Below are 56,654 nucleotides of genomic sequence, written 5' to 3'. Positions count from 1 at the left end.
GCGGTGATGGGCATCGTCGCCATGACCGGCTCGTTCAACATGCGCGACATCGTCAACGCGCAGGAGAACGTCTGGTTCATCATTCCGCAGTTCTTCGGCTTCTGTACCTTCGTCATCGCCGGCATCGCGGTGACGCACCGTCACCCGTTCGATCAGCCCGAAGCCGAACAGGAGCTCGCCGACGGCTATCACATCGAATATTCCGGCATGAAGTGGGGCATGTTCTTCGTCGGCGAGTACATCGGCATCGTGCTGATCTCGGCGCTGCTGGTGACGCTGTTCTTCGGCGGCTGGCACGGACCATTGCTGCCGCCGATCGTCTGGTTCCTGCTCAAGACGGTGTTCTTCGTCATCCTGTTCGTGCTGTTGCGGGCGGCATTGCCGAGACCGCGCTACGACAAGGTGATGAGCTTCGGCTGGAAGGTTTGCCTGCCGCTGACACTCGTCAATCTATTGATCACCGGGGCGATGATTCTGCTCATCGACCCGGGTGTATAAGGGAGAGCGACCATGCTGAGTCAGATCCGGAAGATCGTATCCGGCACCGGCACGCAGCTGCGCACGCTGTGGATGGTGTTTTCGCATGCCTGGCGCAAGCGCGAGACGCTGCAGTATCCGGAAGAGCAGGTCTATCTGCCGCCGCGCTATCGCGGACGCATCGTGCTGACCCGCGACCCGGACGGCGAGGAGCGCTGTGTCGCCTGCAACCTGTGTGCGGTGGCGTGTCCGGTGGCCTGCATCTCGCTGCAGAAGGGCGAGAAAGAGGACGGGCGCTGGTACCCCGAGTTCTTTCGCATCAACTTCTCGCGCTGCATCTTCTGCGGCATGTGCGAGGAGGCCTGCCCGACCTCGGCGATTCAGTTGACCCCGGATTTCGAGATGAGCGAGTTTCGGCGTCAGGAGCTGGTCTACGAAAAGCAGGACCTGCTGATCGATGGTCCGGGCAAGGATCACAGCACCAATTTCTATCGCGTGGCGGGCCTGTCGATCGCGGGCAAGGACAAGGGCGAGGCGCAGAACGAGGCCGAGCCGATCGACGTCAAGTCGTTGATGCCATGAGTCATGGCATCGCTGCGCCGGAACTGTGGCGCCAACGTGCAGGTTGCGGTTCGAAGCCGTTTGCTGGGAGAGAAGCATGCAAATCGCGTTTTACTTGAGTGGGCTGGTCGCGATTCTCGCCACCCTTCGCGTCGTGACCGGCACCCATCCGGTACACGCATTGCTCTATCTGATCGTGTCGCTGATCGCCGTGGCGATGGTGTTCTTCGCCCTCGGTGCGCCGTTTGCCGGGGCGCTCGAGATCATCGTCTACGCCGGGGCGATCATGGTGCTGTTCGTGTTCGTGGTGATGATGCTCAATCTCGGCGAGTCGGCGGTGGAGCAGGAGCGTGCCTGGCTCCAGCCCAAGGCGTGGGTGGGGCCTGCGGTACTGACGGCGGTGTTGCTGATCGTGATGATCGTCACGCTGGTCAGCGGCGACTACGAAGGCAGCATCAGCGGCGAAACGCTGACGGCCAAGATGGTGGGGATCTCGTTGTTCGGCCCTTATCTGGTCATCGTCGAGCTGGCGGCCATGCTGCTGCTGGCGGCGCTGGTGGCGGCGTCGCATCTGGGTCGCAGCGAAGCGCACGATGAAGCCGACCTGGCCCGCGAGCGCCAGCGCGAGCTCAACGAGCAGGCTCGGGCAGATGTGGCGCCGGTTCGTGAAACCCCGGTCAATACACGCGAACAGAACCGCACGCAGGAGGGAAAGGCATGACGGGCATTCCGGTAGAACACGGCCTGTGGCTGGCGGCAATCCTGTTCGTGCTGGGGCTGGCCGGGCTGATGACGCGACGCAACATGCTGTTCGTGCTGATGAGCCTGGAGATCATGATGAACGCCGCCGGTCTGGCCTTCATCGTCGGCGGTACCCATTGGCACCAGCCCGACGGCCAGGTGATGTTCTTGATGATCATCACGCTGGCAGCGGCGGAGGCGAGCGTGGGGCTGGCGCTGTTGATGCAGCTCTATCGGCGCTTCAAGACTCTCGACATCGATGCGGCTAGCAGGTTGCGCGGATGAATCTACTTACCCTCACCTTCGTCTTCCCGCTGCTGGGATCGTTGATCCTGGCGCTCTCGTTCGGCCGGCTCTCCGAGCGGGCCAGCGCCACCATCGGTGTCGCCTCGATCGGCCTGGCGGCGCTATGCACGCTGTGGGTCGGGATCGATTTCTACGACCAGGGCCAGTCGGCGCAGACGCTGACGCTCTGGCACTGGATCACGGTGGGGGATTTCCAGCCCACCATGGGGCTGATGCTCGATGGCCTGTCGCTGACGCTGCTCGGCGTCATCACCGGCGTCGGTTTTTTCATCCACCTGTTCGCGGCCTGGTACATGCGCGGCGAAGAGGGCGTGACCCGCTTCTTCTGCCACATGAACCTGTTCGTGTTCAGCATGATCCTGCTGGTGCTGGGCGATAACCTGCTGCTGCTCTACTTCGGCTGGGAAGGGGTGGGGCTCTGCAGCTATCTGCTGATCGGCTACTACTACCGTACGTCAGCCAACGGCTGGGCGGCCTTCAAGGCGTTCGTCATCACGCGTACCGGCGACGTGTTCCTGGCGATCGGCATGTTCCTGCTCTATGTCGAGCTCGGCTCGCTCAATATCCAGACGCTGCTGGCGCGCGCGCCGGAGATCTGGAGCGAGGGCAGCCTGATGCCGCAGCTCGCGGCGCTGATGCTGCTCGGCGGGGCGATCGGCAAATCGGCACAGCTGCCGCTTCACACCTGGCTGGCGGACGCCATGGCCGGCCCCACACCGGTGTCGGCGTTGATCCATGCGGCAACCATGGTCACCGCAGGCGTCTATCTGATCGCACGCATGAACGGGATCTTCCTGCTGGCACCGGATGTGCTGCTGCTGGTTGGGGTAATCGGCGCGCTGACGCTGCTGGTGGCGGGGTTCGCGGCGCTGGCGCAGACCGACATCAAGCGCGTGCTGGCGTATTCGACCATGAGCCAGATCGGTTACATGTTCCTGGCGTTGGGCGTCGGCGCGTTCGATGCGGCGATCTTCCACCTGATGATCCATGCCTTCTTCAAGGCGCTGCTGTTCCTCTCTGCCGGCTCGGTGATCGTCTGTACCCATCACGAGCAGGACATGCGCCGTCTCGGTGGCCTGTGGCGCAAGCTGCCGCTGACCTACGCCGGGTTCATCGTCGGGGGCGCGGCACTGGCGGCCCTGCCGCTGGTCACGGCGGGTTTCTACAGCAAGGACGCGATCCTGGTGTCGGCGCTCGCTTCCGGCCACGGCGTGCTGATGCTCGCCGGCCTGCTTGGCGCGCTGCTGACCTCGATCTACACCGTGCGCCTGATTCTCGGCACCTTCCATGGTGCGCCGAAGAGCGATCATGCCCGCGACGCCCACGCCGGCAAGGGTCTGGTGCATGGCGTACCACTGGTCGTGCTGATCGTGATGTCGACCGCGATCGGGGCACAACTGACGCCGCCGCTGGACGAGGTGTTGCCTCCCGGGCCGGCGGGAGAGGGGCTGGGAACTCATGTTCTCGAAGTCGTCGCGATGATCGTGGCCGTCGGCGGCGTGCTGTTCGCCGGCTGGCTGTTCAAGCGTCGTCGCGACCTGATTCGCCGCGGGATGGCGGATCCACGCGGCGCTCGGCTGTGGACGTTCTGGCACAACGCCTGGGGTTTCGATGCGCTCTACGACTGGCTGTTCGTGCGCCCTTATCAAGGGTTGGTCAGGGTCAATCGAGACGACTGGATCAACTCGCTGTGCAATATCCTGCCGTGGCTGGCGCGAGCCTCGCACCACGGGCTGCGCATGACCCAGACGGGGCTGATGCGCCATTACGCCGTGTCGATGGTGCTGGGGGCGACGCTGCTGCTTGCCTTCCTGCTGGTGGGCTGACACATGAGCGCAGGAACGATGCACAGTGCTGGCGGCTCGGCGACATCGTGTCGGGAGCACACGGAATTCACTCTATCGCGGATGGCTGATTCATGACTCTGGTCTGGCTGATACTGATCCCCTTCATTGGCGGCCTGCTGTGCTGGCAGGCCGAACGCTTCGGCGACCAGGCGCCACGCTGGATCGCGCTTGGCACCATGCTGCTCGAGCTGGCGATGGTGCTGGGGCTGTGGGTCGGTAGCGACTTCAGCCTGCCGGCGGAAGGTGCCGCCAACGCCTGGACACTGGAGTGGCAGGCCGACTGGATTCCACGTTTCGGCATTCAGGTACATCTGGCGATTGACGGATTGTCGCTGTTGATGATCGCGCTGACCGGGCTGCTCGGCGCCATGGCCGTGATCTGCTCGTGGAAGGAGATCGTGCAGCGGGTCGGATTCTTCCACCTCAACCTGCTGTGGATTCTCGGTGGCGTGGTCGGGGTCTTTCTCGCCATCGACCTGTTCCTGTTCTTCCTGTTCTGGGAAATGATGCTGGTGCCGATGTATTTCCTGATCGCGCTGTGGGGCCACAGCGGCTCCCGGGGCAGTTCGCGGATCGGCGCGGCCACCAAGTTCTTCATCTATACCCAGGCCAGCGGCCTGCTGATGCTGATTGCCATTCTTGGGCTGGTGTTCGCTCACCATGGCGCCACCGGTGAATACACCTTCGCCTATGCGGATCTGCTCGATACGCCGCTGTCCGAAACCACCGCCTGGTGGCTGATGCTCGGCTTCTTCGTCGCCTTCGCGGTCAAGCTGCCGGTGGTGCCGCTGCACGGCTGGCTACCGGATGCTCACGCCCAGGCACCGACTGCGGGCAGCGTGGATCTCGCCGGCATTCTGCTCAAGACGGCGGCCTACGGCATGCTGCGCTTTGCGCTGCCGCTGTTCCCGGAAGCCTCCCAGGCTTTCGCGCCGGTGGCGATGACGCTGGGACTGATCGGCATCTTCTACGGCGCGATTCTCGCCTGCGGCCAGCAGGACCTGAAACGCCTGATCGCCTACACCAGTATTTCCCACATGGGCTTCGTGCTGATCGGCATCTACGCCGGTACCGAACTGGCGCTGCAGGGCGTGGTGGCGCTGATGGTGGCGCATGCGTTTTCCGCCGCCGGACTGTTCATTCTTTCCGGCCAGCTCTACGAGCGTCTGCATACCCGCGACATGCGCCAGATGGGTGGCCTGTGGGGGCGTATCCGCGGTCTGCCGGGGTTCGCACTGGTGTTCGTGGCGGCATCGCTGGGTCTGCCCGGTACCGCCAATTTCGTTGGTGAATTCATGGTGATGTTCGGTTCATTCGGCGTCGCGCCCTGGATCGTGGTCATTGCCAGTGTTGGCCTGATCCTGGCTGCCGTCTATTCGCTGTTCATCATGCAGCGGGTCTACTACGGGCCGCCGAGGGAGGAGACGCCGCTGGCGGGGCTGGATCGACGCGAGACGGTACTGCTGTTCGGCATCGTCGCCCTGGTGGTGTTCTTCGGCATCTATCCCCAGCCGTTGCTGGATACCTCTGCCGGCGCCATGCAGATCGTGCAACAGAGCGTTCAGCAAGCCGGGGCGATGATGGGAGGTGCCCAATGAGCCACGCTACCATGATGGCATTGCTGGCCATTTCTCCGCTGATTCTGGTCTGCCTGACCGTGATCGTGGTGATGCTGTCGATCGCCTGGCAGCGTAATCACACGCTGAGCGCGATCCTGACCGCCGTCGGGCTCAACGTGGCGCTGCTGGCGTTGCTGTTCGGCTGGAGCTTGGGCACGGTCGACGTCACGTCGGTACTGGTGGTCGACGATCTGTCACGCTTCGGCGGCGTGCTGGTGCTGATGTCGACGCTGGCCTGCGTCACGCTGGCCCACCACTATCTGGAAGGTTACGAAGGTCCGCGGGACGAGTTCTACCTGCTGTTGCTGAGTGCCGCGGCTGGCGGAATGGTGCTGGTGTCGGCACGCCACATGACGACGCTATTCTTCGGCATCGAGCTTTTGTCGATGCCGCTGTTCGGGATGCTTGCCTATACCTTCCGCGATCGTGGCGCGCTGGAAAGCGGTATCAAGTACATGGTGCTGTCGGCGGCAGCCACCGCCTTTCTGCTCTTCGGCATGGCGCTGCTCTACGCGGTGACCGGTACGCTGGATTTCGCCGAACTGGGCGAGGCGCTGTCGGCCTATGGTAGCGACCCCTGGCTGCTCGCCGGTGCCGGCATGCTGCTGGTAGGACTGGCGTTCAAGCTCTCCATCGTGCCGTTTCATCTGTGGACGCCGGACGTCTATCAGGGCGGCCCCGGGCCGGCCACGACGTTCCTGGCTACGGCCAGCAAGGTGGCGGTGTTCCTGGTGCTGCTGCGGCTGTTCCAGTCGACGCTGGCCTTCCATCAGGACTGGTGGCACGACCTGCTCGGCTTCATCGCCGTGGTCACCATGCTGGTGGGTAACCTGCTGGCGCTGACCCAGAACGACCTCAAGCGCCTGCTTGGCTATTCATCGATCGCCCATTTCGGCTATCTGCTGGTGGCATTGGTGGTCAACGACGGGCTGGCCGTGGAGACGGTAGGGGTCTATCTGGTGACCTACGTCCTGACCACGCTCGGGGCCTTCGGTGTGGTCACGCTGGTGTCGAGCCCCTACGTCGCTACCGGCGGTACGGCCGATGCTAGCCCGCTTCACCATTATCGTGGTCTGTTCTGGCGTCGGCCCTATCTCACGGCGGTGATGACGGTATCGATGCTGTCGCTGGCGGGGATTCCGTTCACGGCGGGCTTCATCGGCAAGTTCTACATCATCGCCGTGGGTGTCGAAGCGCATCGCTGGTGGCTGGTCGGCAGCGTGGTGCTGGGAAGCGCCATCGGGCTCTATTACTACCTGCGGGTGATGGTCACGCTGTTCCTGCACGAGCCCGGCATGCAGCGTCGCGATGCGACCCACGACTGGGCCGAACGCGCCGGTGGCATGGTGGTGCTGGGCGTGGCCACGCTGGTGATCCTGCTGGGGCTCTACCCGACGCCGATGATCAACTGGGTAAACTGGGTGGCGGGATGATGACCGGCGGATGATCGCTGGCCATCTCGATCCGGCATGAAAAGCGTCTCCTCGGAGGCGCTTTTTCGTATCTCAGTCGTATCTCAGGTGTCCGTGCTGCGATCGGCGCCGAGGCCGATGCTTCGCCGGCAGGCGACCGGCAGGTGGATGTCCACGGCAATGGGAAGGTGGTCCGAGAACATCGCCTCCAGCACCCGAGGCTGTTCGGCCTTCAGCGATGACGACAGCAGGATATGGTCCAGCGCCCGGCGGGGTTGCCAGGCCGGATAACTGAGCTGCGGCTTGAGCGGGTTGAGGTCCAGTGCGCGACAGAAGCGCGGATGCGCCAGCAGCTGCTCCGGCGTGCAGTTCAGATCGCCCATGACCACCACGTGATGCAGCGGCTCGATGATCTCGCCGAGGTAGTCGAGCTGCCGCAGGCGGCCGCGCTGGCTGAGCGCCAGGTGAGCGACGAAGACATGCAGGGCATCCGGTCCTTCACCGTAGCGGGCATGGATCGCCCCACGCCCGCGCATGCCGGGCAGACGGTGCTCGTCGACCCGGTTGGGTGTCAGACGCGACAGCAACCCGTTGCTGTGCTGGGCGACATGCCCCAGGTTGCGGTTGAGCTGCTGGAAGTGGAAATCGAACGCCGAGCGTTTGGCGAGGTATTCCACCTGATTGACGTGGCTGGAGCGGAAGCTGCCGCCGTCGACCTCCTGTAGCCCGACGATATCGTAGGCCGATAACGTACTGGCCACGACATCGAGGCGCGAACTGCGCTTGGGATGGGGCAGCAGATGTTGCCAGCTTCGCGTGAAATAGTGGTGATAGGCCGAGGTATGAATGCCGACCTGCAGATTGCAGGTCAGCAATTTCAATGTCGGCGCGACCTCGCTGGCGGGTGTCGAGGCGGCTAGGGACATGGCGTCACTCGCTCTCGGTGCGTTCCTCGCGAACCTTCTCGATCAGCGCGCTGGCGATCTTGGGCATGTTTTCCAGCGAGCCGGCGGAGTCTGGCGTGACGACATAGCGGCCGTCGACGATCAGGTCGGGAACGCCCATCAGCTTGTAACCGCGCATCTTGGCGGAAGCCTGCTGGATCTCGCTTTTCACGCCGAAGGAGTCGAGCGCCTTGAGCGCTTCATCCTTGCTGACACCGTAGTTGGTGAAGAACTCGGCAATGTCGTCCTTGTCGGTCAGGCGCTGGCCGTCCTTGTGGATGGCGTCGAAAAAGTCCTGGCGCAGTTTCTCTTCGATGCCGAGCTGTTCGGCCGCGTAGAAGGCCGTGGCGTGCTGTTCCCATACCTTGCCCAGCGGCGCTGCCATGCGATCGAAAGTGACGTCGTCGGGAAGCTGGGCGACCCACTCGTTGAGCGGCTCTTCCAGCGCGTAACAGTGGGGACAGCCATACCAGAACACTTCGGTGACCGCGATCTGGTCCGCCGGCACGTCCGTTTTCATCGGCTCGTCGACGACTTGATAGTCCTGACCTTCGACGATATCCGCCGCCATCACTGCGCCCGAGAATGTCAGTCCGGCCAATAGCGCCATAAAAGACTTGATCATGCGTTACTGCTCCTGAATATCGAAAATCATTGTCGATGACATCATGTTCCATGAAACCGTTGTCGGCGGTGGCGCCACGGGTATTGGAGCCCCGAAGGACCGCGAGGTTCCCTTGCTAGCCTGCTACCGACCGGTTTCTCTTAGCCTGACAGAAATGGGCGCAAAAGCGTAGGGCACCAAACGCTCGTCCGGGGAGCGTCGAACCGAAATCTCGTCTGCGGAAGCGTTGAACAGCAGCCTCGACGTCGGGAGCGCCGAACGTCACGCCTCATCCTGGGCGGAATACGCGTGGTACACTGCGCGACGTTACCGTCTCAAGATAATCGAGCCTGCCATGACTGCCACTCCCGAGCGCCGCAACTACCAGACGGCGACCTTTCTGATCAGTGCCCCGACGCTGGCCAAATGCCCGCCGGATCGAGGCGTCGAGGTCGCGTTCGCGGGGCGCTCCAACGCCGGCAAGTCCAGTGCCATCAACGCGCTGACTCAGCAGCGGGCGCTGGCGCGCACCTCGAAGACACCGGGACGCACGCAGTTGATCAACTTCTTCACGCTGCAGAACGACGACCAGATCAGGCTTGTCGACCTGCCGGGTTACGGCTACGCCAAGGTGCCGGAGGCGATGAAGAAGGAGTGGCAGGCGCATCTCGCCGATTACCTGCAACGCCGCCGGTCGCTGGGCGGGTTGATTCTGTTGATGGACGTTCGTCATCCGCTCAGCGATTTCGATATCCAGCTGCTCGAGATGGCGGACGATCGCGAACTGCCGGTGCATATCCTGCTGACCAAGGCGGACAAGCTGAAACAGGGGCCCGCCAAGGCCTCGCTGCAGCAGGTCAGGAAACGGCTGGCCGAGTGGGAGGACCTGGTCAGCGTGCAGCTCTTCTCCTCGCTGAAGCGCCAAGGGCTGGATCAGGCGTATGGCGTGATGGATCGATGGTTGGCAGATTGATCCACTTGGGCTATCGACTCATTCGAGTTGTCCCAGCTTACGTTGAATTCGCCACCCCAATGACGCCTATTCAGGGCAGCACTGCACGACGCATCGCTGAACCGGGTCTTGCGACAGGGATGTCGCAAGAGGCGCGTTGGACAGGATGTCCTTTCGCGCCGACCCGAGTGAAGCGATACGGCGTGCAGGCATAGCTGCCCTGTGGCGTCAAAAAGGGGAGCGTGAGGGGCTTGCCCCTCACAATAACGAGCGGAACGGAGGTTGATGCCCGTTCAGTAGTGACCTGCTCGGGCTTGAAACGATCTCCAAGCGATTACGCTCCAAACCTCCGCTTTCTCCAGATGATATGTCGTGTCGCTACGACGACGGCTGGTCCAACTGCGCCACGATACCCGGCAACTCCCTTACGTGCGTCACGCGATGCACCCGGGGTGGCAGCTCCCGCTCGCCTTCGTTCTTGGCGTCGATCCAGACCGCGTGCATGCCGAGGCGCTGCGCGGCGAGCACATCCTCTTCCCAGTTGTCGCCGACGTGCAGCGTGCGATAGGGCTGCGTGCCGAGCTGGGCCACGGCCGACAGGAACGGGCGGGGGTCCGGCTTCGAGGCGTGCATTTCACCGGCGAGAATGATCACGTCGAAATGGTGATCCAGCGACAGCCGGCGTACATCGACGTTGCCGTTGGTGATGATGCCGAGCCGGTAGCGCCGTGCCCAGGCGTCGAACATCGGTACCACCTCGGGATAGAGCGCGACCTCGTGGCGCAACGTCATGAAGTGCTCGAAGCCGGCTGCCGCCCACTGCGCCGCCTCGTCGGGAGACAGGCCATGCTCGATCAGCAGTTCGCGCATGGCGCGCTCGCGAATCCAGCTGTGATCGCCTCGGCTCAACGGGAAGCGCTGCATCAGCGAGGCGCGGATGGACTGATAGGCTTCCAGCGGGAAGGCTTCGACCAGCGGTGTCGCCGCCGGCCCTCGGTGGGCGTCGATCCGTTCGGCGAGCCATTGATAGTGCGCCGGCTCGGCGTGGGCCATGACCGGGCCGTTGTGCCACAGCGTGTCGTCGAGATCGAAGGTGATGGCGTCCAACGGCATGTCGAATGACCTCTCCCTTGGTTGGTCGGTACGGCCGGGCGCAGGCGATTCCCGGCCCGGCCTAGTGTTCGTCGGTGGGCGAAGCGGGCCGGCGCCGCGCCCGAGGGTGGGCCTTATCGTAGACCTCGGCGAGCTGCTGCCAGTCCAGGCGCGTGTAGATCTGCGTCGTCGAGAGATTGGCATGGCCCAGCAGTTCCTGCACCGCGCGCAGATCCTGGCTGGACTCCAGCAGGTGACTGGCGAAGGAGTGACGCAGCCGGTGCGGATGCAGATGCTCCGGCAGGCCACGCTTGCGGGCGGTATCGGCCAGCCGGCTCTGGATCGACCGATGACCGAGCCGGCCGCCGTGCTGGGCGACGAACAGGGCCGTTTCGCCTTCTCTCGCCAACGCGCTGCGGAATCCGAGCCAGTCCTGGATGGCCTGGCCGGCACGCTTGCCCAGCGGCACCTGGCGTGGCTTGCCGCCCTTGCCCACGACCCGCACGTGGCGGTCGTCGAGGCTGGCAAGGTCGAGCGCCGCCAGCTCGGCCAGGCGCAGGCCGCAGGAGTAGAAAAGCTCCAGCATGGCCTGATCGCGGCAATCCAGGGGATCGCCATCGTGAGGGGTGTCCAGAAACTGGCCGAGCAGGTCGACATCCACCGGGCTGGGCAGATGGCGCGGCTGTCGTGGCGCCTGTGTCAATTGCACCGGGTTGTGGTCCAGCTCGCCCCGATGGACCAGTTCATCGGCGAAACGCGATAGCGCGGCGCGGCGTCTCGCCAGCGTTCTCGGCGCCATGCCGCGAGTCCGTTCATGAGCCAGATAGCGCCGCAGCAGCGTGACGTCGAGCTGGCGCCAGCTGTTCACGTCCTGCGACTCGAGATAGCCGATCAGGGCGGTGATATCGCGACGATAGGCATCCACCGTCGCCGGGCTGGCGCGCTGCGCCAGCCGCTTCAGGAAGGCATCAAGCGCGGCTTGCACTGGCGACCTCGGTACGCCGCAACAGCCGGCTGACCACCTCGCCCAGGTACTCGGTGAACAGCGTATCCAGGGTGGCCCGAAAGTGCTCGCTGTCATGGCTGGCCAACAGCAGAAATCCCATGGGCTCGCCCTGGGTCAGTCGCGTGATGGCGCAGGAGCCGGATCCCTGCGGCGGATTGCAGTGTGGCAGCAGGATTTCCCAGTCTTCCCGGTTCAGCGTGGTACAGCGGCTGGTCTGCTCGTTGAGCAGCAGTTCCAGGCGCTGGCGCGCCTCGTCGGTCAAGGCGAAGCGGGGCGGTTGCCAGGCATTGGTGTCGCGAGGCGTGGCGTGGCAGGCCGGCGGTGCGTTCAGCCACAGGCCGATGCCGTGGGTACGGAAGCGCTCCGCCAGTTGCGTCGATAGCGCTTCGGCCAGCGCGTCGGCGCTTTCGGCCTCGATCAGGCCGAGGACCAGCTCGCGGGTCCGGCGATACTGGGCTTCGTTGTAGCGGGCCGATTCGAGCAGGTTCTCGAGCCGCCATTCCGCATCCTCGGCCCGGCGGCGAAGGTCGTGAACCAGCCGCTCGAGCAGCGAGACAGCACCGGGAATATGGGGATGTGGCACCTTGAGCTGTTGCAGCAGCCCCTCCCGGCCAACGAAGAAGTCGGTATGCTGCGCCAGCCACTCGGCGACCCGATCGGGGTCCAGGGTCTGGCGGGGCTCGGGGGCCTGAGCGCGTGACATGCGTTGGTTCTCCTGTGAATCCCTCGCGACTTGGCGGAGTCTCGCCGCCGCGTCTTCTTATTTATTGATTCAGGTTGTTTGTTGGTTCAGGGCAATTTATGAGTTCAGGGCAATGCGTCCCTCGAAGACGCGCTCGGCCGGGCCGGTCATGATGATCGGAGCTTCGCCGCCTTCCCATTCCAGAGTCAGCCTGCCGCCGCGCAGCTCGACATCGACAGGGCTTTGCAGCAGGCCCCGGCGAATGCCGCAGGCCACCGCCGCGCAGGCGCCGGTGCCGCAGGCCAGGGTTTCCCCGACGCCGCGTTCGAAGACGCGCAGTCGAACGGCGTGAGGGGAGTCGACCTGCATGAAGCCGATGTTGGCCTGGCGCGGAAAGCTGGGGTGCTGCTGCAGCTTCGGTCCCAGCGCTTCGACCGGCGCGTCGTCGATATCGTCGACCTGCAACACGGCGTGCGGGTTGCCCATCGAGGCGACGCTGAACGCGACGGGGTGGCCATCGATCTCGAGATGGTGCAGCGGCTCGTCGCTGTCGGCCACGAACGGCACGTCCGCCGGTGCAAAGCGTGGCGTGCCCATGTCGACCCGCACGCGGCCATCGTCATCCACCTTCAGCGTCAAGGGGCCGCCCAGCGTCTCGACCTTGAATTCACGCTTGTGGGTCAGGCGCTGATCGATGACGAAGCGGGCAAAGCAGCGCGCGCCGTTGCCGCAGTTCTCCACCTCGCTGCCGTCGGCGTTGAAGATCCGGTAGCGAAAATCCATGTCCGGCTTGCGCGGTGGTTCCACCAGCAACAGTTGATCGAAGCCGACCCCGAAATGGCGGTCGGCCAACTGGCGGATCTGCTCGTCCCGCAGGTAGGCGCGCTGGGTGATCAGGTCGACTACCATGAAGTCGTTGCCCAGGCCGTGCATCTTGGTGAAGTTCAGCAGCATCAGCGCTCCTCCGGCAGCCGTGACTCGAGCGCCCACAGGGAGTCGAGGCTTTCGCGACGGCGTACCAGATAGCTCTTGTCGCCGTCGACGAGGACTTCGGCGGGGCGGCCGCGGCTGTTGTAGTTGGAGGCCATGGCGAAGCCGTAGGCGCCTGCCGAGCGTACGGCTAGCAGGTCGCCTTCGGCGACGGCCAGCTCGCGGGCCTGACCGAGGAAGTCGCCGCTCTCGCAGATCGGGCCGACCACGTCGTAGAGGGCGCTGTCGCGGGGCTGGCGAGTGTCGACGCGTTCGATGCCCTGCCACGCCTGATACAGCGACGGGCGGATCAGATCGTTCATGCCGGCGTCGACGATGGCGAAGTTCTTGGTTTCGCCAGGCTTGAGGTACTCGATCCGGGTCAGCATGACCCCGGCGTTGGCCGCGATGGAGCGCCCGGGCTCGAGCAGCAGCGTCAGTTCCCGACCGCGCAGGCGCTCGCGCACGGCGGCGACGAAATCCTCGGCTGCCGGCGGGCGTTCGTCCTGATAGGTCACGCCCAGGCCGCCGCCGATGTCCAGATGTTCGATGACGATACCGTGATCGGCGAGGCGGTCGACCAGGGCGAGCAGGCGATCCAGCGCATCGAGATAGGGCGAGAGCTCGGTGAGCTGAGAGCCGATATGGCAATCCAGTCCCACGACCTTGAGGTTGGGCCGTTCGGCCGCCCAGGCGTAGAGATCGAACACCTCTTCCGCGGCCACGCCGAACTTGTTGGCCTTGAGCCCGGTGGAGATGTACGGATGGGTCCTGGCGTCGACGTCCGGATTGACGCGAATGGAAATGTTCGCCACCTGGCCGCGCTCGGTGGCCACGCGATCGAGACGTTCCAGCTCCGGCTGCGATTCGATGTTGAAACACTTGATGCCGACTTCCAGCGCGCGGGCCATCTCGTCGGCCTGCTTGCCGACGCCGGAGAACACGACCTTGGCCGGGTCGCCGCCCGCGGCAATGACCCGCTCGAGTTCGCCGACCGACACGATATCGAAACCGGCGCCGAGACGCGCCAGCACGTCGAGAACGGCGAGGTTGGAGTTGGCCTTGAGCGCGTAGCAGACGAGATGCGGCATGTCGCCGAGCGCCTCGCTGTAGGCCTTGAAGTGGCGGGTCAGCGCCGCGCGCGAATAGACGTAGCAGGGCGTGCCGTACTGCTCGGCGAGCCGGTCCAGGGCGATGTCTTCGGCGTGCAGCACGCCATCACGAATGGGAAAAGCCTCGAACGTCACGGTAACTCCTCGGCGTTCGGTTGCGTGGCGGCAGGCGCCGGGCTTGCCTGTGGCGCGGCCGGTGCCTGGTCTGCGGTATCGGCGTCTTCCTCGCCGGGAGACTGGGCCGCCGAGCCTGACGGCCGAGCGTCCTCTTCGTAGACGCCTTGCGGGTCGTAGGTTTTCGCCGCTTCCTCGTCGCCGGGCATGTAGAGCGGCCCTTTCTGGCCGCAGCCGGACAGTGCCACCAGCGACAGGGTCAGCAGCGCCAGCACCAGCGGCTTCGATAGCTGCGGAAAGATGGCCGAAACGTTACGCGACATGATGGCTCTCCTGCAGCGTGCCGAGGGCGTTGCGCGCGCGCTGGGCGGCGGCGCGAACCTGATCCGGCGCGGTGCCGCCGATGTGATTGCGCGCGGCGACCGACCCTTCCAGCGTCAGCACCTCGAAGACGTCTTCACCGATGGCATCGGAGAAGCGCTGGAGCTCTGCAAGCGACATTTCGGAGAGATCCTTGCGCTGCTCGATGCCGTAGGCGACCGCCTTGCCGACGATCTCGTGGGCGTCACGGAAGGCGACACCGGCACGGACCAGATAGTCGGCCAGATCGGTGGCGGTGGAGAAGCCCCGGCGTGCCGCTTCGAGCATGTTTTCCGGCTTGGCCACCAGCGCCGGCGCCATGTCGGCGAAGGCGCGCAGGCAGCCCTTGACCGTGTCGAGGGTATCGAACAGCGGTTCCTTGTCTTCCTGGTTGTCCTTGTTGTAGGCCAGCGGCTGGGATTTCATCAGCGTCAGCAGGCTCATCAGATGGCCGTAGACACGCCCGGTCTTGCCGCGCACCAGCTCCGGTACGTCCGGATTCTTCTTCTGCGGCATGATCGAGGAGCCGGTGCAGAAGCGGTCCGGCAGGTCGACGAAGTCGAACTGGGCGCTGGCCCACAGCACCATCTCCTCGCTCATGCGGGAGAGGTGCATCAGCAGAATGCTGGCGAAGGCGGTGAATTCGATGGCGAAGTCGCGGTCACTGACCGCATCCAGCGAATTTTCCGCCGGACGATCGAAGCCCAGCAGCTCGGCAGTGACGTGGCGATCGATGGGGTAGGTCGTGCCGGCCAGCGCCGCGGCGCCCAGCGGCAGCACGTTGACCCGCTTGCGACAGTCGAGCAGGCGCTCGTGATCCCGGGTCAGCATCTCCTGCCAGGCCAGCAGGTGGTGGCCGAAGGTCACCGGTTGCGCCGTCTGCAGGTGGGTAAAGCCGGGCATGATGGTATCCGCTTCGCGGTCGGCCAGCTCGATCAGACCGCTGCGCAGGCGTGAGAGCTCGGCGGCGACGGCATCGATCTCGTCGCGCAGATAGAGCCGGATATCGGTGGCGATCTGGTCGTTGCGCGAGCGCCCGGTATGCAGTTTCTTGCCGGTAATGCCGATCTTGTCGGTCAGCCGCGCTTCGATGTTCATGTGGATGTCTTCGAGCGCGATCGACCATTCGACCTCGCCGCGTTCGATCTCGGTCTCGATGGCTTTCAGGCCGTCGATGATGCTATCCCGTTCGTCGTCGGTCAGTACGCCGACCCGGGCCAGCATGGTGGCATGGGCGATCGAACCGCGGATGTCGTGGTGATAGAGACGCTTGTCGAACGGGATCGAAGCGGTAAAGGCGGCGACGAATGCGTCGGTAGGTTCGCTGAAACGTCCGCCCCAGGATTGGTTGGTTGCCTGCGTCATCGAAATCGAGCTCTGCGTGGTCTGCGAATAACGGGTTTATGAAGCGCTGATCGGAGTGTATCAGAGACGACGTCGGCATAGGACGGTGTAAGGCGGTGTGAAGCGTGCCGCCAAGGTACAAAGAAAGCCGTAAAAAGATGCAAGGAAAATCGCAAAGGGAGGTGCAGGGAAAGCGGTAAAAAAGCACTACCGAAACGGTGCCCCGGGAAACTGACGAATTTGGCCGGTCATTCGACAACGCGGTCGATTTTTCCTCATCCAGCGACTGCTCTATCATGTAAGACAAGGTTCGTGAACGCGAACGCCCACTTGGTGACGAACCGAATGCACCCATCAACGGTGCCGACGGTACTCTCCATCAGACTCGGAGAACGGCGTGCTCGACGCAAACAGATTGAGAATCGCAACCCGCAAGAGCGCGTTGGCGCTATGGCAGGCTGAACACGTCAAGGGGTTGCTGGAAAGGTTTCACCCGCACCTGAATGTCGAACTGGTGCCGCTGTCTACCCGCGGCGATCAGATCCTCGACACGCCGCTGGCGAAGATCGGCGGCAAGGCACTGTTCGTCAAGGAGCTCGAGGAGGCGATGCTCGATGGCCGCGCGGATCTGGCGGTGCATTCGATGAAGGATGTGCCGATGCAGTTCCCGGAAGGCTTGGGACTGTCGGTGATTCTGGAAAGCGGCGCGCCCACGGATGCGTTCGTGTCCAATCATTACGCGAGTGTCGATGCATTGCCCGAGGGGGCGCGCGTCGGCACCTCCAGCCTGCGGCGCGGTCTGCAGGTCAGCGCGCGGCGTCCGGATCTCGAAGTGCTGCCGCTGCGCGGTAACGTCCAGACCCGCCTGGGCAAACTCGATGCAGGCGACTTCGAGGCGATCATCCTGGCCACGACCGGGCTCCAGCGGCTCCAGCTGGCGGATCGCATTACCGCGGAACTGACGCCGGAAGAGAGCCTGCCGGCCTGCGGCCAGGGGGCGCTGGGGATCGAATGTCGCTACGACGACGCTGAACTGATTTCGCTGTTGGCGCCGCTGGATCACGCCGCGACGGCGACGCGGGTGCGCGCCGAACGTGCCCTGAACACGCGCCTCGATGGCGGATGCCAGGTGCCGATCGGCGGCTACGCCGTGCTCGAGAACGGTGGCGATACGCTGTGGCTGCGCGGCCTCGTGGGGCATCCCGACGGTTCGGTCGTGCTACGTGCCGAGAGCCGGGGATCGGCCATGGAGCCCGAATCGCTGGGGATTCGCGTGGCGGAAGACCTGTTGGATCAGGGAGCCGGCGAGATTCTTGCCGAGGTTTACGGAAGCGCCGGTAACGAGTGATGCCTGACCGCGTGCTGCTGACGCGCCCCGGGGCTCGCGGCGAGGTCCTGGCGCGGGCACTGGGCGAATCCGGCTACGCCACGGCCGCGCTCGACGTGCTGCGTTTCGAGCCTGTAGCGCTGTCGGACTCGGCTCGCACTGCGCTGCTGGATCTCGATCTGTTCCAAGGCATCATCGTGGTCAGCCCGCAGGCCGCGACGTGTCTTGCCGAGGCCATTGCGTCATACTGGCCCCAGTTGCCTCTGGGCCTGCGTTTCTATGCCATTGGCAGAGCCACCGCGCAGACGCTCCACGCGGAACTGGGCGTGCCGGCGGTCATTCCCTCCGGAGCGAACGGCGAGGACAGCGAAGGGCTGCTGGAAGTGGCATCGCTCAAGGCGATAGCCGGCAAGCGCCTGCTGCTGGCTCGCGGCGAATCGGGTCGGGAACTGCTGGCGGAACGGCTGCGTGAACGTGGCGCCGAGGTCGAAGCGGTTTCGCTTTACCGGCGTTGTTATCATCCACCTTCTCCCCCCCTGGACACGTGTCTAGCAAGCGGAGATTTTGCCGCGTTGGTGGTGACCAGCGGGGAAATATTGCAACATTTGGTCACATGGTGTGGCCCGGTTGCGTTGAACCAACCGCTAATCGTGTCGAGTCCGCGGTTGGCTACACTGGCGGAAACGTTGGGGTTCGGCTCGCCTCATGTGGCGTCGGGCGCTTCCCCGGCGGCATTGAGCGCCGAGGTCCGCGCGGTGCTCGATCCGCGGGGCGCCACCTTCGATCAGGGTGATCACGAAAAAGGCAAGCGTAGATGAGCAAGCAAAGCAAAGATCAGCAACCGCCGTCGGCACCGACATCCGGTAGCGAGCAGACATCGGACGGCACGGCCAAACCGACCGGACATGACCCGAAGGCGGCCGCGGCGTCGAACGCGGACAATAGCCAGCCGTCATCACCTGCCGATCCCTCTGCCAAAAGCGGCTCGGCCAAGGCCGACCCGATCAAGCCGGATGTCGCGCAGCCGGCCACTACGGGTGATACGACTGGCGACACGAACGTCACCAGCAAACCGGATGCCACCAGCAAGTCGGGTAAATCCGGCGCTTCCGCATCGAACACGGCTCAGGCGGCCGCTGCATCCGGCGCCTCTGCTCAATCCGGCTCCGCGGGTGGCAAAAACGGCGCCACAGCCGGCAAGAAAAGCGGCAAGTCGGGTCCGGCAACGCCATCCTCGGGAGGCGCGGCCACTCCGCCAGGCGGTACTCCGCCAACGGCTGGCAAACGAGGCAATGGCGCCAAACTGGGGCTGCTGGCCTTGGTTCTGGTCATCCTGCTGGCGATTGCCGTGGCAATCGTCGGATATCTCGGCTGGCAGAAAATCCAGCAACAGCAGACGCAGTTGAGTCAGGTCGGTTCCAATAGCACCACGCTCGACCAGCTCGAGTCGAAAGTCGGCGAGCTCGGCCAGAATCGTCAGCAGAATCTGAGAATGATGCGTGGCGAGTTCGATCAGTACCGTCAGAATCTCGACAACACCCTGGACAAGGTACTCAAGGAGCTGGCCCAGCAGCAGCAGGCCGACCCGCGGGAGTGGCTGCACGCCGAAGCCGAATATCTGCTGCGCCTGGCCAACCAGCGGCTGCAGCTCGAGCGTGACGTCGAGGGCGCCAAGGCGCTGTTGAACGCCGCCGACGCGCGTCTGCGCGAGGCGGACAATCCGGCGCTGGTGCCGATCCGTCGAGCCATCCAGTCCGAGCTGGCTTCGCTCGATTCCGTGCCGGTCATCGATCGCACCGGCCTCTATCTGGCGCTGATGGCGCAGCAGGAGCAGCTGGCGCGTCTACCGCTGAAGCAGGACATCGAGGAGATCGCCGCCGGCGAGGGTGACGTCAAGCCGACCGGCGGCTGGCGGCAACAGCTGGCGACGCTGGGCAGCGAACTCAAGGATCTGGTGACCGTGCGGCGTCATGACCAGCCGCTGGAAGCGCTGATCACGCCGCAGCAGGAATCCTACCTGCGCCAGAACGTCCGGCTGCTTCTCGAACAGGCGCAACTGGCGTTGCTGAAATCGGAGCCCAAGCTTTACCAGGCGAGTCTCGACAAGGCGATCGAGCTGGTCGAAGGCTACTACGCGACCGACAACGACGGTGTGACCAACTCGATCGACAAGCTCAAGAGCCTGCGTGACAACGAGGTCCGACCGGAGCTGCCCGATATCAGCGAATCCTCGCAGTTGCTCAAGCGCTTCATCGAACAGCGCTTCGGCAACGGCAGCGGTAACCAGGGCAGAAACGGCTCGCAGAACGGCGGTTCACAGAACGGCGGCGCACAGGGTGGTACCAGCGGATCGGCACAGGGAGAGGGCGCATGAGAAAGCTGATCCTGCTGATCGTCTTCGGTCTGGCGGTCGGCGCGCTGTTTGGGCAGTTGATGCAGTCGCTGCCGGGCTACTGGTTCATTCGCGTTGGCGACACCTCCATCCAGACCTCTTTCTGGTTCGGCTGTGTCCTGCTGCTGGCCGCTTTCCTGATACTGCACTTCCTGCTGCGTGCGTTGACCCGCCTGCGTCGCCCGGTGAGCCGGCTCAAGGTCTGGAACAGCCGTACGCGTCACCGCACCGCGATGAAGCGCACCGTTCGCGGGCTGGTGGCGCTGGCGGAAGGCCGCTGGAAGCGTGCCGAGAAGTCTCTCACCAAGGCGGCCGACGATTCCGGCACGCCGCTGGTCAACTATCTTTCCGCAGCGCTGGCGGCCCATTACCAGGGCCGTTACGAGCAGGCCGACGTGCTGCTCAAGCGGGCGCATCACAGCACCGAGGGTGCCGATACGGCGGTGGGGCTGGTGCAGGCCCAGCTGATGCTGGATCGCCAGCAGTTCGAGGAAGCCCTGGCCACGCTGACGCGTCTGGAGCAGCAACTGCCGGAGCACCCGCAGGTGCTCAAGCTGCTCAAGCAGGCCTATCTCAGCGTCAATGACTGGGATGGCATGCGTCGACTGCTGCCGCGTCTCGACAAGCATCGCCTGATCACCGAAGACGAGCGTCGCGAGCTCGACCAGCGGGTCTATCGCGAGCTGCTGGTACAGGCCGCGCAGCAGGAAGGCAATCTGCCGCGCGTCCGTTCGCTGTGGGCGGACATGCCGGACAACCTGCGTGGCGACGTGGAACTGGTCGGGCTTTATGCCGAAGCGCTGATCAAGGGCGGAGAAGAGGGCGATGCCGAGCGTCTGTTGCGCAATGCGCTGAAGGAGCACTGGGATACGCGGCTGGTGCTGCGCTACGGTCTGCTCAATGTCGACGCCGCTCGCCAGCTGGTCTATGCCGAGAAGTGGCTGCAGGAGCGCCCCAACGATCCGGATCTGCTGCTCACCCTGGGCCGCCTGTCGCTGCGTAACGCCTACTGGGGCAAGGCACAGGAGTACTTCGAGGCGAGCCAGCGTCAGCGTCCGAGCGGGGTCGTCTGCGCCGAGCTGGCACGGTTGTATGCCAACCTCGGCGATCACAGCAAGAGCCAGCTCTACTACCGTCAGAGCGTGACGCTGCTCGACAAGTCGCTGCCGGCATTGCCGCAACCCAGCGACATGACGCGCTAATCCCGGCTGACGATCGATTGCTCTCCTGGGCGCCTGCGGGCGCCTTTTTTTCGTGCGCGGGCGCTTTTCGGGGCGACTTTTCGTCAATAGAACAACGCCATGGCCGGCTTGAGGAGGCCTTGCATGCATTACGGTATCGATGTCGGCGGGACCAAGACCGAGATCGCGATCTACGATCTGGATTGGCAGTGTCTCGATCGCTGGCGCGAGCCGACGCCGGCGGACGATGGCGAGGCCTTGCTGGCGCTGCTGGCCGGGATGGTACAAGAGGCGGATCGCCGTCATGGCGGACGCGGTTCGCTGGGGCTGGGTTTTCCCGGTGTCATCGATGAGCATGGCCGCCTGGTGGCGGCGAACCTGCCGGGGCTTCGCTCCTTCATCCTGGAGACGGCGCTGACGGCGCATCTCGATCGCGATGTCATCATCGAGAACGACAGCCGCTGCTTCGTGGTGTCGGAAACCGGGCCCGGCGGCGCGGCCGAAGGCGTGATGCACGCCTTCGGCGCGATCCTGGGAACCGGCGCGGGCGGCGGCGCGCTGGTGGACGGACGGCTGCTCAAGGGCGCCGGACGATTCGCCGGGGAGTGGGGGCATCTGCCGTTGCCCGCAACGGCTGCCCGGCGCTATGACCTGCCGCTGTTGCCCTGCGGCTGCGGTCTCGAGGCGTGCCTGGAAGGCTATATTGCCGGGCCCGGGCTGGTGAGACTGCACCGCCATTTTGGCGGCCGGTCGACATCCGCCGAGCAGTGGCATCAGGCCTGGCTGGCGGGGGAAGGCGCGGCGCGGCGCGCACGCGAGTGCCATTTGGCGCTGCTGGGCAGCGCCCTGGCCAATGTGGTCAAGCTGCTATCGCCTCGAGTAATCATCATCGGTGGTGGTCTGTCGGCCATGGATGACCTCGTGGCGGCACTGCCGGCGGCCATGGCCGAGCACCTGTTCCCGGGTGTCGAAGTACCCGACGTGGTGCGCTCTCGCCTGGGCGATGCCAGCGGCGTACGCGGCGCCGCTATGCTGGGCGCCGGGATGACGACGACCGCCTGACGCCAGGACGCAACGAAAAGGGCCGCCCGAAGGCGGCCCCAAGAGACGGGAGAATTCTCCCGGCGATTAGCGCGGTTCGTCCGTCTCGTCGCCATCGACATCGTCGTCGGTGGGTTTTCGATGCGTCTCGTCCTGCGCTCGCTGATTCAGCGTCGATTCTGACCGGCTCTCGCCCTCGATCGCCGTGGGCGCGTCGGTCTGGTGAGCCTTCGGCTGACCGGCGGGACTGCCGTCGATGGTGAAGTCCTCCTGCATGATGCGCAGGTTGGCGGGCGGCGCCGAACCGGTACGATCCTGTCCGAAGTAGAGCGTGGTATGCGGGAACGGAATCTCGATACCGGCCTTGTCGAAGTAGAGCTTGACGAGGCGGTTGTAGGCGCGCCCGACACCCCACTGATCCCCCGGCGTGGTCTTGATCACCACGCGGATGTTGACCGAGCTGTCGGCCAGCGCGATGACCCCTGCCACTGTCATTGGTGCCAGCAGTTTGTGACCGTGCTCCTCGCTCGCCTTGAGCTCCTCGAAGGCGGCTTCCAGCTGTTCGATGGCGTAATCGATGTTCTCGCGATAGGCGATACCGTATTCGCCGACATGGTTGCCGAACTCGCGCATGAAGTTGGAGACGGTATCCACGGAAGAGAACGGCACGATGTGATAGGTGCCGGACAGATCGCGGATCGCCACGGAACGGATGCTGATGCGCTCGGCGGTGCCGGTGATGCCGCCGGCGGTGACGACGTCTCCGGTGTTCATGGCGTTTTCCAGCTGGATGAACACCCCGGTGATGACATCCTGGACCAGTTTCTGGGCACCGAAGCCGATGGCCAGACCCAGCACCCCGGCGCCAGCGATGAGCGGCCCGATATTGATGCCGATCTGCGACAGCACGATCATCACGGTCATGATGATCAGGGTGATGGCCAGGGCGTTGCGGAACAGGCTCATCAACGTCTGCGCGCGGGCGGTGGGCGCGCCGCCTCCCGTTTCGGGATTGAGGTAGTTCTCGATCAGGCTGGCCAGGCCGATCCACACGATGGCAGCGATGATCAGGATCAGGATGACCTGAATCACGGTCGCCACGGTGTGCGATCCTGCGTCGCTGGCGTACCAGGCGGCGAGGTCGAACGCGCCCCAGGCATCCAGGGTGTACATCACTACCGCGATCAGAATGATGGCGCGGACGATCTTCAGCAGCGTCGGGATGTAGGAGTTCAAGCGCGGCTCGAGCAACGGCAGTCGCTTGCGCATGTTGTCGCCGAGGTCGATGCGTCGGCCGATGAGCTGGGTCAGCAGGCCGGAGACGAGCGTGCCGATACCGACGTAGATGATCGTCTTCAATGTCGCGATCAGGACGAACGGCAGCGCGGTTTCGGGATGCAGCAGCGTAACGGCGAACACCATGACGGCGTAGATCACCGCGATGACGTGCCAGATCCGCGCGAACAGGCGAAGCGCCACGCGCGATGCGGACATCTGTGCCGAATCCGCCTTGGCGATGATCAGGTCGCGCACGCCGATACGATTCTTGAACACGACGCCCAGCGACCAGATCAGCGCAACGAGCATGATCAGTACGCCCACCGCCTTGCCGAAGGCGGACGAGAGGTTGGCGTTGAGGATCGGCACGACCACCAGCATGCCGTAGCCGATGAAGCTGGCCAGTGTCGCCAGGAATCGGTTGCAGTACCTTGCCTGACCGGCCTCGATGGATACCAGGCGCAGCCCTTCATGGCGCGATGAAAAGAGTATCCGCAAGGCGCACTTGAACAGCTCGATCATCAGGAACGCATTGAGGAACAGCGAGAGTCGCGTATCGAGACTGCCGCTTTCGCCGACCAGAAAGGTCGCCACCAGATTGCCTGCCACATAGGCGAGGACGACGACGACGACATCGACGATGGCCGCCAGCACCACGGCCACGATGAGGTGTAACAGATGGCTACGTCCTTCGCCTTGCAGAGCCCAGTGGCTGAGGCGGGAAAACAGCGGTCTGGCGATGGCCCGCAGAATCAGGAAGGCGGCGACCGTGGCGATGATCACCAGGGCAAGTTCGATCGCCGCATTCAGGAAATCGCTCATGCTGAACGCCGGGCCGGTGCTCGCGGCGGCGCTGTCACTGGTGAAAAAGCCGCCGATCAAAGCCGCCAGGCTGGTGAGCTGACCGCCGATATCGCCTGCGAAATCGCTGGTGATCTGTGCCATCCGCCGAGGGAAGGAGGTGACTGTCTCGGCACTCTCGCCGCTTTCGTTGGCGGTGCTGCCAGTTGCTTGGGTAGCTTGCCCGGAGGCGGTGTCGCTACCGTCATTGTTCGCGGCCGCGTTGTCGGCCGCACCCCCTCTCTGAGCCGCGTCGGCTTGCGAATCGCCGGAGGAATCCTGTCGAGAAGCCAGCTGTCGCAACTGGTCGATCAAGGCTTGCCGCGATTCCGGATTTTCCAGCAGATCCGCCATTGTGGAATAGGCAGGGCCATCCTGAGCAGACTGCCCTTCGGTGCCACTTTCCTGAGCCAGTGCAGGAATAGCGAATATCAAAAGTAGTAGCAGTAGCCAGCGACTGAGCCAGCGATCGGGGCGAAGGGCTGTCAAGCTCCAATCTCCTTGTCTTGTGGGCGGTCCGATTTGGCGACACTCTGCCAGCCTAATCATTTTCAGGATAACACTTTATCGTTAATGGCAAAGTAACTATTCAGGTGGCTGCGGATGGCATGTCGCCAACCACCTGATTTTTTTGGCATAGTGTGCCTGATCCTTCGGCACGTCTATGCGGTGACATGACCATCAGCGATATCAACGTCGACGAGGCCCTGGAACGGGTCCGGCAGCAGCTCAAGGAAGACCACACGGTCTCGCCTTCCTTGCGTGCTGCCATCGACGTGCTGATGCTGCTGGTCAAGCTGATGGCCGACCGACTGGCCACCAGCAGCCGCAACAGCAGCAAGCCGCCGTCACAAGACCCCAACCGCCAACGCCGTTCCCGGGCCAAGGGCGAGCGTCGCCCTGGCGGGCAACCGGGTCACGAAGGCAAGACGCTGGCGCCGGTCACCGATCCCGACGAGATCGTGTCGTTGCGCGTCGATCGCCGCACCTTGCCCAAAGGGCGCACCTATCGCTCGGTCGGCATCGAAACGCGCCAGGTGCAAGACATCGTGATCCAGGCCGTCGTCACCGAGTATCGCGCCGAGGTGCTGGAGGACGATCTCGGGCGGCGCCATGTGGCGCCGTTTCCCGACGGCGTGACCCGCCCGATCCAGTATGGCCCACGTCTCAAGGCGCATGTCGTCTATCTCTCGCAGTATCAGTTGCTGCCCTATGCCCGCATCCAGGCGCTGCTGGCCTCACAGTGCGATCTATCGCTGAGCACCGGCACGCTGTTCGCCTTCAATCAAGAGGCCTATCAGCGCGCCGAGGCGTTTGCCGAGTGGGCGATCCCGGCGCTGAGGCAAGCCGCGACCGTGCATGCCGACGAGACCGGGATGCAGGTCGGCGGCAAGCGCTACTGGCTGCACAGCGCCTCGAATGACGCCCTGACCTACTTGGCGCCTCACGCCAAGCGAGGTCAGGAGGCCATGGATGCCATCGGCATCCTGCCCTATGTCCAGGGGGTGCTGGTGCATGATCACTGGAAGCCTTACTACCGCTACGCGGATTGCCGCCACGCACTTTGCAACGCCCATCACCTGCGTGAATTGACTGCGGCCTGGGAAAATGACCACCAAAAGTGGGCCAAGGCGCTGCATGATCTGCTGCTGGAGATGCATCAGGCCGTTGACGCTGCCGGTGGCACGCTCTCGCCCGAAGAGGCGCAACGCTGGCGAGTCCGCTATCGGCAGTGCCTGACAGAGGGTGAGACCGAGTGTCCGCCACCGATCCCACCACCACCGGGAAAGCGCGGTCGTGCCAAACGTACCAAGGCACGTAACCTGCTCGAACGTCTCCAGGCGTACGAGGACGACGTGCTGCGTTTCCTCGACGACCCCGCCGCGCCCTTCACCAATAACCAAGGGGAGCGTGACCTGCGGATGACCAAGGTCCAGCAGAAGATTTCAGGCTGTTTCCGCTCCTGGGAAGGTGCCGAGATCTTCTGCCGGATGCGCAGCTTCCTCTCGACGGCGGTCAAGCAGGGCCTGGCAGCGCACACCGCACTGGAACAGTTGTTTGCCGGTGAAGTGCCCGAATTCATGCGTCGGGACGGCCTGGATCAGGCAGCGTGACCTGAATAGTTACATGGCAAATTCGCGTGCCTACCAAGGCGGCGCTATCTCGTGAGGCTAGCCGATATGGGCGGGTTTTCCAGAGCAGGAGTCCGGCACTGGACGTCTGGCTGTGTGCCTTTTTCACCCGTTTCCAGTGAAAACGCCACTAGGCCTGTAGCGACAAACGATGAGATTGCAGGCCCCGAGATGCTGAAAAAGTTCATGCCTGGCGGGCGATGTCGAGTCAGGTCAGCGCTGGGATATAGTGAGGATGAATCGATAACTCAGAACACATGGCCGGTATGCGACGTCAACTACTTTGGCCGCTTGGCGACAATTAAAATGGCCGGTTGGGTGGGGTAGTTGTCGTCAGTCCGACGACCCAGCTTTTCCTCCTTGTAATTGTCGTTGATAAGCACGCTTACGGTAGCTCTCCCCGCTCAGCTCCATCAGCGTGGCGTGGTGCACCAACCGGTCGATGGCGGCCACGGCCATCATGCTGTCGGGGAAGATACTGTCCCAGGCGCTGAACGGCTGGTTGGCGGTGATGATCAGGCTGGCCGACTCGTAGCGATGGGCGATCAGCTCGAACAGCACTGACGTCTCGGCCTCGCTGCGTTGGACGTAGCCGATATCGTCGATCACCAGCACGGCGTACTTGTCGAGCTTGATCAGGGCGTCGCTCAGGCGCAGTGCCTGCTTGGCAGCCTGGAGCTCCTGGACCAGGCTTGAGGCGGTGGCGTAGCGCACCCGGTAACCCTGGTCGACCAGCGTATGCCCGAGCCCGGCCGCCACGTGGCTCTTGCCGACGCCGGAGGGCCCAAACAGCAGCAGGTTGTGAGCCTGGTCGACCCACTGCGTGTCGCCGGCCAAGGCGCTCAGTTGCTGGCGCTGCTCGGCCGCGATGGCGTCGAACTCGAAGGACTCCAGCGTCTTGCCCACCGGCAGCCGGGCCTCCTTGAGGTGCCGGGCCAGCCGGCGTCGCTCACGCTCGGCCAGCTCGTGCTCGCATAGGGCGGCCAGTGTTTGTGGCAGGCTCCAGTTTTCGGCTCGGGCGCGGGTTTCCAGCTGGGGCCAGCAGGCGGCCATGGTGGGCAGGCGGAGCTGTCGCAGTAGCAGCGGCAGCGTCTGGGCATCAGGCATGGCAGCACACCTCTGTGGTCGGCACGCTGGGCACCAGATGGTTGTAGCTGGCGATGTCATGCTGAGTCACCTGGGGGAAAACCAGCGTGGCGCTCGGCGTGGCGGCGAAGCGGGCCTGGAGCTCGGCCAGCGTCGGGCTCTTCCCGCGCGCCAGGGCGCCCAGCCAGTAACTGGCGATCGCCTCGGCCTGGTCCTGCTCGGCGGCCAACGCCAGAGCGCCAACGATGCGCTTGCAGGCCTCGGCGACCGGCAAGGCGGCGGTCAGCCGGGCGTACAGCTCGCGCCACTCCGCACTCGGCAACAGGTCGTCGCGGAACGTCAGCCCCGCCAGCGCCCGGGGCTTGCGGACCAGCCAGCCGATCACATGGCGGTAATCGATGACCCGCAACCGGCCGCTTTCCGGCGTGGCATGCAGCCGCCTCAGCGTCAGCAATGCTTGCTGTGCGTGATGCAGCACCAAGCGATCATCGTAAAGGTGCACCCGCAGGTTCTCGCCGATCAGCCGGGACGGCACCGAGTAGAGCACCTTGCGCACCTGGATGGTGCTGGAGGTAGTGACGCGCACCGTCACCTCGCTGTAGTCGGTACCGGGCCGGCTGGGCAGTGGCTGCAGCGCGCCACGCTCGACGGTGATCCGGGCCGCGTTGCGGCGGTTGATCGCGGTGGTCACCTCATCGAGGAAGGCCTGGTAGTCATCGAGGCTAGCGAAGTCCTGGGAGCCGCGCAGCGTCAGGCGCTGTTGCAGGCGCCGCTTGAAGTGGCCATGTGGCGACTCGATGCTGGCGTTTTCATGGCCGCGCCCTGGGTTATTACGGGTGGCCGTCATGCCGTAGTGAGCGCACAGGGCAGCATAACGCTCGGTGAGGTCGGCTTCCGCCTCCCGGCCGAGGTTGCGGAAGGCCGCCGACAAGCTGTCGGTGCGGTGCTCCGCGGGGACACCGCCAAGCCGCTCCAGCGCACGGGTCAGGCCTTCAGCCAGCGCCGGGTAGCTCTCGCCACCGAGCACCACCCGGACATAACACCAGCCGCTGTAGGCCAGGCGGAAGTGGTAGAGCCGGTGATCAAGCAGCTCCCCTGCCACGGTAATGACAATCCCCTTGAGCTCGGTGAAGTCGGAGAGGCCGCGCAGCCCGGGGCCATGGGTTTGCGGGAACATTACCTCTTTCTCCGGGCCGTGCGCGGCTCGCCAGCCCTTGACCCGGCGCTGCAGGGTTCGCAGCAGGCTGTCCGGGTACTGGCCGGGGTGCTGCTCCTGCAACCACTCCAGCAGGGTCAGTGCCTGCAAGCCCGGGGCGGCGGCCAGCTGGGGGACGAGCGTGGTCTCCCACACATCGGCGAAGGGGTCGGGCCGGGTTCGCCAGTGCCGTGATGCCGGCGGCTCGGAGGACTCGGCCCGGCGTTCGAGGCGGCGAGCGGTTCTGACGGAGAGGCCGGCCTTGGCGGCGGCGACCTCCTGGGTCTGGCCTTGTTGACGTTGCGACATATAGAGCGTGACCTGTTGGCTGGTGACCGCCATACCGGCTCCCTGGTGGGTCGGGACAAGCGGTCAAGCTTAGGGCAACCGGTCACAGTAGTTGTCGTCGGCCGGCCAGAGTAATTGTCGCTCTATAGGCCGGCATTGGGACGGTGCGGAGCGATACATTGACGACGTAAGCGCCGAGGCATGGGAAGGAGGGTCTCCCTAGCCGACGCTCTCGTGGATTACGCGGGCATGCGATGGCGAATACCAGCTCACCGATGGCCGAACCACGGCGCCGTATCGTCAGCCTCGCGCCCGGGGTCTACCGTTGCAGCCATCAGGGAGCCGTTATGAATTCATTGTCCGTTGCCGAACGCATCGAGGGGACGTCCGAGCCGCTGGCCGAGGCTTCTGCTCGGTTGGAAAAAGGCGATTTTTCGGGTGCCATTGCCTTGCTGGAGCCCGCTTTCAAGGCAGGAGACGATAGCTCCGATATCGTCGAGGCGTTGATGCGTGCCTATGACGGTGCCGGCGAGACTGCCAAGTACGAAGAGATGATGGCCGTTGCCCTGCAGGCATCCTCCCAGCCTTCTCTCAAACTGGCAATTTCCTATGCCGAATTGGCAATGACGCGGAAAGAATGGCCGGTGGCTGCCGAGAGATGGCAGTTCATCATCGATCATTGCGAGGGTTTCCCGCATCAGGTCTATGTTCGCCAAGCGCGTGCCTGGCTCGCGGCGCAACAATTCAGTGCTGCGCTCCATACAGTCAACCTGGGGCTGGAAAAACAGCCGGGAAACCCTGTCCTTAGTGATCTCAAGGACGTCATTGCCAGCCGGAAAGCAAAGAAATTCCAGTTGACGGCGCAGCAACTGGCGGCACCCATCACGATTCGCTGGGAGGTCGATGAAGGCGAGAAGCGGATCGCGACGCTCGAATCCTTTCGCCATTATCGAATTCGCGGCTGGATCGATGCCCGTCAGGATCAACGGCCGGAATTGCTCGTCTCGGCTCCCGATGGAGCGGACAGCCTTGTGCTCACCACGCTCGAACCGAGTACGCCCTCCCAGGAGGCTGGCTGGACTTTCGAGTACGGTTTCGATTTCTCTCAGGACCTGACACTTGGCGTCCGGTTGAAGAACGGCAGAGTCTACGAATGCTTGCGCTTTTCGTTGGCGCCGGTCATGGAAGTCCTCGAAGGGCGCGAAGGGTGGCTCTTCCTCGCCAACGATACCAACGCCAGTATCGATCAGTTCACCGGCAAGAAGCGTCTGGATGCAGAGCAGAAGCAGCAATGGCAGCATTTCGTTGACGGGATCGGACCGCTTCAGCGGCAGCGCTCTCTATTGCTGTTGATCGCCAATTCCAAGGAAAAGGTCAGGCCGGAATATTATCCTTACGCGAAAGCCAGCATCACGCCTACCGAGCAGGTCGAGAAGCTCCTCCAGGCAGAAAAGATCGACTACTGCAATCCCGTGGCGGCGATGCAGGCGGAGCCGGATAGCTATTACCCTACGGACACGCACTGGAGTGGCCGCGGTGCCTATCTTGCGTTTCTTGCCTGCATGCGGCATTTCGGCTTCGATGACGACTTCGCTTCGCTGTACGCCTTCGAACAGCGGGAAGTCGTGGGTGACCTGGGATCCAAGATGGATCCTCCCGCCAAATCCTTGTCGACCGTCGCCGTTTTTCGGGAGGAGAGCGGCGTGTACTGCCGTTTTTCCAATTATCTCCCGGGCACCGGCAACATCACGATCTTCGAGAATTCCAAGCCCATCCATGCCCAGACATTGGTCATCTTCGGTGGCTCTTCGGCCGGCGCCGGGGGATTTGCGCTGCTGTTCGCCAACGTCTTCCAACGGGTCGTCGTGGTCAATCTGCCTGGCAGCTATGTTCATGAAGTCGTCGAGCATGAAGCTGCGGATCATGTGATCCTGCAGACCAACGAACGCTACCTGGCCACGCCCGGACGGGTCATCAAGACATTGGCCGAGGCCAATCTCGACCATGCCGTGCAAGCCGTGCCGGCGGCCGAGAGAGTCAAGCTGCTGCAGAGGATGAGTCGCTACGCGAGCTGTGAGCCGTATCACGGTTTCATGACTACGCTACTGGCAGGATGAGCCGCGCTGGGCATCGCTGTCGAGCGGCGCATTGGACGTACCCATTTCTTTGAAGTTCACCTGGAGTCTCAAGCATCAGCTCGTGACATGACAACAAGGCCATCCATCAAGGGGCCCATACCAAGGAACGACAATGCTAAAAGTCACGTTGGGTCTACGTTGCAACGTTTGTGGTGGGGAACGGTTTTTGCTGCCGACGCTACATGAGGCGTCCGAAGATGTCCGTTGCGCTGACTGTTCCGCGTTCAAGTGCAAGAATGATGATCTGGAGCGCGCCATGTCTGCCGTGCAACGGCAGAAGGCCGCCATGGCGTCGGTTGCCTGAGAAACGCCGCCAGCTGGCATCTGGAAACACAAGCACAAAAAAAGCACCCGATCGGGTGCTTTTTCATGTTTGGTGGAGGCGGGGGGAATTGAACCCCCGTCCGCCGGCACTCGCCCATCAGCTCTACATGCTTAGTTCCGTCTTTTGATTTAACGCAGTGCACTCCGACGGGCAGGATGGCACCTTGCGATCTCTCTAAGGTTTAACGAATGTCAGGAGAGCGCTGACATCCGCGGTCCCATCAGCTTTAGCTCGTATCCCCGCCGCGATGAATGGGCACATCGCTTTGGGGCCAGGCTAACAACTAGCAGTTTTTACGCTGCCAGTGCGCCCTGAGCGTAGTTTTCGTCGTTTGCGACTATTCAATTGCAACGTTGGATTTACGAGATACGTTACGCTCTCGGCATGCACCTCAGGGATTGTCACCGGCGTCGAAGCCATGTCGCCCCCGTACAACTCTTTCATTCTACCAGATGGTGGCGAGCCCACGCCATATCAAGTGCAATCTCGAACATTCAGGGTAAATATCATGCTCAAGCGTGATCTCGCATGACCCGTGCCTTTTCGCGATTCCAGTCGCGCTCTTTCTCGGTGGCACGCTTGTCGTGAAGTTGCTTGCCGCGTACCAGGGCCAGTTCGCATTTGACCAGGTTCTGCTTCCAGTAGAGCTTGAGCGGCACGCAGGTGTGGCCCTTTTCCTGCGTCTTCGAGAAGATCTTGGCAATCTCCTTGCGATGCAAAAGCAGTTTGCGTGTCCTGGTCGGGTCCGCCAGAACGTGGGTGCTCGCCGTGTTGAGCGGCATGATATGGCTACCCAGCAACCAGGCCTCCCCATTCTTGACCAGAATGTAGGTGTCGGTCAGTTGAGCCTTGCCGGCGCGCAGACTCTTGACCTCCCAGCCTGCCAGTGCCAGGCCGGCTTCGAAGGTTTCGTCGATGTGATACTCGAACCGAGCCTTCTTGTTCTGGGCGATCGTATTGCTGCTTGGCGCGTTGCCTTTTTTCTTACCCATGACACCTCTTTACGGCGATATCCGGTATGCCCTCGGGCGGTATGATGAATGGCTGCACTCTGGCACGCCGCGTTCTGCGCTTCATGACGCCAGACGCCAGACGCCAGAGAGCGGCATTGGCGAGTATCGTGTGAAGCCTGGTTATGAGGGCAGCCGTGATACCATTCAAGCATCGAAAACGGTGCCCCATGATACGCATGTCGGGGCGATAAATCAGTGGAGACCTCTATGCCCAATGTGAATCGGTCTGCATTCGTTCGGCATACACCGGAACAGATGTTTGAACTGGTCAATGATTTCGAACGCTATCCCGAGTTTCTGCCCGGATGCCGGCGAGCCAGCGTCGTCGAGCAGGGAGAGGACTACCTGGTCGGTCGAATGACCCTGGCCAAAGGCGGTGTGGAGCAGAGCGTGACGACCCGCAACGATCTCGAGCGTCCCGAACGCATCGATCTGTCGCTCGTCGATGGCCCCTTCAAGCGGCTGAGCGGCTGCTGGTACTTCCGTGCGATGGGAGAGGATGCCTGCAAGATAGAGCTCGAAATGAGTTTCGAGTTCAGCAATCGTCTGCTGGGCATGGCGTTTGGCCGGTTGTTCCAGCAGGTGGCGGGCCAGCTCGTCGACGCCTTCACGCGGCGTGCCGATCAGATCTACGGGCGTTAGGAGGCAATCTGATGACGAATGTCGAAGTCGCGTTCGCGACACCGGAACATCAGATCATCGTGCGGCTCTCGCTCGAGCCCGATATGTCCGCCAGGCAAGCAGTCATGCTCGCCGACTTGCCGACCAGACACCCGGCATGGGCAGGCTTCGACTTCGCGACGGCACCGCTGGGCATATTTGGCGAGCGCCTGCGAGCACCGGAAGACTATTCACCGCTCGAGGGAGAACGGATCGAAGTCTACCGGCCGCTCGAGATCGATCCCAAGCAGGCAAGACGCGAACGGGCAGCCAGCGTGACTTCACGCTAGCCGCCCATTCATTGCCGGGAATCGTCAGCGCTTCAGATGCCGCTAGGGCCGATCTGCGGTACCGGTGCGCCTTCGCCGGCTCCTTCGACTGCCGGCCCGGGGCCGCCGTCCTGGTTCAGTTCGACGTCCGAATCCATATCGCCGGACTTGGCGATATCGGTCAGTTGGTCGTTCTGGAACGTCAGCGTCAGGCGTTTCTGCACGGTGCCGCCGTAGGCTTCGTCGAGGTAGAAGACGTAGTCCCACTGATCCGACGAGAACGGGGCTTCCATCAGAGGCGTACCCATGATGTAGGCGACCTGTTCACGGCTCATGCCGGTGTGCAGTTGCGACACCATATCCTGGGTGATGAGATTGCCTTGCGGGATGTCCCTCTTGTAGACGCCCAAGTAGCTGCAGCCTGCGACGAGAAAGACTGCGAGGAGGAGTACGACCGTGCTGATCAGTTTTTGCATTTGAGTCCGTCTTTCACTATCGTTGCGTGGATTGATCATACCCGACACAAGACGCTACTGCGAAGAGCGACCATGGCCGACGAAAACCAAGAATTGCGTAAGGCAGGCCTGAAGGTCACGCTGCCGCGCGTCAAGATTCTGCAAATCCTCGAAGCGACTCGCATGGAAGAAGAACTCCATATGAGTGCAGAGGACGTCTACAAGGCGCTGCTGGAGTCGGGTGAAGATGTCGGACTGGCCACGGTATACCGTGTCTTGACGCAATTCGAGGCGGCTGGGCTGGTCGTGCGACATAACTTCGACGGCGGTCATGCGGTTTTCGAGATGTCCCAGGAAGAGCACCATGATCATATGGTGGATCTGGAGTCGGGAGAGATCGTCGAGTTCTATGACGAAGAGATCGAGCGTCGTCAGCGCGAGATCGTCGAGGAACACGGTTACGAACTGGTCGAGCACGCGCTGGTGCTTTATGTTCGCCCCCGCGGCTCCAAGGCCACGCGCCAGGATGGCATCAAGAAGTAAGACTGGCAGACCGTATTGCAAGACGCCGACCCGAGGGTCGGCGTTTTTCGTTTGGGTGTCTGTACAAGCCCATGTTCGGGTTGGTGTCCGGGCTGCCGCCGATACCGGGTCGAATCAGTGCCTGACGGAGCGGCGTGTGGCTCGCAACGTGCGAGTCAATGCGTTGAGCCTTGGCTGGCCGCCAGCATTTCGCGCGCGTGAGCCAAGGTCTGGTTGGAAAGCTTCACTCCGCCCAGCATTCGCGCCAGTTCGCGGACCCGCCCGGCATCGTCGAGCTGGAACATTTGAGTCCGGGTCTCGTTGTCGCTGGAGCGCTTTTCGATATGCAGGTGCTGATGCGCCTGCGCGGCGACTTGCGGCAGGTGAGTCACGGTCATGACCTGGGCATCGCTCCCCAGCCGGCGCAGCAACTGGCCGACGATTTCGGCGGTCGCGCCGGAGATGCCGACATCGACCTCATCGAAGACCAGCGTTGCCAGCGTGCTGTGACTCGCGGCCACGACCTGGATCGCCAGACTGACGCGCGAGAGCTCGCCGCCGGACGCCACCTTGGCCAGAGGGCGCGGGGGCTGCCCCGGGTTGGCGCTGATCTGCAGACTGACCCGATCCAGGCCGTGGGGCTGGGGTGTTTCCAGCGGCGTGACATCGACGGCGAAGCGAGCCTTGTCCATGCCCAGGAACGCCAGTTGCTCCTGAACCTGCTGGGCGAAAGCCGTGGCGGTGCGCTGGCGTGATTCGCTGATCTGCTTGGCGGCGTCGCGGTACTGCTGGCGCAGGTCGTCGAGCCTGGCTCTCAGCGTTTCGAGATCGTCGTCGCCGCTATCGAGCGCTTCCAGCTCGCCGCTCAGCCGGCGGTGCAGGTCGTGCAACTCTTCCGGCATGACGTGATGCTTGCGGGCGATACGATGAATCTCGCCGAGCCGTTCGTCGACCCAGGCCAGGCGCTGCGGGTCGAGCTCGGTCGACTCGACATAATAATGGAGCTCGCGAGCGGCCTCCTCGAGCTGGATCTGTGCATCGTTCAGCATCACCAGGGCCTCGGACAGGCTGCCGCGGTCGCTGCCGGGCACCCGGGATAGCCGCTGGGTAGCCTGGGACAAGAGAGTCAGCGCGCCGCTCTCGTCGTGATCGCAGCTGTCGGCGGCGAACTGCGCCTCGCGCAGGCTCTCCTCGAGATGCGCCAGCGTCTCCTGCTCCTGTTCCAGGCTCCCCAGCTCGTCGGCCTGCAGGTCGAGCTGATCGAGCTCCTCGACCTGATAGCGCAGCAACTGGCGCTTGGCCTGACGTTCCTCGTCGTTCACGCTGCGCTCGCGATACTGTCGGCGCAATGCGTGCCATTGACGGTGCAGCTCGCCGAGCTCGGCCACCGCCTTGTTGTGACCTGCCGCATCGTCGAGCAGGCGGCGGTGCGTGTCCTCGTTGAGCAGCGCCTGGTGCGCATGCTGGCTATGCACGTCGATCAGGCATTCGCCGAGTTCGCGCAGATCCGCGATGGTACAGGGCTGGCCGTTGATCCACGCCTTGGAGCGTCCGCTGGCGGTGACGACGCGTCGCAGCAGGCAGTCGTCCGTGGCGAGCTCCCGCGCCGCCAGCCAGGCCTTGGCGTCTTCCCGCGCGGTGATATCGAAGCGGGCGCTCAGATCGGCACGGTCGGCACCATGGCGAACGCCGCCGGCGTCGGCGCGCTCTCCCAGGCAAAGCCCCAGCGCCCCGAGCAGGATCGATTTACCGGCGCCAGTCTCGCCGGTGATGGCGGTCATGCCGGCCTGAAACTCCAGGTCCAGAGCGTCGACGATAGCGAAGTCACGAATGGCGAGTTGGATCAGCATGCTGCCTCCCGAGGTCGATGGCGGCCATACGGTGTCTGGTTGTTGAGGTGTGATCACTGACGGTCTGGTTGTTTATACAGTAGTCCAAAAACCCCTTCAATGGCTCCTGTGATCCGCTATGCGGTCGGCGCTTGAGATCTGAATCGATAGCCCCATATAGGCAGACAACTCCGACGCTTGCCGAATCACGCTTGTCGAACAATTGTCACAACACCTTGCCAGGAGAGACTCATGGCTAGAGATCCGCAGAATCCCGTAGACGAAGAACTCGAGCGCGCCGAACGCGACGGTGAACCGCAGCAGCAGACCACCAATGAGGCATTGGACGGTGACCTGGAGCAGTTCTCGGAATCGCTCGAGCACGAGGCGGATGACATCGAAGGCCAGGCCAATCCCGAAGCCGAAGTGCTGGCGGCCAGAGTCGAGGAGCTCGAGCAGGCGCTGGCGGAGGCCAAGGATCAGTCGATGCGCGCCGCTGCCGAGGCCCAGAACGCTCGCCGTCGGGCAGAGCAGGACGCCGACAAGGCAAAGAAGTTCGCGCTTGAGAAGTTCGTCAAGGAACTGCTCCCGGTCGTCGACAGCCTGGAGAAAGGGCTGGAAAGCATGCAGGAGGTCGACGAAACGCACCGCGAAGGCGTCTCGATGACGCTCAGGATGCAGCTCGACGCGCTGAGCAAGTTCGGTGTCGAGCAGCTCGATCCCCAGGGCGAGCCGTTCGATCCGCAGTTCCACGAAGCCATGACCATGGTTCCCAATCCGGAGCTGGAGCCCAACACCGTGATGGACGTCATGCAGAAGGGATACACCCTGAACGGTCGATTGATCCGGCCGGCGATGGTGGTGGTCAGCAAAGCAGCAGGCTGAGACAACAGGCCGGAGAGCTGCCATCGGTGCGAGGCGATGCCATATCGGAATCGCCGAGCAAGGACTTGAAAGGCGCGTAGCAGCCCCCACATAGCAGTCAATCGCGCAGCAAAGCGCCGTCATCAAAACGAATTCAGTCGTCAACGAATAGTTATGAGGTGAGGAATTATGGGACGCATCATTGGCATTGACCTGGGTACGACCAACTCCTGTGTCGCCGTACTCGATGGTGACAAGACCCGCGTGATCGAAAACGCCGAAGGCGGCCGCACGACGCCTTCCATCATCGCTTACACCGAAGACGGCGAAACGCTGGTCGGTCAGGCGGCCAAGCGTCAGGCGGTCACCAACCCCAAAAACACGCTCTACGCCATCAAGCGTCTGGTTGGCCGCAAGTTCAAGGACGACGTCGTCCAGAAAGACATCAAGATGGTGCCTTACGAGATCGTCGAAGCCGATAACGGCGATGCCTGGGTCAAGGTCAACGACAACAAGCTGGCGCCGCCGCAGGTCAGCGCCGAAGTGCTGAAGAAGATGAAGAAGACCGCCGAAGACTATCTCGGCGAGGAAGTGACCGAAGCGGTCATCACCGTTCCGGCCTACTTCAACGACTCTCAGCGCCAGGCGACCAAGGACGCGGGCCGTATCGCCGGTCTCGAGGTCAAGCGCATCATCAACGAGCCGACGGCTGCCGCACTGGCCTACGGCATGGATCGCTCCACCGGTGATCGCACCATCGCGGTCTACGACCTGGGTGGCGGTACTTTCGATATCTCGATCATCGAAGTGGCCGATGTCGACGGCGAGAAGCAGTTCGAAGTACTGGCGACCAACGGCGACACCTTCCTCGGCGGCGAAGACTTCGACCTCAAGCTGATCGACTATCTGGTGCAGCAGTTCAAGAGCGACTCCGGTATCGATCTGTCCGGCGACAGCCTGGCCATGCAGCGCCTGAAGGAAGCTGCCGAGAAGGCCAAGATCGAGCTCTCTTCCGCGCAGCAGACCGAAGTCAACCTGCCGTACATCACGGCTGACAACACCGGTCCCAAGCATTTGGCGATCAAGGTCACTCGCGCCAAGCTGGAATCGCTGGTCGAGGATCTGGTCCAGCGTTCGCTCGGGCCCTGTAAGACCGCCATGGAAGACGCTGGTCTCTCCAACAGCGAGATCCACGACGTGATCCTGGTCGGTGGTCAGACCCGCATGCCGCTGGTTCAGCAGAAAGTCGCGGAATTCTTCGGCAAGGAAGCGCGCAAGGACGTCAACCCGGACGAAGCCGTGGCCATGGGCGCCGCGATTCAGGGTGGCGTGCTCGGCGGTGACGTGAAGGACGTGCTGCTGCTCGACGTCACGCCGTTGACGCTGGGTATCGAGACGCTGGGCGGCGTGATGACCCCGCTGATCGAGAAGAACACCACGATCCCGACCAAGAAGACGCAAACGTTCTCGACCGCCGAGGACAACCAGACGGCCGTGACCATTCACGCGCTGCAGGGCGAGCGCAAGCAGGCGGCGCAGAACAAGTCGCTGGGTCGTTTCGATCTGGCTGACATTCCGCCGGCGCCGCGCGGCGTGCCGCAGATCGAGGTCGCGTTCGACCTGGACGCCAACGGTATCCTCCACATCACGGCCAAGGACAAGGCGACTGGCAAGGAACAGTCGATCGTGATCAAGTCCTCCGGCGGTCTCTCGGACGAAGAGATCGACCAGATGGTCAAGGATGCCGAAGCGCACGAAGCCGAGGACAAGAAGTTCGAAGAGCTGGTCCAACTGCGCAACCAGGCCGACGGCATGATCCATGCGTCGCGCAAGACGCTCGAAGAAGCCGGCGACAAGGTCGATGCCGAGGAGAAGAGCAAGATCGAGACCGCAATCAGCGAGCTCGAGGAAGCGCTCAAGGGCGATGACAAGGATGCCATCCAGGCCAAGCTGGATGCCTTGACCGAAGCCTCCGGCAATCTGGCTCAGAAGATGTACGCCGAGCAGGGCGAAGGTGCTGGCGCGCAGGCCGGACAGCCTGGCGACGATGCCCAGTCCAGCGGTAAGAAAGAGGATGACGTGGTTGACGCCGAGTTCGAAGAAGTCAACGACGATCAGAAAAAGCAATAACCACGACGTCTGACGCCGTGTGATCGGCAGTAGCGCGGGAGCCAGAACTCCCGCGTTGCTGTTTGCACGGCGCCGACACGGAGGCGGACTCAGTAATGTCCCAACGTGACTATTACGAAGTATTGGGCGTCGACAAGAGCGCCGACGGCAAGGACATCAAGAAGGCCTATCGTCGGCTGGCGCAGAAGTACCACCCGGACCGCAATCCGGACGACCAGCAGGCAGCGGAGAAGTTTCGCGAGGTCTCCGATGCCTACGAAGTGCTCTCCGACGACCAGAAGCGCGCGGCCTACGATCAGTTCGGTCATGCCGGCGTCGACGGCCAAGGCGGCGGGTTCGGCGGAGGCTTCGGCGGTGCCGGCGCTGGTGGCTTCAGCGATATCTTCGGCGACGTGTTCGGCGATATCTTCGGTGGCGGCGGTGGGCGTCGCAATCCGAACGCGCCGCAGCGCGGCAGCGACCTTCGCTACAACCTCGAACTCGATCTCGAGAACGCGGTGTTCGGCACGACTGTCGATATCCGTGTGCCGCGCCACGTCGAGTGCGGGCACTGCGACGGCAGCGGCGCCGAACCGGGTTCCAGCAAGGAGACCTGCCCGACCTGCCACGGCCAGGGCCAGGTACGGATGCAGCAGGGTTTCTTTGCCGTGCAGCAGACCTGTCCGACCTGTCATGGCAGCGGCCAGAGCATCAAGGTGCCGTGCCGCAAGTGTCATGGCGAAGGCCGCGTCCGCGAGACGCGCACGCTGTCGGTGAAGATTCCGGCGGGGGTCGATACCGGCGACCGCATTCGGCTCAACGCCGAGGGCGAATCCGGGCTCAACGGTGGACCTGCGGGCGATCTCTACGTCCAGGTCGAGATCAAGGCACACCCGATCTTCGAGCGCGACGGCCGGCACCTGCACTGCGAAGTGCCGATCAACTTCGTCGACGCGGCGCTGGGTGGCGAACTGGAAGTGCCGACGCTGGAAGGCCGGGTCAAGCTCAAGATCCCGCCCGAAACCCAGACCGGCAAGCTGTTCCGGCTACGCGGCAAGGGCGTCAAGCCCGTGCGCGGCGGCCCGGCCGGCGATCTTCTCTGCAAGGTGGTGACCGAGACCCCGGTCAATCTCAACGAAGAGCAGAAAGACCTGCTGCGCAAGTTCCAGGACAGCCTGGGTAGCGCCAGCCGCCACTCGCCCAAGAAAGAGGGCTGGTTCGACGGCGTGAAGCGCTTCTTCGAGGATATGAAGCCGTAACGCTCCAGAACCGGCGTTTTGATACGGGCCCAGTCCGGTATTGCCGGGCCGGGCTTCGTTTTTATACAAGCTCGCGTTAGGCTCAAAGTCACACCCTCTCGCTCGGAAATGCTTGCATGGACCTGCTGACCTTCGTTCTAGCCGCGCTCGGTTTCGCTTATCTGCCCGGGCCGGCGATGCTGTACACCGCAGCACAGACGTTGGGGCGGGGCCGCCGGGCGGGCTGGCAGGCGGTGTTGGGCGTGCATCTTGGCTGCTATGTGCATGTGGTGGCGGCGACGCTGGGACTGGCGGCGCTGTTCGCGGCGGTGCCACTGGCCTACGTGGCGATGAAGGTGATTGGCGGGATTTATCTGCTCTGGGCGGGCGTACGGCTGTGGCGTCAGGGCCTGGGCGAGGCGCCGCAGCTCGAATCACGCGCCTCCGCACGGCGAGTGCTGCGTGACAGTTTCCTGGTCGAGGTGCTCAATCCCAAGACCGCGCTGTTCTTCGTCGCCTTCCTGCCGCAGTTCGTGCAGCCCCAGGCCGATCTCGCCATGACCTGGCAGCTGCTCTGCCTGGGCGTGGTCACCAACCTGATCTTCTCCTCCGCCGACGTCGTTACCGTACTACTGGCCGCACCGCTGCGACGATGGCTCACCGCCGACCGCCGCGGCGGTTCGCGCTGGCTGCAGCGGCTCGGTGGCGGTGTGCTGGGCGGTCTGGGCGTCAATACCCTGATCCACGCCAGCCGCTAGCCCGCGTCGGAGGTCTCCTCCCAGTCCTTGACGGTCGATGACATGGTCTTCAGCCGAGCGATCGCGAGACGCGATACCGGGCTCAACTCGCCGCCATCCGTGTCGGCATAGTCGATGATCTGGCGCTTCATGCTGCGTGCCCAGAATTTCTTGAGGTGCGCGGCGACCAGATCGGCCGCCTGGGCGTCATCACCATGGTGCAGATTGTTGGCGCTGATCTGATTGATCATCTTGATCAGCGGCGTGGTTGGCCCGCCATGACCTGAATCATTCATGCTCGAATCGCTCATCTTGCGAGCTCCCTGAGGTCGAAAGAGTGGCCGACGGCGCTCATTTGAGCGCCGCCTCGGCGGATTCCAGATAACCCTGCTGACGTTCGTCGAACCGCTGGAAATGCCGCTGCCAGGACGAGGGCTGGGAGACCTTTTCCACCTGCACCGCCGTCACCTTGTATTCCGGACAGTTGGTGGCCCAGTCGGAGTTGTCGGTGGTGATCACGTTGGCGCCGCTGCCCGGATGGTGGAAGGTGGTGTAAACCACGCCCGGCGCCATGCGATCGCTGACACGGCAGCGCAGTACCGTGCGCCCGACGCGGCTGCTGATGCCCAGCCAGTCGCCGTCGCGCAGGCCGCGAACCTCGGCATCCGAAGGATGGATCTCCAGCACGTCTTCATGGTGCCACAGGCTGTTCTGGGTACGCCGGGTTTGGGCACCCACGTTGTACTGGCTGAGAATCCGGCCGGTAGTGAGCAGCAGCGGATAGCGGCGGCTGGCACGTTCCTCGGTGGCCACGTACTCGGTGATGGCGAAGTGGCCCTTGTCGATAGGAAAGTCCCGCTCGTGCATGGTTGGCGTTCCCTCCGGGTGCGCGTCGTTGCAAGGCCACTGGATGCTGCCCAGCTCGTCCAGTTTCTTGTAACTGACCCCGGTAAACGTCGGCGTGAGCTGGGCGATCTCGTCCATGATGCCCGAGGGATGGCTGTAGTTCATTGGGTAGCCCAGGGCGTTGGACAGATCCTGTGTGACTTCCCAGTCTTCTTTCCCGGCCAGCGGCGGCATCACCTTGCGCACCCGGTTGATGCGACGTTCGGCGTTGGTGAAGGTGCCGTCCTTCTCCAGGAAGGTGGAACCGGGCAGCAGCACATGGGCGTACTTGGCCGTCTCGTTGAGGAAGATGTCCTGCACGATCAGGCAGTCCAGTGCGGACAGCGCCGCTTCCACGTGCTGGGTGTTGGGGTCGGACTGGGCGATATCCTCGCCCTGAACGTAAAGCCCCTTGAAGGTGCCGCTGATGGCGGCATCGAACATGTTGGGGATGCGCAGCCCCGGTTCGTCGTCGATCCTGGTGTGCCAGATCGCTTCGAACTTTCCACGTACCGCAGGGTCGGCCACATGCTGGTAGCCCGGCAGCTCGTGGGGGAACGAGCCCATGTCGCAGGAACCCTGCACGTTGTTCTGGCCGCGCAGCGGGTTGACGCCTACGCCTTCACGGCCGAGATTGCCGGTGGCCATGGCCAGGTTGGCGATCCCCATGACCATGGTGGATCCCTGGCTGTGCTCGGTAACGCCCAGGCCGTAGTAGATCGCGCCATTGCCAGCGGTGGCGTAAGCGCGGGCAGCTTCGCGTATTTGAGCTGCCGGGACGCCGGTCTCGGCCTCCAGCGCTTCCGGCGCGTTGCGCTGTTCGCTGATGAATGCGCGCCACTGCTGGTAGGCTTCGGGCTCGCAGCGCCGGGTGATGAAATCGTGATCTTCCAGGCCTTCGGTGACTACCACATGGGCCAGTGCGTTGACCAGCGCCACGTTGGTGCCTGGCTTCAGGGCCAGATGCATTGTCTTGCCGCCATGGGGCGTTTTGAGCAGATCGATGCGGCGCGGATCGGCGACGATCAATGTGGCACCCTGGCGCAGCCGACGGCGCATTTGCGAGGCGAATACCGGGTGAGCATCGGTCGGGTTGGCGCCGATCACCAGAATGGTGTCCGCCTTCATTACCGAGTCGAATGTCTGGGTGCCGGCAGACTCGCCCAAGGTGGTTTTCAAGCCGAATCCGGTGGGCGAATGGCAGACTCGGGCACAGGTGTCGGTGTTGTTGTTGCCGAATCCGGCGCGGATCAGCTTCTGGACCAGATAGGTCTCCTCGTTGGTGCAGCGGGACGAGGTGATTCCGCCAATGCTCTCGCGGCCGTACTTCGCCTGTATCTCTTTCAGGCGCTTGGCAGAAAACTCGATAGCCTCTTGCCAGGACACGGTACGCCAGGCCTGGTCGATGGATTCGCGAATCATCGGCGCCTTGATGCGATCCTTGTGGGTGGCATAACCGAACGCGAAGCGACCCTTCACGCAGGAATGGCCGTGGTTCGCGTCACCACCCTTGTACGGCACCATCCGCACCAGCTGGTTGCCTTTCATCTGGGCCTCGAACGAGCAGCCCACGCCGCAGTAGGCGCAGGTGGTGATCACGCTGTGCTCCGGCACGCCCTGGTCGATTACGCTCTTTTCCATCAGCGTCGAGGTGGGGCAGGCCTGAACGCAGGCGCCACAGGAAACGCATTCGGAGTCCATGAATGGCTCGTGCTGGCCGGCGACAATCTTGGAATCGAAGCCGCGCCCGTCGATGGTCAGCGCAAAGGTGCCCTGGACTTCCTCGCAGGCCCGCACGCAGCGGGAGCAGACGATGCACTTGCTGGGATCGAAGCTGAAGTACGGGTTGGAGTCGTCGGTTTCCGCATCCAGGTGGTTGGCGCCATCGAAGCCATAGCGCACCTCTCGCAGGCCCACCGCGCCGGCCATGTCCTGTAGCTCGCAGTCGCCATTGGCGGGGCAGGTCAGGCAATCCAGCGGGTGATCGGAGATGTAGAGCTCCATGACGTTGCGGCGCAGCTTGGCGAGTTTGCCGTTCTGGGTGGTGACCGCCATGCCTTCGGTGACCGGCGTGGTACATGAGGCCGGATAGCCGCGCCGGCCCTCGATCTGCACCGCGCACAGGCGGCAGGAGCCGAAGGCTTCCAGATTGTCCGTGGCGCACAGTTTAGGGATGGTGATGCCGGCCAGTGCGGCGGCACGCATCACCGAGGTACCCTCCGGCACGGTGACGGCTTGGCCGTCGATGGTCAGCTCGACCTGTGTTGCCGATAGCCGGGCCGGCGTGCCCAGATCGCGGTCGAACCGTCTAGGATCGAACTGTCCCGGATCGAGCTGTCTCGGATCGAAATGCTGCAGCATGACTACCTCCCGCCTTCGGCTTGTCGCAGTGTCAGATCATCGGGGAAGTGCTTCATCACGCTCTGGACGGGGAACGGGGTCATGCCGCCCATGGCGCAGAGCGAACCGTCGACCATGGTTTCGCACAGATCGGCGAGCAGCGCGAGATTGGCTTTGGCATCGTCGCCGGCGCGGATACGGTCGATGACCTCCACGCCGCGCACAGCGCCGATTCGACACGGCGTGCACTTGCCGCAGGACTCGACGCTGCAGAACTCCATGGCAAAGCGGGCCTGCTCGCCCATGTCGACACTGTCGTCGAACATCACCACGCCGCCATGGCCCACAACGCCGCCGAACGCGGCGAAGCCTTCGTAGTCGATCGGCGTATCCCACTGGCTCGCGGGTAGATAGGCGCCCAGCGGGCCACCGACCTGCACGGCCTTCAGTGGCTGGCCGCTCAGGGTGCCGCCGCCGAAATCTTCCATCAGTTCCCGCAAGGTGGTGCCGAAAGCCAGCTCCACCAGGCCGCCGCGCCTGACATTACCCGCCAGCTGCAGCGCCAGCGTGCCGCGCGACTTGCCCATGCCGTAATCCGCATAGGTTTGTGCGCCCCGATCGAGAATGAACGGGATGGCGGCCAGAGTCAGTACGTTGTTGACCACGGTGGGGCGACCGAACAGGCCCTTGATCGCGGGAAGCGGTGGCTTGGCGCGGACCATGCCGCGCTTGCCCTCGAGACTGTCCAGCAACGAGGTCTCCTCGCCGCAGATGTAGGCACCGGCGCCGAGTCGGACTTCCAGGTCGAAGTGCTTGCCGGTGCCGAGAATGTCGTTGCCCAGGTAGGCGGCCTGGTAAGCGCGCTCGAGCGCGTCGTTGAAGATACGATGGGCGAGCGGATATTCCGAGCGCAGGTAGACATAGCCCTGGGTCGCGCCAACGGCCAGCCCGGCAATGGTCATGCCTTCGATCAGCAGATAGGGATCGCATTCCATCACCAGGCGGTCGGCGAACGTGCCGGAGTCGCCCTCGTCTGCATTGCAGACGATGTATTTCTGGCCGGCCGGCTCGTCGTGAACGGTCTGCCACTTGATCCCGGTGGGAAAGGCGGCGCCGCCGCGTCCGCGCAGGCCGGCATTCTTCACTTCATCGATAATGGCCTGGGTTTCCATCTCGAGGGCCTTTTCCAGCCCGGCGAAACCGCGATGGGTCCGGTAGTCGTCGAGAGAGAGCGGATCCGTGATGCCGATGCGCGAGAAGGTCAGGCGTTGCTGGCTCTTCAGGTAGGGGATTTCATCGGTCAGCCCCTGAGCCAGCGGGTGTTCCAGCTTGCCGTCGAACAGCCCCGATTCGACCAGGCCGGCCACATCGGCCGGCTCCACCGGGCCATAGGCCACACGGCCTTCTACCGTTTCGATCTCGACCATCGGTTCCAGCCAGAACAGGCCGCGGGAACCGTTGCGGATCAGCTCGATATCCAGCTGGCGATTCCTCGCCTGCTGCTCGATCAGTGCGGCCACGTCGTCGGCGCCCATGGCCAAGGCGGTGGTGTCGCTGGGCACGTAAACCGTCACGGTCATCACTGCACCTCCAGGACCGAGGTAGTGAGCCGTTCCACTAGGTGGTCGAACTTTTCGGCGGTGACCCGGCCATGGATATCGTCATCCACGCGGATGGACGGGCCGCAAGCGCAGTTGCCCAGGCAATATACCGGCTCGAGGGTGAATTCTTTGTCACGACTGGTCTGGTGGTAATCCGCCCCCAGCCGCGCCTTGACATGGGCCTCGAGCTGGCGGCTACCCACGGCCTGACAGGCTTCGGCACGACACACCTGTATGACATGGCTGCCCGCCGGGTGTCGGCGAAAGTGATGATAGAAACTGATGATGCCATGAACCTCGGCGCGAGTATGGCGCAACGTTTCAGCGATGATCGGTACGGCGGCGTCGGGTATGTAACCGAAGCGATCCTGGATAGCATGAAGTATCGGCAGCATGGCCCCGGGCTTTTCCTTCAGCGCATCGACTTCTCGCTGAAGTGATTCGTGGGTCCATGCCTGCGGCTGGCGTGTGCCGGAAGGCGTCATGGCTAGGCTCTCATCTGTTTATTGTCAGTCAGGGAAACATTGCCCAGGGCCAGCGTGAATCGCCGGTTGCGTCGTGCGCGTGTCACTGGGCGACTGTGCCGGAGCAATTTATGAACGAGCTTGCTTAATTGTCATCGCCTCAATAGGCTTTTTGTTGAAAGTAGCACGCTTGAAAAGCCTCCTGAATATGAAAAACGATGCATAAAAGAAAGCTGCAAATATCTCCGGTATGGCACTTCAAGACCGATACCGGCGAGCTACTCGATCCCGTTCTCTTTTGCCTGCTCAAGAGCGTGCGCGATAGCGGGAAGCTGACTCTGGCTGCAGAGCAGGCGGGAATTTCCTATCGGCATGCCTGGAACCTCTTCAAGCGCGGCAACGATTTCTTCGGCTTGCCACTAGTGGTGATGCGCAAGGGGCACGGTACTCAGCTGTCGCCGCTTGGAGAAAAGCTGCTGTGGTCCGAGCAGCGGATCAAGGCGCGCCTGGGCCCGCAGATCGACAGCATGGCTTCCGAGCTCAACATCCAGCTCCAACAACTGCTTGCCGGCGCCCATCCCGTGCTGCATCTTCACGCCAGTCACGGCTATGCGGTGGCATTGCTGCCGAAGTTTTCCGATTGGGTCGAACTGGATCTGCAATACACCAATCCGGCGGATGCCTTGAGCGCGCTGGCCTCGGGCGAGTCCGACCTGGCCAGCTTCCACTTTCCGGCCTGCCCGCGGTTGGCGAAACAGATCATGGAAATTTACAAGCAGCAGCTCGATCTCAAGAATCTGCGGGTGATCCGTTTCGTGACTCGCAAGCAGGGGCTGATCGTTCGCAGCGACATTCGCGAGGCAATCATCGGGCTGGAGGAGCTCACCAGGCCAGACATCCGCTTCATCAACCGCAACCGGCGCTCGGGAACGCGTATCCTGTTCAACCTGCTGCTCGATGAGCATGGCATCACCGAGCGTCAGATCCGTGGCGCCCAGCACGAGGAATTCACCCACACTGCGGTGGCCGCCTACGTTGCCGCCGGGATGGCCGATGCCGGGTTTGGCGTCAAGGCTGCTGCCGCTCAGTTCGGTCTCGAATTCCTCGATCTGACCACTGAACATTACCTGCTGGTATGTCGCGAGGAGCGCCTCCAGCAGCAAAACATCCGTCAACTGCTTTCGCTGATGACCTCGCCGCAATTTCTAGCGGAGATCGATAAGCTGCCGGGCTATGCGCCGGACCGCTGCGGCGAGATCTGCACCTTTGCCGAGTTGCTCGACAGCGATCGGCATTGACGGCCGGGCGCTGCCAAGGCGCCCGGCTTCCTCCCGGACAGCGTTGCCGTCTTTCTCAAAAGAGCGCTGCCGCTTTGGCCAGCGCGATATACAGCCCGATCAGGAAGGGCACGCCCACGCCCAGCCAGGCCAGTATGCCACCGATACCGAAGTTGCCCCGCGCCGCGGTTTGCGCATTGCCGGGGAGGCTGCTGTCGTGCTGCAGAGAACGCTCGTGCTCCACTTCCTCGTCGGTCATTTGATCCGACTCCTTTACCGGTCGTACCAGGGCGTTGCAGATCAAACCCAGAAACAGCAGGCCGGCCATGATATAGAGGGTGCGGTCATACACTTGGCTGGGGGCCAGACCGGCGTTGAGCTGGGCTTCACGCAGAGCGGCGATGATCAGTGGCCCCACGATCCCTGCCGCCGACCACGCCGTCAGTAGACGGCCGTGAATGGCGCCCACCATCTGCGTACCGAAGATATCGGCCAGATACGCCGGCACCGTGGCAAAGCCGCCGCCATACATGCTCAGAATGATGCAGATGGAAATGACGAACATCGCCGGCATGCCCAGATGCCCCCAGGTGGGGAGCAGGCAATAGACGATGATGCCGAGAACGAAGAACGTGTAGTAGGTGTTCTTGCGGCCGATCTTGTCCGACAGGGAGGCCCAGAAAAGACGGCCGATACTGTTGAACAGGCTGATCAGGCCCACCAGGCCGGCAGCGGCTGCCACGACGGCGGCTTTCTGCGCATCCGTCAGTCCCGCGGCTGTGTCCTGAATACCCACCAGCGCGCCGCCGAAGACATCCTGCAGCATCGGGCTGGCCATGGAGATGACCGCAATGCCGGCGGTCACGTTCAGAAACAGCACGCCCCAGATCAGCCAGAACTGCCTGGTCTTCCAGGCCCGGTCGAGGTGGACATGACGGCGGGTAATCATGCCGCTGCCGTGATCTTCTTCTGGCGGCGTCCAGCCTTCCGGTTTCCAGCCATTGGGCGGAACACGGAAGCCGATGGCGCCGGAAGCCATGACGACCATATAGAGTGCCCCCAGCACGATCAGGGTCATGGCGACGCCGGTGCCGTCGGTGCCGCTGAAATGACCCATCAGCAGTACCGCTAGCGGAGCGCCGACCATTGCGCCACCGCCGTAACCCATGATGGCAAAGCCAGTGGCCATGCCACGGCGATCCGGGAACCACTTGATCAGCGTGGATACCGGCGTGATGTAGCCCAGCCCCTGGCCGATACCGCCGAGAACGCCTGCGCCCAGATAAACCAGCCACAACTGGTGCATCATCACGCCGATGCCGCCAACGATCAGGCCGCCGCCCCAGCATAGCGCGGCGATGCAGCCGGCCTTGCGCGGACCGGCGTGTTCCAGCCAGCCGCCCCAGAGGGCGGCCGAAATCCCCAGCATGGCAATGAAGGTCTCGAAGATATGCGTGACCTGCGGCACCGTCCAGTTACAAGTCGTGGTGAAAAGCGCCTGAAAAAAGCCGATGTCGCCACACATCGCCGCGTCGGTATTCGCCAGGATATGGGTCATCGGCAGCCAGAACACCGAAAAACCATAGGCCATGCCGATACACAGATGGATCGCCAGAGCCGCCGTGGGCACCAGCCAGCGATTGAAGTTAGGTCCCGCTATCGTTCTTTCGCGAGAAAAGAACCCCGCGGGGTTGCCGCCACCGCTTTCCAGGACGGTCTGATCGATTCCATTCATCCGAATCCCCTTACTGGTGTCGTGTCGTTATTGTTCCAGTGATGCCGAAAGCGCGTGCTACGCCGGCCCAGAGGTTGCTATCTATGAATTGGCATTCTTGTTATCAGAGTCGTGTGCCAAGGAGGAGGAAACAGGATTGCAGTGTTCCAAGGCAACTAGCGAAAATAATTATGCTTCACCATTCCTAATTGACTGGCGGTTGCCGCAGGCGAGACAGGTGGCACCCGATGATGGCGTGTCCCTTTGATATACTGTTGATTAACGATGCCATTTGCGTAGCGCTGTTACGCAATTCGTAGCCAACGACGAGGGAAAAGCATGACGCGGATTGCGATCATGGGAGCGGCCGGACGGATGGGGCGTATCTTGCTGGAAGCTACGCACAATAGCGAAGCCGCGCAACTGGGAGCGGCGATCGTGCGTCCCGATAGTTCGCTCCTCGGATGCGATGCCGGTGAGATGGCTGGGCTCGGCAAGCTGGGCGTCGCCTTGCGGGGATCGCTGGATGAAGTCAGGGAGGAATTCGATGTCCTGATCGACTTTTCCACCCCGGCCTTGACCCTCGACAACCTCGCTTGGTGCGCCGACAACGGCAAGGCGATCGTGATCGGCACGACGGGGCTCGACGAAGCCCAGCTGAAGACGCTGGACAGCCATGCCGACCGGCTTCCGATGGTGTTCGCGGCCAACATGAGTACGGGCATCAACCTGACAGTAAACCTGCTCAAGACCGCGGCCAGGGCGCTGGGGGATGCCGGCTACGACATCGAAGTCATCGAGGCGCATCATCGTCACAAGGTTGATGCGCCCTCCGGCACGGCGCTGATGCTGGGCGAGGCGGTGGCCGAGCCGCTGGGTCGGGACCTGAAGACCCACGGCGTGTTCCAGCGCGTCGGCCAGGTCGGCCCCCGCGATCCCAAGGAGATCGGCTTTGCCACGGTGCGCGGTGGCGATATCGTCGGCGAGCATACGGTGCTGTTTGCCGCCGAAGGCGAGCGCATCGAGATTACCCACAAGGCCTCGAGCCGCCTGACCTTCGGCAACGGCGCGGTCAGGGCGGCAGTCTGGCTGGCCGAGCGAGCCGCTGGACGTTACGACATGCAGGACGTGCTGGGATTGAAAGCGTAGCGTTATCGAACGGCCAGGTGCGAACGTCCGGGCGCCGGGGAAGCGCCGTTCAAGGCATCATTGGGTCGAATTGCGTTCGGTACTGGAGCCGGGCGTTGGTTTCCGGTATCATTTCGCCAATTTGGCCGGGCCAGAGCCGCAGGCAATAGAGATTCGCCGCAGATGATGCAGCAGTCAGGACAATAAGCGGGATGAAATCGGTTTTCCGGATTTCGTCCCGCTTTTTTACGACCTTGCGGCGGCTCGCTCGACCAATGCACGAAGCAGGGGCGTGATGCTAGACCTCGACGTAATGTGTTGATGACCAGTTAAGGAGGATGTTGCCTTGAACAGACCCGCGATACTGGCTCTCGAAGACGGCAGTGTGTTTTACGGTACTGCGATCGGAGCTGATGGACAAACTAGCGGGGAGGTGGTCTTCAATACCGCCATGACCGGTTATCAGGAAATCCTCACCGATCCCTCCTACACCCGCCAGATCGTTACGTTGACCTACCCGCATATTGGCAATACCGGCGTCAATCTCGAAGACGTCGAATCGGATCGCATCTGTGCGGCCGGTTTGGTGATTCGGGACTTGCCGCTGATCGCCAGCAATTTCCGCAGCACGATGTCGCTTTCCGAGTATCTGACCGCGCAGAACGTCGTCGGCATCGCCGACATTGATACCCGCCGCCTGACGCGCATTCTGCGCAACAAGGGTTCGCTGAATGGTGCGATTCTGGCCGGTGATGCCGCCCAAGGCGATGACGCCGTCGAGCGGGCGCTGGCGGCGGCTCGCGACTTCCCGGGGCTCAAGGGGATGGACCTGGCCAAGGAGGTCTCGTGCGAGTCCACCTATGAATGGACTGAGGGCGAATGGACGCTGGGCCAGGGTTACGCCGATACCGCCGACGGCGAGCGTCCCTCAGATGGCGCCCAGGACTCGCGCCGGTACCACGTGGTCGCCTACGACTACGGGATCAAGCACAACATCCTGCGCATGCTCGCCTCTCGCGGCTGCCGCCTGACCGTGGTGCCGGCCCAGACGCCGGCCAGCGAGGTGCTGGCGATGAACCCGGACGGTGTCTTCCTGGCCAACGGCCCGGGCGACCCCGAGCCCTGCGACTACGCGATCAGCGCGATCCGGGAAGTGCTCGAGACGGATATCCCGGTCTTCGGTATCTGCCTGGGTCATCAGCTGCTGGCGCTGGCCGCGGGTGCCAGGACGGTGAAGATGAATCATGGTCACCATGGCGCCAACCATCCGGTCCAGGATCTCGACAGCGGCCAAGTGATGATCACCAGTCAGAACCATGGCTTTGCGGTGGACGAAACCAGCCTGCCCGGAAACGTGCGCGCCATTCATCGTTCACTGTTCGACGGCACGCTGCAGGGCATCGAACTGACCGATCGTCCGGCGTTCAGCTTCCAGGGTCATCCGGAAGCGAGCCCGGGGCCACAGGATGTCTCGCCGCTGTTCGATCGCTTCGTGACGATGATGCAGCGTCGTCAGCAAGCCGCTTGAGTCAGCAGCGGCGGTTTGGAATTCAGTCTATCGGGTCGGCGCCAGTCGCCGACACCCTCATTTTCGACGAGTGTTAGCGCATGCCAAAACGTACGGATCTCGACAGCATTCTGATCATCGGCGCCGGCCCCATCGTTATCGGGCAGGCGTGCGAATTCGACTACTCCGGGGCCCAGGCCTGCAAGGCACTGCGTGAAGAGGGCTACCGCGTCATCCTGGTCAACTCCAATCCGGCGACCATCATGACCGATCCGGTGATGGCCGATGCCACCTACATCGAGCCGATCACCTGGCAGGCGGTGGAGCAGATCATTGAGAAGGAACGCCCGTCGGCGATTCTGCCGACCATGGGCGGGCAGACCGCGCTCAACTGTGCGCTGGAGCTCGACAAGCATGGCGTGCTCGAGAAGTACGGCGTGGAGATGATCGGCGCCAATGCCGATGCCATCAACAAGGCCGAAGATCGCGATCTGTTCGACAAGGCGATGAAGAACATTGGCCTCGAGTGTCCCAAGGCCAAGGTCGCCCATACCATGGACGAGGCGTGGGAAATCCAGGCTTCGCTCGGCTTCCCGGTGATCATTCGCCCCTCGTATACCATGGGCGGTTCCGGTGGTGGCGTGGCCTACAACAAGGAAGAGTTCGAGGAAATCTGCGGTCGCGGCTTCGAGCTTTCCAACAACCATGAGCTGCTGATCGACGAGTCGCTGCTGGGTTGGAAAGAGTACGAGATGGAGGTCGTTCGCGACAGGAACGACAACTGCATCATCGTCTGTGCGATCGAGAACTTCGACCCGATGGGCGTGCATACCGGCGACTCCATCACTGTCGCGCCAGCGCAGACGCTGACCGACAAGGAGTACCAGATCATGCGCAACGCATCCCTTGCGGTGCTGCGCGAGATCGGCGTCGAGACCGGTGGCTCCAATGTCCAGTTTGGCGTCGATCCGGACACCGGGCGCATGGTCGTGATCGAGATGAACCCGCGCGTGTCGCGCTCCTCGGCGCTGGCTTCCAAGGCGACCGGCTTCCCGATCGCCAAGATCGCCGCCAAGCTGGCGGTGGGCTATACCCTGGACGAACTTCAGAACGACATCACCGGCGGCGCCACGCCGGCCTCCTTCGAGCCGTCGATCGACTACGTCGTCACCAAGATCCCGCGCTTCACCTTCGAGAAGTTCCCTCAGGCCAACGACCGCCTGACCACGCAGATGAAGTCGGTCGGCGAGGTGATGGCGATCGGGCGGACCTTCCAGGAGTCGATGCACAAGGCGCTGCGTGGCCTGGAAATCGGTGTCGACGGGCTCGATCCGAAGGTTACCGACTTCAACGCCGAGAACATGGCGCTGATCAAGGGCGAGCTGCAGGCTGCCGGTGCCGACCGGATCTTCTATATCGCCGACGCCATGCGCAGCGGCATGAGCGTCGACGAGGTCTTCGCGCTCACCAATATCGATCGCTGGTTCCTGGTCCAGCTCGAGGATCTGGTGCTGGCCGAGGCGGCCGTCGCCAAGCGCTCGCTGCACGACTTGAGCGCCGACGATCTCTACCGTCTCAAGCGCAAGGGCTTTTCCGACGCGCGCTTGGCATCGCTGCTGGGCGTCTCCGAGAGCGAGTTCCGCCAGCGGCGTCAGCAGCTCGACATTCGCCCGGTCTACAAGCGGGTCGACACCTGCGCGGCGGAGTTCGCCTCCGATACCGCCTACATGTACTCCACCTACGAGGAGGAGTGCGAGGCGGAAGTCAGCGATCGTCAGAAGATCATGGTGCTCGGCGGCGGTCCCAACCGTATCGGCCAGGGAATCGAGTTCGACTACTGCTGCGTGCATGCGGCGCTGGCCATGCGCGAAGACGGCTACGAGACCATCATGGTCAACTGCAACCCGGAGACCGTCTCCACCGACTACGACACCTCGGATCGCCTCTACTTCGAGCCGGTCACGCTGGAAGACGTGCTGGAAATCGCCGACAAGGAGAAGCCGGTCGGGGTGATCGTGCAGTTCGGCGGCCAGACCCCGCTGAAGCTGGCACGAGCGCTGGAGGCGGCCGGCGTGCCGATCATCGGCACCACGCCGGACGCCATCGACCGCGCCGAAGACCGTGAGCGTTTCCAGAAGATGATCGACAAGCTGGGTCTCAAGCAGCCGCCCAACGCCACTGCGCGCAGCTTCGAGGATGCCTTCGCCAAGGCCGAGAAGATCGGCTATCCGCTGGTCGTGCGCCCGAGCTACGTGCTTGGCGGCCGCGCCATGGAGATCGTCTACACCGCCGAAGAGCTCGAGCGCTACATGACTCACGCGGTCAAGGTCTCCAACGATTCGCCGGTGCTGCTGGATCACTTCCTCAATGCGGCGATCGAAATCGACATCGATGCGGTCAGCGACGGTGAGCAGGTGGTGATCGGCGGCATCATGCAGCATATCGAGCAGGCCGGCGTCCACTCCGGTGACTCCGCCTGTTCGCTGCCGCCATATTCGCTGCCTGCCGAGGTGCAGGACGAGATGCGTGAGCAGGTCAAGCGCATGGCGGTCGAGCTGGGCGTGGTCGGGCTGATGAACGTGCAGCTGGCCTGGCAGGATGGCGAGATCTACATCATCGAGGTCAATCCGCGCGCCTCGCGTACCGTACCGTTTGTCTCCAAGTGCATCGGTACCTCGCTGGCCCAGGTCGCGGCGCGCTGCATGGCTGGCAAGACGCTGGCCGAGCAGCAATTCACCCGCGAGATCATTCCGGGTTATTTCAGCGTCAAGGAAGCGGTGTTTCCGTTCAACAAGTTCCCGGGTGTCGATCCGATCCTGTCGCCGGAGATGAAGTCGACTGGCGAGGTGATGGGCAGCGGCACGACCTTCGCCGAAGCCTTCTACAAGGCCCAGTTGGGCGCAGGCGAAGCGATTCCGAAGCTGACCGGCGAGCGTCAGGCGTTCCTCTCCGTACGCGAGCCGGACAAGCAAGGTGTTATCGAGGTGGCGCAATCTCTGCTAGCCTTGGGCTTCAGTTTGGTTGCAACGCGTGGCACGGCCAGGGCTCTGGAAGAGGCTGGTCTGTCCGTTGCTGTCGTCAACAAGGTTTTTGAAGGCCGTCCGCATATCGTCGATCTGCTCAAGAACGACGAAATCGCCTATATCGTGAATACCACGGAAGGCCGCCAGGCGATCAACGATTCCTCGGTCATCCGGCGCACTGCGCTGGCCCGCAAGGTGCCCTATGCCACGACGCTGGCGGGGGCGCGGGCCGTGTGCATGGCGCTGGAATACGGTAACGAGATCACGGTGCGGCGGCTGCAGGAACAGCACGCAGGAGTAGTTCATGAATAAGGTCCCGATGACCGTCCATGGCGAGCAGGCCTTGCGCCAGGAATTGGAACAGCTGAAAGGCGTCGAACGCCCGCGGGTGATCAGTGACATCGCGGAAGCCCGGGAACACGGCGATCTCAAGGAGAACGCCGAGTATCACGCTGCCCGTGAGCAGCAGGGGTTCATCGAAGGGCGCATTCAGGAGATCGAAGGCAAGCTGTCGTCGGCACAGGTCATCGACGTGACCAAGATGCCGAAGACCGGCAAGGTGATCTTCGGCGTGACCGTCGAGCTGCTCAATCTCGAGACCGACGACGAGGTGCGCTACCGGATCGTCGGCGAGGACGAGGCCGACATCAAGGCCGGCAAGATCTCGGTGACGTCACCGATCGCCCGCGCGCTGATCGGCAAGCAGGAAGGCGATGTGGTCAACGTCCGCACGCCGGGTGGCGACGTGGAGTATGAAATTTCCAACGTCGAGCATCTTTGAGCTACGAGCTACGAGCTACGAGCTACGAGCTACGAGCTACGAGCTACGAGCTACGAGCCAAAAAAACCGCGACGATGTCGCGGTTTTTTCGTATGGAACGGTCAATGCTCATTTCGCGGCTCGCGGCTCGCGGCTCGCGGCTCGCGGCTCGCGGCTCGCGGCTCGCGGCTCGCGGCTCGCGGCTCGGCTTCAGTGCCGCCCGTGATGTTCTTCGGCGCGCTGAATGTTGGAAAGCTTGGGATTGACGTTGGGGTTGTGACGATAGAGCAGTGCCACTTTGCCCAGTGTCTGGACCAGTTCCGCGCCGGAAAGCTCGACCAGTTCCTCGACCATGGCCTGGCGCTCCTCGCGCTCGGGGATCGCCAGCTTGACCTTGATCAGTTCATGATCGCGTAGCGCGCGCTCGAGTTCCTGCTGGGCACCTTCGCTCAAACCGTTTTCACTGACGGTGACGATCGGCTGCAGGTGGTGGCCGATGCTGCGGAAGGCTTTCTTTTGTGCGGATGATAGGCTCATGATAGTCTGACCGTTGAACTTCGCGATAATTGTCAGCGGTGCTGCCATCGGTCTCACCACCGCACTGTCGAAACGCCTCATGGTACGGGTTTCGACCGCAACAGGAAAGATGTCGTCGGTTCAGAAGGCGTGTCCCGAAACCGGCAGGAATGTCCGGGACTTATGAAGGCAGCGCCTCTGGTTCTTTCGCTTCGGGCTTCGAGCCTCGCATCTCCGCTATACGTTCTTTGGCTATTCTTTCAGGTGATCATCAGTGGCGCGCTCTTCCAGCTCAGGCCCCAAATCCAGTCCCGAAAAGACCGGTTCTTCTACCCGGCAGAGCAAAAGCAGCGCTGGCTGGTTGAAGGAGCATTTCGA

49 protein-coding genes and 1 other RNA gene (2 of these 50 cut by a window edge) are annotated in these 56,654 nt (G+C 63.1%); 28 read left to right on the top strand and 22 right to left on the bottom strand.

Annotation, left to right across the window (positions count from 1 at the left end; genetic code table 11):
* The 7 genes from nuoH to nuoN form a co-directional block, all read left to right on the top strand.
* Positions 1-498, top strand: partial view of an NADH-quinone oxidoreductase subunit NuoH gene (gene nuoH / locus R5R73_RS17750; protein WP_071230997.1) — the 3' portion only. It extends 486 nt beyond the left edge of the window; the window shows 498 of its 984 coding nt (coding positions 487-984); its start codon lies off the left edge, out of view; it ends in the stop codon at positions 496-498.
* Positions 499-510: 12 nt separating this feature from the next.
* Entirely contained in the window at positions 511-1,059 is a 549-nt protein-coding gene (gene nuoI, locus R5R73_RS17745; protein ID WP_071230996.1) for an NADH-quinone oxidoreductase subunit NuoI, read from the top strand.
* Between the two features lie 76 nt (positions 1,060-1,135).
* Positions 1,136-1,759 (top strand): NADH-quinone oxidoreductase subunit J, encoded by a 624-nt coding sequence (gene nuoJ / locus R5R73_RS17740; protein ID WP_110633852.1) that lies wholly within the window; start codon positions 1,136-1,138, stop codon positions 1,757-1,759.
* Positions 1,756-2,064, top strand: coding sequence for an NADH-quinone oxidoreductase subunit NuoK (nuoK, locus tag R5R73_RS17735; RefSeq protein WP_110633855.1), 309 nt, complete (start codon positions 1,756-1,758; stop codon positions 2,062-2,064). Before nuoJ ends, nuoK begins: the two co-directional genes overlap by 4 nt.
* Complete coding sequence (gene nuoL, locus R5R73_RS17730) at positions 2,061-3,911, top strand: NADH-quinone oxidoreductase subunit L (protein WP_322528212.1); 1,851 nt, start codon at positions 2,061-2,063, stop codon at positions 3,909-3,911. Before nuoK ends, nuoL begins: the two co-directional genes overlap by 4 nt.
* Positions 3,912-4,003: 92 nt before the next feature.
* Positions 4,004-5,530, top strand: a complete 1,527-nt coding sequence (gene nuoM, locus R5R73_RS17725; protein ID WP_322528211.1) for an NADH-quinone oxidoreductase subunit M — start codon at positions 4,004-4,006, stop codon at positions 5,528-5,530.
* A complete protein-coding gene (gene nuoN / locus R5R73_RS17720) occupies positions 5,527-6,984 on the top strand; it encodes an NADH-quinone oxidoreductase subunit NuoN (RefSeq protein WP_322528210.1) in 1,458 nt (485 codons plus the stop codon). Before nuoM ends, nuoN begins: the two co-directional genes overlap by 4 nt.
* 83 nt (positions 6,985-7,067) lie before the next feature.
* Here nuoN and R5R73_RS17715 read toward each other — a convergent pair whose 3' ends face one another.
* Both R5R73_RS17715 and R5R73_RS17710 read right to left on the bottom strand, forming a co-directional pair.
* On the bottom strand, positions 7,068-7,889 hold the full coding sequence (locus R5R73_RS17715; RefSeq protein WP_110633866.1) for an endonuclease/exonuclease/phosphatase family protein: 822 nt from the start codon (positions 7,887-7,889) through the stop codon (positions 7,068-7,070).
* A gap of 4 nt (positions 7,890-7,893) precedes the next feature.
* The gene (locus R5R73_RS17710) at positions 7,894-8,532 is read right to left on the bottom strand and encodes a thiol:disulfide interchange protein DsbA/DsbL (protein WP_110633869.1); all 639 of its coding nucleotides are present in this window, start codon (positions 8,530-8,532) and stop codon (positions 7,894-7,896) included.
* Positions 8,533-8,866: 334 nt separating this feature from the next.
* On the opposite strand from R5R73_RS17710, the gene yihA reads away from it, so the two are divergent.
* On the top strand, positions 8,867-9,484 hold the full coding sequence (yihA, locus tag R5R73_RS17705; protein ID WP_322528209.1) for a ribosome biogenesis GTP-binding protein YihA/YsxC: 618 nt from the start codon (positions 8,867-8,869) through the stop codon (positions 9,482-9,484).
* A 357-nt stretch (positions 9,485-9,841) separates the two neighbouring features.
* On the opposite strand, the gene R5R73_RS17700 is transcribed toward yihA, so the two are convergent.
* The 7 genes from R5R73_RS17700 to argH all read right to left on the bottom strand — a co-directional run bounded on the left by R5R73_RS17700 (position 9,842) and on the right by argH (position 16,163).
* Positions 9,842-10,576 carry an HAD family hydrolase gene (locus R5R73_RS17700; RefSeq protein WP_322528208.1) on the bottom strand — a complete coding sequence of 245 codons (735 nt, stop codon included), beginning with the start codon at positions 10,574-10,576 and terminating at the stop codon, positions 9,842-9,844.
* Between the two features lie 61 nt (positions 10,577-10,637).
* Complete coding sequence (locus R5R73_RS17695) at positions 10,638-11,540, bottom strand: tyrosine recombinase XerC (protein ID WP_322528207.1); 903 nt, start codon at positions 11,538-11,540, stop codon at positions 10,638-10,640.
* Positions 11,524-12,264, bottom strand: a complete 741-nt coding sequence (locus R5R73_RS17690) for a DUF484 family protein (RefSeq protein WP_322528206.1) — start codon at positions 12,262-12,264, stop codon at positions 11,524-11,526. The genes R5R73_RS17695 and R5R73_RS17690 overlap by 17 nt, the downstream gene beginning before the upstream one ends.
* 96 nt (positions 12,265-12,360) lie before the next feature.
* Positions 12,361-13,197, bottom strand: coding sequence for a diaminopimelate epimerase (dapF, locus tag R5R73_RS17685; RefSeq protein ID WP_322528205.1), 837 nt, complete (start codon positions 13,195-13,197; stop codon positions 12,361-12,363).
* Positions 13,197-14,459 (bottom strand): diaminopimelate decarboxylase, encoded by a 1,263-nt coding sequence (gene lysA / locus R5R73_RS17680; RefSeq protein ID WP_322528204.1) that lies wholly within the window; start codon positions 14,457-14,459, stop codon positions 13,197-13,199. Before lysA ends, dapF begins: the two co-directional genes overlap by 1 nt.
* Positions 14,456-14,761 carry an LPS translocon maturation chaperone LptM gene (gene lptM, locus R5R73_RS19320; RefSeq protein WP_416221200.1) on the bottom strand — a complete coding sequence of 102 codons (306 nt, stop codon included), beginning with the start codon at positions 14,759-14,761 and terminating at the stop codon, positions 14,456-14,458. The genes lysA and lptM overlap by 4 nt, the downstream gene beginning before the upstream one ends.
* Complete coding sequence (gene argH, locus R5R73_RS17670) at positions 14,751-16,163, bottom strand: argininosuccinate lyase (RefSeq protein WP_322528203.1); 1,413 nt, start codon at positions 16,161-16,163, stop codon at positions 14,751-14,753. The genes lptM and argH overlap by 11 nt, the downstream gene beginning before the upstream one ends.
* A gap of 376 nt (positions 16,164-16,539) precedes the next feature.
* On the opposite strand from argH, the gene hemC reads away from it, so the two are divergent.
* From hemC to R5R73_RS17645, 5 genes are all read left to right on the top strand, one after another.
* On the top strand, positions 16,540-17,490 hold the full coding sequence (gene hemC, locus R5R73_RS17665) for a hydroxymethylbilane synthase (RefSeq protein ID WP_322528202.1): 951 nt from the start codon (positions 16,540-16,542) through the stop codon (positions 17,488-17,490).
* Positions 17,490-18,287: a uroporphyrinogen-III synthase gene (locus R5R73_RS17660; protein ID WP_322528201.1), complete on the top strand. Its 798-nt coding sequence runs from the start codon at positions 17,490-17,492 to the stop codon at positions 18,285-18,287. The genes hemC and R5R73_RS17660 overlap by 1 nt, the downstream gene beginning before the upstream one ends.
* Positions 18,284-19,843 (top strand): uroporphyrinogen-III C-methyltransferase, encoded by a 1,560-nt coding sequence (locus R5R73_RS17655; protein WP_322528200.1) that lies wholly within the window; start codon positions 18,284-18,286, stop codon positions 19,841-19,843. Before R5R73_RS17660 ends, R5R73_RS17655 begins: the two co-directional genes overlap by 4 nt.
* Positions 19,840-21,063: a heme biosynthesis HemY N-terminal domain-containing protein gene (locus R5R73_RS17650; protein ID WP_110633896.1), complete on the top strand. Its 1,224-nt coding sequence runs from the start codon at positions 19,840-19,842 to the stop codon at positions 21,061-21,063. Before R5R73_RS17655 ends, R5R73_RS17650 begins: the two co-directional genes overlap by 4 nt.
* A 123-nt stretch (positions 21,064-21,186) precedes the next feature.
* Positions 21,187-22,104: an ROK family protein gene (locus R5R73_RS17645; protein WP_322528199.1), complete on the top strand. Its 918-nt coding sequence runs from the start codon at positions 21,187-21,189 to the stop codon at positions 22,102-22,104.
* A gap of 66 nt (positions 22,105-22,170) precedes the next feature.
* On the opposite strand, the gene R5R73_RS17640 is transcribed toward R5R73_RS17645, so the two are convergent.
* The gene (locus R5R73_RS17640) at positions 22,171-24,690 is read right to left on the bottom strand and encodes a mechanosensitive ion channel domain-containing protein (RefSeq protein WP_322528198.1); all 2,520 of its coding nucleotides are present in this window, start codon (positions 24,688-24,690) and stop codon (positions 22,171-22,173) included.
* A 185-nt stretch (positions 24,691-24,875) separates the two neighbouring features.
* On the opposite strand from R5R73_RS17640, the gene tnpC reads away from it, so the two are divergent.
* Entirely contained in the window at positions 24,876-26,315 is a 1,440-nt protein-coding gene (gene tnpC, locus R5R73_RS17635) for an IS66 family transposase (RefSeq protein ID WP_023004967.1), read from the top strand.
* A gap of 351 nt (positions 26,316-26,666) precedes the next feature.
* Here the strand turns inward: tnpC and istB are convergent, their stop codons facing one another.
* Positions 26,667-27,440, bottom strand: a complete 774-nt coding sequence (gene istB, locus R5R73_RS17630) for an IS21-like element helper ATPase IstB (RefSeq protein WP_322527534.1) — start codon at positions 27,438-27,440, stop codon at positions 26,667-26,669.
* Positions 27,433-28,956, bottom strand: coding sequence for an IS21 family transposase (gene istA / locus R5R73_RS17625; protein ID WP_416221188.1), 1,524 nt, complete (start codon positions 28,954-28,956; stop codon positions 27,433-27,435). The genes istB and istA overlap by 8 nt, the downstream gene beginning before the upstream one ends.
* A 293-nt stretch (positions 28,957-29,249) precedes the next feature.
* Between istA and R5R73_RS17620 the strand changes: the two genes are divergently transcribed.
* A complete protein-coding gene (locus tag R5R73_RS17620) occupies positions 29,250-31,019 on the top strand; it encodes an alginate O-acetyltransferase AlgX-related protein (RefSeq protein ID WP_322528197.1) in 1,770 nt (589 codons plus the stop codon).
* Positions 31,020-31,414: 395 nt separating this feature from the next.
* Here the strand turns inward: R5R73_RS17620 and ssrA are convergent.
* Together ssrA and smpB are read right to left on the bottom strand one after the other, a co-directional pair.
* Positions 31,415-31,794: a transfer-messenger RNA gene (gene ssrA, locus R5R73_RS17615) on the bottom strand.
* An 83-nt stretch (positions 31,795-31,877) separates the two neighbouring features.
* Entirely contained in the window at positions 31,878-32,357 is a 480-nt protein-coding gene (smpB, locus tag R5R73_RS17610) for an SsrA-binding protein SmpB (RefSeq protein ID WP_071230963.1), read from the bottom strand.
* A gap of 228 nt (positions 32,358-32,585) precedes the next feature.
* On the opposite strand from smpB, the gene R5R73_RS17605 reads away from it, so the two are divergent.
* Positions 32,586-33,020: a type II toxin-antitoxin system RatA family toxin gene (locus tag R5R73_RS17605; protein WP_071230962.1), complete on the top strand. Its 435-nt coding sequence runs from the start codon at positions 32,586-32,588 to the stop codon at positions 33,018-33,020.
* Positions 33,021-33,031: 11 nt separating this feature from the next.
* A complete protein-coding gene (locus R5R73_RS17600; RefSeq protein WP_322528196.1) occupies positions 33,032-33,328 on the top strand; it encodes an RnfH family protein in 297 nt (98 codons plus the stop codon).
* Positions 33,329-33,360: 32 nt separating this feature from the next.
* Here R5R73_RS17600 and R5R73_RS17595 read toward each other — a convergent pair whose 3' ends face one another.
* Positions 33,361-33,783 carry an outer membrane protein assembly factor BamE gene (locus R5R73_RS17595; protein ID WP_322528195.1) on the bottom strand — a complete coding sequence of 141 codons (423 nt, stop codon included), beginning with the start codon at positions 33,781-33,783 and terminating at the stop codon, positions 33,361-33,363.
* Positions 33,784-33,855: 72 nt separating this feature from the next.
* Between R5R73_RS17595 and fur the strand changes: the two genes are divergently transcribed.
* Entirely contained in the window at positions 33,856-34,305 is a 450-nt protein-coding gene (fur, locus tag R5R73_RS17590) for a ferric iron uptake transcriptional regulator (RefSeq protein WP_071230959.1), read from the top strand.
* A 155-nt stretch (positions 34,306-34,460) separates the two neighbouring features.
* Here the strand turns inward: fur and recN are convergent, their stop codons facing one another.
* A complete protein-coding gene (recN, locus tag R5R73_RS17585; protein WP_322528194.1) occupies positions 34,461-36,134 on the bottom strand; it encodes a DNA repair protein RecN in 1,674 nt (557 codons plus the stop codon).
* 231 nt (positions 36,135-36,365) lie between these two features.
* Here recN and grpE point away from each other — a divergent pair, with 231 nt between their 5' ends.
* From grpE to R5R73_RS17565, 4 genes are all read left to right on the top strand, one after another.
* The gene (gene grpE, locus R5R73_RS17580) at positions 36,366-36,998 is read left to right on the top strand and encodes a nucleotide exchange factor GrpE (RefSeq protein ID WP_322528193.1); all 633 of its coding nucleotides are present in this window, start codon (positions 36,366-36,368) and stop codon (positions 36,996-36,998) included.
* Between the two features lie 168 nt (positions 36,999-37,166).
* On the top strand, positions 37,167-39,107 hold the full coding sequence (dnaK, locus tag R5R73_RS17575; protein ID WP_071230956.1) for a molecular chaperone DnaK: 1,941 nt from the start codon (positions 37,167-37,169) through the stop codon (positions 39,105-39,107).
* Positions 39,108-39,202: 95 nt separating this feature from the next.
* The gene (gene dnaJ, locus R5R73_RS17570; RefSeq protein WP_071230955.1) at positions 39,203-40,345 is read left to right on the top strand and encodes a molecular chaperone DnaJ; all 1,143 of its coding nucleotides are present in this window, start codon (positions 39,203-39,205) and stop codon (positions 40,343-40,345) included.
* Between the two features lie 116 nt (positions 40,346-40,461).
* Positions 40,462-41,082, top strand: a complete 621-nt coding sequence (locus R5R73_RS17565) for a LysE family translocator (RefSeq protein WP_322528192.1) — start codon at positions 40,462-40,464, stop codon at positions 41,080-41,082.
* On the opposite strand, the gene R5R73_RS17560 is transcribed toward R5R73_RS17565, so the two are convergent.
* From R5R73_RS17560 to R5R73_RS17545, 4 genes are read right to left on the bottom strand one after another with little or no spacing between them, the layout of a single operon-like run.
* The gene (locus tag R5R73_RS17560; protein ID WP_322528191.1) at positions 41,079-41,357 is read right to left on the bottom strand and encodes a formate dehydrogenase subunit delta; all 279 of its coding nucleotides are present in this window, start codon (positions 41,355-41,357) and stop codon (positions 41,079-41,081) included. The two genes, R5R73_RS17565 and R5R73_RS17560, sit on opposite strands and share 4 nt — an antisense overlap.
* 55 nt (positions 41,358-41,412) lie before the next feature.
* A complete protein-coding gene (gene fdhF, locus R5R73_RS17555) occupies positions 41,413-44,307 on the bottom strand; it encodes a formate dehydrogenase subunit alpha (RefSeq protein WP_322528190.1) in 2,895 nt (964 codons plus the stop codon).
* Between the two features lie 2 nt (positions 44,308-44,309).
* Positions 44,310-45,866: a formate dehydrogenase beta subunit gene (locus R5R73_RS17550; RefSeq protein ID WP_071230952.1), complete on the bottom strand. Its 1,557-nt coding sequence runs from the start codon at positions 45,864-45,866 to the stop codon at positions 44,310-44,312.
* On the bottom strand, positions 45,866-46,372 hold the full coding sequence (locus R5R73_RS17545) for a formate dehydrogenase subunit gamma (protein ID WP_071230951.1): 507 nt from the start codon (positions 46,370-46,372) through the stop codon (positions 45,866-45,868). The genes R5R73_RS17550 and R5R73_RS17545 overlap by 1 nt, the downstream gene beginning before the upstream one ends.
* 197 nt (positions 46,373-46,569) lie before the next feature.
* On the opposite strand from R5R73_RS17545, the gene R5R73_RS17540 reads away from it, so the two are divergent.
* Positions 46,570-47,649, top strand: coding sequence for a substrate-binding domain-containing protein (locus R5R73_RS17540; protein ID WP_071230950.1), 1,080 nt, complete (start codon positions 46,570-46,572; stop codon positions 47,647-47,649).
* 55 nt (positions 47,650-47,704) lie between these two features.
* On the opposite strand, the gene R5R73_RS17535 is transcribed toward R5R73_RS17540, so the two are convergent.
* Positions 47,705-49,363, bottom strand: coding sequence for an OFA family MFS transporter (locus R5R73_RS17535; protein WP_071230949.1), 1,659 nt, complete (start codon positions 49,361-49,363; stop codon positions 47,705-47,707).
* A gap of 318 nt (positions 49,364-49,681) precedes the next feature.
* Between R5R73_RS17535 and dapB the strand changes: the two genes are divergently transcribed.
* The 4 genes from dapB to greA all read left to right on the top strand — a co-directional run bounded on the left by dapB (position 49,682) and on the right by greA (position 55,781).
* Positions 49,682-50,491, top strand: coding sequence for a 4-hydroxy-tetrahydrodipicolinate reductase (dapB, locus tag R5R73_RS17530; protein ID WP_322528189.1), 810 nt, complete (start codon positions 49,682-49,684; stop codon positions 50,489-50,491).
* Between the two features lie 325 nt (positions 50,492-50,816).
* Positions 50,817-51,998 (top strand): glutamine-hydrolyzing carbamoyl-phosphate synthase small subunit, encoded by a 1,182-nt coding sequence (gene carA, locus R5R73_RS17525; RefSeq protein ID WP_322528188.1) that lies wholly within the window; start codon positions 50,817-50,819, stop codon positions 51,996-51,998.
* Positions 51,999-52,078: 80 nt separating this feature from the next.
* Positions 52,079-55,312, top strand: coding sequence for a carbamoyl-phosphate synthase large subunit (gene carB / locus R5R73_RS17520; protein ID WP_071230946.1), 3,234 nt, complete (start codon positions 52,079-52,081; stop codon positions 55,310-55,312).
* A complete protein-coding gene (greA, locus tag R5R73_RS17515; RefSeq protein ID WP_322528187.1) occupies positions 55,305-55,781 on the top strand; it encodes a transcription elongation factor GreA in 477 nt (158 codons plus the stop codon). Before carB ends, greA begins: the two co-directional genes overlap by 8 nt.
* A 189-nt stretch (positions 55,782-55,970) precedes the next feature.
* On the opposite strand, the gene yhbY is transcribed toward greA, so the two are convergent.
* Complete coding sequence (gene yhbY, locus R5R73_RS17510) at positions 55,971-56,297, bottom strand: ribosome assembly RNA-binding protein YhbY (protein ID WP_071231165.1); 327 nt, start codon at positions 56,295-56,297, stop codon at positions 55,971-55,973.
* Between the two features lie 253 nt (positions 56,298-56,550).
* Here yhbY and rlmE point away from each other — a divergent pair, with 253 nt between their 5' ends.
* Positions 56,551-56,654: the start of a 23S rRNA (uridine(2552)-2'-O)-methyltransferase RlmE gene (gene rlmE / locus R5R73_RS17505; protein WP_322528186.1), read on the top strand. 574 nt of this gene lie beyond the right edge of the window; the window shows 104 of its 678 coding nt (coding positions 1-104); its start codon is at positions 56,551-56,553; its stop codon lies beyond the right edge, outside the window.

Origin of the sequence: Salinicola sp. LHM (genome assembly GCF_034479735.1) — a bacterium.
GTDB lineage: Bacteria > Pseudomonadota > Gammaproteobacteria > Pseudomonadales > Halomonadaceae > Salinicola > Salinicola salarius.
The sequence above is the reverse complement of the archived record's forward strand: the minus strand, read 5'-3'. Positions and strand labels throughout refer to the sequence as shown.

Excerpts from the sequence above, each read along its gene's own strand:
- nuoI (WP_071230996.1), top strand. The coding sequence starts at position 511 with ATGCTGAGTCAGATCCGGAAGATCGTATCCGGCACCGGCACGCAGCTG.
- nuoJ (WP_110633852.1), top strand. The coding sequence starts at position 1,136 with ATGCAAATCGCGTTTTACTTGAGTGGGCTGGTCGCGATTCTCGCCACC.
- nuoK (WP_110633855.1), top strand. The coding sequence starts at position 1,756 with ATGACGGGCATTCCGGTAGAACACGGCCTGTGGCTGGCGGCAATCCTG.
- nuoL (WP_322528212.1), top strand. The coding sequence starts at position 2,061 with ATGAATCTACTTACCCTCACCTTCGTCTTCCCGCTGCTGGGATCGTTG.
- nuoM (WP_322528211.1), top strand. The coding sequence starts at position 4,004 with ATGACTCTGGTCTGGCTGATACTGATCCCCTTCATTGGCGGCCTGCTG.
- nuoN (WP_322528210.1), top strand. The coding sequence starts at position 5,527 with ATGAGCCACGCTACCATGATGGCATTGCTGGCCATTTCTCCGCTGATT.
- R5R73_RS17715 (WP_110633866.1), bottom strand. The coding sequence starts at position 7,889 with ATGTCCCTAGCCGCCTCGACACCCGCCAGCGAGGTCGCGCCGACATTG.
- R5R73_RS17710 (WP_110633869.1), bottom strand. The coding sequence starts at position 8,532 with ATGATCAAGTCTTTTATGGCGCTATTGGCCGGACTGACATTCTCGGGC.
- yihA (WP_322528209.1), top strand. The coding sequence starts at position 8,867 with ATGACTGCCACTCCCGAGCGCCGCAACTACCAGACGGCGACCTTTCTG.
- R5R73_RS17700 (WP_322528208.1), bottom strand. The coding sequence starts at position 10,576 with ATGCCGTTGGACGCCATCACCTTCGATCTCGACGACACGCTGTGGCAC.
- R5R73_RS17690 (WP_322528206.1), bottom strand. The coding sequence starts at position 12,264 with ATGTCACGCGCTCAGGCCCCCGAGCCCCGCCAGACCCTGGACCCCGAT.
- dapF (WP_322528205.1), bottom strand. The coding sequence starts at position 13,197 with ATGCTGCTGAACTTCACCAAGATGCACGGCCTGGGCAACGACTTCATG.
- lptM (WP_416221200.1), bottom strand. The coding sequence starts at position 14,761 with ATGTCGCGTAACGTTTCGGCCATCTTTCCGCAGCTATCGAAGCCGCTG.
- argH (WP_322528203.1), bottom strand. The coding sequence starts at position 16,163 with ATGACGCAGGCAACCAACCAATCCTGGGGCGGACGTTTCAGCGAACCT.
- R5R73_RS17660 (WP_322528201.1), top strand. The coding sequence starts at position 17,490 with ATGCCTGACCGCGTGCTGCTGACGCGCCCCGGGGCTCGCGGCGAGGTC.
- R5R73_RS17655 (WP_322528200.1), top strand. The coding sequence starts at position 18,284 with ATGAGCAAGCAAAGCAAAGATCAGCAACCGCCGTCGGCACCGACATCC.
- R5R73_RS17650 (WP_110633896.1), top strand. The coding sequence starts at position 19,840 with ATGAGAAAGCTGATCCTGCTGATCGTCTTCGGTCTGGCGGTCGGCGCG.
- R5R73_RS17645 (WP_322528199.1), top strand. The coding sequence starts at position 21,187 with ATGCATTACGGTATCGATGTCGGCGGGACCAAGACCGAGATCGCGATC.
- tnpC (WP_023004967.1), top strand. The coding sequence starts at position 24,876 with ATGACCATCAGCGATATCAACGTCGACGAGGCCCTGGAACGGGTCCGG.
- istB (WP_322527534.1), bottom strand. The coding sequence starts at position 27,440 with ATGCCTGATGCCCAGACGCTGCCGCTGCTACTGCGACAGCTCCGCCTG.
- istA (WP_416221188.1), bottom strand. The coding sequence starts at position 28,956 with ATGGCGGTCACCAGCCAACAGGTCACGCTCTATATGTCGCAACGTCAA.
- R5R73_RS17620 (WP_322528197.1), top strand. The coding sequence starts at position 29,250 with ATGAATTCATTGTCCGTTGCCGAACGCATCGAGGGGACGTCCGAGCCG.
- smpB (WP_071230963.1), bottom strand. The coding sequence starts at position 32,357 with ATGGGTAAGAAAAAAGGCAACGCGCCAAGCAGCAATACGATCGCCCAG.
- R5R73_RS17605 (WP_071230962.1), top strand. The coding sequence starts at position 32,586 with ATGCCCAATGTGAATCGGTCTGCATTCGTTCGGCATACACCGGAACAG.
- R5R73_RS17600 (WP_322528196.1), top strand. The coding sequence starts at position 33,032 with ATGACGAATGTCGAAGTCGCGTTCGCGACACCGGAACATCAGATCATC.
- R5R73_RS17595 (WP_322528195.1), bottom strand. The coding sequence starts at position 33,783 with ATGCAAAAACTGATCAGCACGGTCGTACTCCTCCTCGCAGTCTTTCTC.
- fur (WP_071230959.1), top strand. The coding sequence starts at position 33,856 with ATGGCCGACGAAAACCAAGAATTGCGTAAGGCAGGCCTGAAGGTCACG.
- recN (WP_322528194.1), bottom strand. The coding sequence starts at position 36,134 with ATGCTGATCCAACTCGCCATTCGTGACTTCGCTATCGTCGACGCTCTG.
- grpE (WP_322528193.1), top strand. The coding sequence starts at position 36,366 with ATGGCTAGAGATCCGCAGAATCCCGTAGACGAAGAACTCGAGCGCGCC.
- dnaK (WP_071230956.1), top strand. The coding sequence starts at position 37,167 with ATGGGACGCATCATTGGCATTGACCTGGGTACGACCAACTCCTGTGTC.
- dnaJ (WP_071230955.1), top strand. The coding sequence starts at position 39,203 with ATGTCCCAACGTGACTATTACGAAGTATTGGGCGTCGACAAGAGCGCC.
- R5R73_RS17565 (WP_322528192.1), top strand. The coding sequence starts at position 40,462 with ATGGACCTGCTGACCTTCGTTCTAGCCGCGCTCGGTTTCGCTTATCTG.
- R5R73_RS17560 (WP_322528191.1), bottom strand. The coding sequence starts at position 41,357 with ATGAATGATTCAGGTCATGGCGGGCCAACCACGCCGCTGATCAAGATG.
- fdhF (WP_322528190.1), bottom strand. The coding sequence starts at position 44,307 with ATGCTGCAGCATTTCGATCCGAGACAGCTCGATCCGGGACAGTTCGAT.
- R5R73_RS17550 (WP_071230952.1), bottom strand. The coding sequence starts at position 45,866 with ATGACCGTGACGGTTTACGTGCCCAGCGACACCACCGCCTTGGCCATG.
- R5R73_RS17545 (WP_071230951.1), bottom strand. The coding sequence starts at position 46,372 with ATGACGCCTTCCGGCACACGCCAGCCGCAGGCATGGACCCACGAATCA.
- R5R73_RS17540 (WP_071230950.1), top strand. The coding sequence starts at position 46,570 with ATGCATAAAAGAAAGCTGCAAATATCTCCGGTATGGCACTTCAAGACC.
- R5R73_RS17535 (WP_071230949.1), bottom strand. The coding sequence starts at position 49,363 with ATGAATGGAATCGATCAGACCGTCCTGGAAAGCGGTGGCGGCAACCCC.
- dapB (WP_322528189.1), top strand. The coding sequence starts at position 49,682 with ATGACGCGGATTGCGATCATGGGAGCGGCCGGACGGATGGGGCGTATC.
- carB (WP_071230946.1), top strand. The coding sequence starts at position 52,079 with ATGCCAAAACGTACGGATCTCGACAGCATTCTGATCATCGGCGCCGGC.
- greA (WP_322528187.1), top strand. The coding sequence starts at position 55,305 with ATGAATAAGGTCCCGATGACCGTCCATGGCGAGCAGGCCTTGCGCCAG.
- yhbY (WP_071231165.1), bottom strand. The coding sequence starts at position 56,297 with ATGAGCCTATCATCCGCACAAAAGAAAGCCTTCCGCAGCATCGGCCAC.